This is a genomic window from Bradyrhizobium sp. HKCCYLRH3099, assembly GCF_051167855.1.
Lineage (GTDB): Bacteria > Pseudomonadota > Alphaproteobacteria > Rhizobiales > Xanthobacteraceae > Bradyrhizobium.
Map to the genome: position 1 here is coordinate 57,190 of NZ_JBNPTW010000012.1, position 57,190 is coordinate 114,379.

Genomic DNA, 57,190 nt, shown 5'->3' on the forward strand with positions numbered 1-57,190 from the left:
TCGATTCAAACAAATTCTTCGACTCCATCCGCATCAAGCCCAAGAAGGCGGCTTCGCGGCAGCCGGTGCGCGAGGAGGCTCAGCCCTGCCAATGGCCGGACTGCACGAACCGCGGCTCGCACCGCGCGCCCAAAGGGCGCGAGAACCAGCGCGAGTATTGGCACTTCTGTCTCGACCACGTGCGCGAGTACAACCAGTCCTATAATTTCTTCTCCGGCATGAACGCCGATGCCGTGGCGCGCTATCAGAAGGATGCGCTGACGGGACATCGGCCGACCTGGAAGATGGGCGCCAACACCGCGGGCAAGCGCGGCAAGGGCAATGCCGAGAGCGATCTCGGCGATGCATCGGATCCGTTCAGCGTGTTCGCGGAGATCAACGGCCGCGCCGGATGGCGGCCGGGTGCGCAGTCCGCGCCGCCGAAGACGGAGACGCGCAAGGTGTTCAACGCCGAGCGCAAGGCGCTGCAGGTGATGGGCCTCGGTCCCGACGCCACGCTCGAGGACGTCAAGGTCAAGTACAAGGCGCTGGTGAAGCAGCACCATCCCGACGCCAATGGCGGCGACCGCTCCACCGAGGATCGCCTGATCGAGATCATCAAGGCCTACAACTACCTGAAGACGGTGGTGAAGGGCTGACACGCGGCAGCGAGGCTGCCGCGCGTCGTATTTGAGATATCAGGGCTTGGGCCCGATATAGGCCGAGCTCGGCCGGATCAACCGCCCCGTCCGCTGCTGCTCCCTCGCATGCGCGGTCCAGCCCGCGGCGCGCGCCACCGCGAAGATCGGCGTGAACGCCTGGCGCGGAATCTTCAGCGCATCGAGCAGGATGGCGGTGAAGAACTCGACATTGGTATCGAGCGCCCGCTCCGGATTCTTGCGCCGCAGCGCCTGCCGGATATAGGCCTCGACCTCGCTCGCGAACGGCAGGTCCGCCCCGCTCCCTGCCAGCCGCTCGATCGCGGCCTTCAAGACATCAGCCCGCGGATCCCGCACCCGGTAGATCCGATGCCCAAACCCCATCAGCCGCTCCCCGCGCGATAACGCCGCATCGACCCACGGCTTGATGTTCTCCCGCGTCCCGATCGCGTTCAGCATCTCCAGCACCGGCTCCGGCGCCCCGCCGTGTAATGGTCCGGTGAGGGCGCAGTAGCCGGCGGTGATCGCGGCGAACAGGTCGGCCTGGGTGGAGGCGACGACACGGGCGGCGAAGGTCGAGGCGTTCATGCCGTGATCGCTGACCGTCACGAGATAGGTGTCGAGCGCGGCCACCTCGCCATTGGAAGGCGTATCGCCGCGGACCATGCGCAGGGTGTCGGCAGCGTGGCTGAGGTCGGGATTCGGTGCGATCGGCCGCGCCCCTCGCGCGCGCTGAACCAGGGCGCCGGCGATCACCGGGCCGGCACCGACGATCGTCGCCTCGTCGTCGAGGCCGGCCTCGGGGCGCAGCGCTGCGATAGCGGCGCGGTAGCCGTCGATGATCGACAGGCCGGAGGTCGCGGCGAGCAGCTCCGGCAGCCGCGCGAAGGCGCGCTGGCGAGCCTGACCGAGGCTGGTACGGACGTCGGCCTCACCAAGGCTGCGCTTGGTCGCCGCGCTCCAGAGCCGGGCGGTCACCCCCTCGAAGCCGTTGGCGGCGGCGAGGTCGGCCACCCGGCTACCGGCGATGATCAGCTCGCCCTGCTGGCCGTCGACATGGCTGAGCACGGTCTCCGCGGCGGGGACGCCGTCGAGGCCGATGGGGGACTTCGAGAGCTGGATGGTCATGGCGGGATCTCCTGCGTGAATGGTCACGCGGGGAAGATTCGCCCGGTCGACAGATTGATCAATCTTGATTAAGCTGATCAATATGAAAAAAGACAGTGGCCTTTACCTATCGGCCCGCGAGGCCTCCGCCGAGCTCGCGATCACGCCGGCCACGCTCTATGCCTATGTCAGCCGAGGGCTGGTCCGCTCCGAACCGTCGCCGGATTCGCGCAGCAACCGCTATCGTGCCGAGGACATCCGGGCGCTGAAGGAGCGCCGCGCCCCGGTGCCCGAGCCGCGCGCGTTCCGCAGCTTCGACGCCGACCTGCCGGTGTTCGACTCCGCCGTGTCGACGATCACCGAGGCCGGTCCGATCTACCGCGGGGTGAACTGCGTCGAACTGGCGGAGCGGGATTCGCTGGAGCATGCGGCGACCCTGCTGTGGGACGTCACGGCACTCGATCCGTTTGCGTCCGACAACATGCCGCACATCTCGGACGAGATGCGCCTGATTGCCGAGGCGGCGCGGCGCGCAGCGCCGATCGACCGCGCCATTGCCGTGCTGGCGCTGGCCACACATGCGGATCCAGCCGCGTTTAATCGCGCGCCAGACGGCCGCGCCCTGGTCGGCGCGCGCATCGTTCGGCTGGTGGTCGCGACCATGCTGAATGCGCCGCCTTCTGCCGAGCCTCTGCATGTTCAGGTCGCGAAGGCCTGGGCGCCCGAGCACAAGCATGCGCCCGACCTGATCCGGCGAACCCTTGTGCTACTGGCCGATCACGAGCTGAACGCATCGACCTTCACTGTCCGCTGCGCGGCCTCGACCGGCCTGAGCCTCTACGATGCCGTGATCGCCGGCCTCGCCGCGCTCAAGGGACCGCAGCATGGCGGCGCGGGCGTGCTGGCCTCGCAATTGGTGAAGACCCTCATCGATCGCGACGTCGCGCCATTGATCCGCGAGCGGGTGGCGCTGGGCGAGCGCTTCGCCGGCTTCGGCCATGGCGTCTACAAGCGCGGCGATCCGCGCGCGATCTCACTGCTGGAAGCTCTGACCCGCGCCGGCGCGCCGCGCAAATTCACGCGCGAGGTGCCCGAGCGGATTGCGGAAGCCACCGGAGAGTTCGTCAATATCGACTATGCGCTCGCCGTACTGGTGCACAGCCTGCGGCTGCCGGCCGGCAGCGAGCTGGCGCTATTTGCCATGGCGCGCTGCGTCGGCTGGATTGCGCATGCCTGCGAGCAGCTGCAGTTCGGCCGGCTGATCCGGCCGCGGGCGCGCTATACCGGACCCATCCCAGGACGCGCCGCGACCTTGGAGACGCTTTAGCGAAGCAGACTCATTCCGCCGTCCCCGCCGCCAGCTGAGTCTCGCGACGCTTGCGTACCATCCGCAGCACCAGCCAGACCACGATCGTGCCGGCGACGGCCGCGAGGATCCAGGTCGACTTGGCGATATGGCTGTGATGCGGAATGCCGCCATAGCGGTGGAGCAGTTGCACGGCGAACACGCCGGGCAGCACATGGGCGCAGGCCCACAGCACGATGGCCGGGATGTTCACGGCATAGAACCGCGCCGGCGGAATGTCGAGCGCGCCCGCCGTGATTGGCACGACGGCGCGGATCGGTGCCACGAACCTCGCAAAGAAGATCGCGAGCGTGCCGAAGCGGTGGAAGAACGCCTCACTCTGCGCCACCAGGCGTGGATAGTTCGAGAACGGCCAGGCCGTCAGGATCTCCCGCTGCTGGCGATGGCCGACCCAGAACGCGCTGCCGTCGCCGATCACGGCGCCAAGGATCGCGGCCGCCAGCACCCATTGCAGCGTCAGCTCGCCGCCCGGGATCAGTGCGCTCAGCGCCAGGATGATCGTCGTGCCCGGCACCACCGAGCCCACGATCGGAACCGCCTCCAGCAGCGCCGCCAGGAACAGAGTGAGATAGGCCAATCCCGCATGGGCGGAGACGAAGGCGATCAAGGGGTCGAGGAGATGGGCCACACGGATCCTGCGCGGTATGACGGAGACATGACGAACCCTTCGATAAGTAGGAACCCTACCCCCGAGTGCCACGTCAGAATGCTTCAGCGTGCCGTTCGCGGCCAAAAGGTGGCGTGATACGCAGGGCAGCCTTCCAAAAACGTCGGCCCATGCCTATCTCGATGATATAACGACGGAACTTTGATCAAGGCTTAGGCTTCTGCCCGCGCGTGCTCTCTGCTAGGCTGGCGTTCGAAGCCCTTCAACCGCAGCCAAACCATGAAATCTGGTTTCGGGATTGCCCGGGACCTCGGAGGATGAATGACGACCGCCGCTACGACCAATGCGCAGGAGATGACCGGTGTGCCCGACATGAAGGTGTCGGTGCGGCAGGTGTTCGGGATCGACAGCGACCTTGAGGTGCCGGCCTTTTCCGCGACCGACCCGCACGTCCCGGAGGTCGATGCCGACTACCGTTTCGACCGCGCGACCACGCTCGCGATCCTGGCCGGCTTCGCCAAGAACCGCCGCGTCATGGTGACCGGCTACCACGGCACCGGCAAATCGACCCATATCGAGCAGGTCGCCGCCCGCCTGAACTGGCCGTGCGTGCGCGTCAACCTCGACAGCCACATCAGCCGTATCGACCTCGTCGGCAAGGATGCGATCGTCGTCAAGGACGGCAAGCAGGTCACCGAGTTCCGCGACGGCATCCTGCCCTGGGCGCTGCAGCACAACGTCGCGCTGGTGTTCGACGAATACGACGCCGGCCGTCCGGACGTGATGTTCGTGATCCAGCGCGTGCTCGAAGTCTCGGGCCGGCTGACGCTGCTCGACCAGAACAAGGTCATCAAGCCGCATCCGGCGTTCCGTCTGTTCGCGACCGCCAACACCATCGGCCTCGGCGACACCTCGGGCCTCTATCACGGCACGCAGCAGATCAACCAAGGCCAGATGGACCGCTGGTCGATCGTCACGACGCTGAACTATCTGGCGCATGACGAGGAGGTCGAGATCGTGCTGGCGAAGGCCAAGCACTATCAGAACGCGCAGGGCCGCGACACCGTCAACAAGATGGTGCGGCTTGCGGACCTCACCCGCAACGCGTTCGCCAATGGCGATCTATCGACGGTGATGAGCCCGCGCACGGTGATCACCTGGGCGGAAAACTCCGAGATCTTCGGCGACATCGGCTTCGCGTTCCGCGTGACCTTCCTCAACAAGTGCGACGAGCTCGAGCGTCCGCTGGTCGCGGAATTCTATCAGCGCTGCTTCAATGCCGAGCTGCCGGAATCCGCCGTCAACGTTGCGCTGAGCTGATTGAAGGCGTCGTCCCGGCCTCGCGCCGGGACCCATACGCCGTGACGTTTCGGCGATGCGCCGGAGTTGGCGTCGACACGATGAGATGACCGCCGGTGGCTATGGGTCCCGGCGTTCGCCGGGACGACAGGCCGCAGGGACAAGATGACCACATCCAACAGCAAACTCCGTCCCGGTACCAAGGAAGCGCCGACCGAGCCGTTCAAGCGCTCGGTGACGGGGTGCTTGCGGGCGATCGCGCGATCGCCCGAGCTTGAAGTCTCGTTCGCGGCCGAGCGGCCAGGGCTGGCGCCGGGCAAGGCGCGGCTGCCGGAGCCGGCGCGCAAGATGACCAAGCGCGACGCAGCGGTCGTCCGCGGGCACGCGGATTCGATCGCGCTGAAGATCGCCTGTCACGATCCGAAGATTCACCGCAAGCTGATCCCCGGCAATCCGCAGGCCCGCGGCGTGTTCGAGGCGGTCGAGCAGGCGCGCGTCGAGGCAATCGGCGCCAAGCGCATGGCCGGCGTCGCCAAGAATCTCACGGCGATGCTCGACGATCATTTCCATCGCGGCAAGTATGACGAGATCACCGACCGCGCCGATGCGCCGTTGTCGGATGCACTCGCCATGATGGTGCGTGAGCGGCTGACCGGCATGGCGCCGCCGAACGCGGCGCGCAAGGTGGTCGATCTCTGGCGGCCGTTCCTGGAGGACCGGATCGGCTCGCAGCTCGATGAGCTCGGCCGCTTCACCGAGGACCAGGCCAAGTTCGGCGATCTCGTCCACGACCTGCTGTCGGCGCTCGATCTCGGAGACGAGCGCAATGCCGATTCGGAAGAGGACGAGGACAACGACGACAACCGCGACGGCGACAACGACCAGTCCGGCGCCGAAGGCTCGCCGGAGTCTGATGCGGCCCAGGAGATGAGTGCCGACCAGGCGCAGACGACCTCCGACGAGATGTCGGAGAGCGCGATGGAGGCCGCGCAGGCGTCCGCCTCCGACACGCTCGACGACGGCGAACTCGGCGACGACGAGACGCCGGGCGAGGCGACGCGCCCGAACCGCAACGGCGCCAACGAGCCGCGTGGACCGGAATATCATGCCTTCGCGCCGAAATTCGACGAGATCATCGCCGCCGAGGACCTGTGCGACCATGACGAGCTGGAGCGGTTGCGCTCTTATCTCGACAAGCAGCTCGCGCATCTCCAAGGCATCGTGGCGCGTCTCGCCAACCGGCTGCAGCGCCGGCTGATGGCGCAGCAGAACCGCGCCTGGGAGTTCGATCTCGAAGAGGGCATCCTCGATCCGGCGCGGCTGTCGCGCGTCGTGATCGATCCCTATCAGCCGCTGTCGTTCATGCGTGAGAAGGAAGCGACCTTCCGCGACACCGTCGTGACGCTGCTGCTCGACAATTCCGGCTCGATGCGCGGCCGGCCGATTACGGTCGCCGCGACCTGCGCCGACATTCTCGCCCGCACGCTCGAGCGTTGCGGCGTCAAGGTCGAGATTCTCGGCTTCACGACGCGGGCCTGGAAGGGCGGGCAGTCGCGCGAGGCGTGGCTTGCCGCCGGCAAGCCGGCCAATCCTGGCCGCCTCAATGATCTCCGCCACATCATCTACAAGGCCGCCGACGCGCCCTGGCGCCGCGCGCGGAAGAATCTTGGCCTGATGATGCGCGAGGGCCTCCTGAAGGAGAACATCGACGGCGAGGCGCTCGACTGGGCGCACAAGCGCCTGCTCGGCCGGCCCGAGCAGCGCAAGATCCTGATGATGATCTCGGACGGTGCGCCGGTGGACGACTCCACGCTGTCGGTTAACCCCGGCAACTATCTCGAACGGCACCTGCGCCACATCATCGAGGAGATCGAGACCCGCTCGCCGGTCGAGCTGATCGCGATCGGCATCGGCCACGACGTGACGCGCTATTACCGCCGCGCGGTGACGATTGTCGACGCCGAGGAGCTCGGCGGCGCCATCACCGAGAAGCTCGCCGAACTGTTCACCGAGACACACGCGGCGCCACAGCAGCCCGCGCGCGCACCGAAGCGCAAGCTGCATTGATCCGCCGGCCGAGCGCCGGACGCGTCCCTCCTCCCGTCGGGAGGAGGTGGGGGAGGGGGCCCCGCTGACAATGCCGCTGCAGGCGATCTCCGACCGCAGGCGCTTCCTGGCGCTGACTCTCGGCGGAGTGTCGGCACTCGCATGGTCCGGCGGTGCGCTTGCACAGTCGGCGCCACCGCCGGTGCGCCGCCGCGCCGCTATCGACGAGCATTCCGTCACAACGGCCACCAAGATCGAGGTCAAGGCGCGGCCGCTGCCGTCATTCGATCTGCGCGACCGCACCCATCTGCGCTTCGGCATGCTGCACTATCGCAGCGGCGTCGCGCTGACCTCATCCTATCCGGGCTTCGGCGGGCTCTCCGGCCTCCGGCTCGATGCCAAGGGCGAGCGTTTCCTCGCGATCAGCGACAAGGGCGGCTGGTTCACCGGCCGCATCGTCTACTCCGGGCGTGAGATCGCGGGGCTCGCCGATGTCGAGGCGGCGCCACTGCTTGGACCTGACGGACGCCCGATCACGGATCGCGGGTGGTACGATTCCGAGTCGCTCGCCCGTGATGGCGACGTCGTCTATGTCGGCCTCGAACGCGTCAACCAGCTGTTGCGCTATGATTTCGCCAAGGGCGGTGTCGGCGCGCGGGGCGAGATCATTCCGCTGCCGCCGGCGGCCAAGCGCCTGCCCAACAACAAGGGGCTCGAAGCGCTGGTCGTCGTGCCAAAGGGATTGCCGCTTGCCGGCACCATCATCGCGATCTCCGAGCGCGGCCTCGATGCCAACGGCAACCTGCTGGCGTTCCTGATCGGCGGCTCGTCTCCGGGACCGTTCAGCATCGTCCGCAGCAATGATTTCGATGTCAGCGACGCCGTGCTGCTGCCGTCCGGCGATCTGCTGGTGCTGGAGCGAAAATTCTCGTTGTTCAATGGGGTCGGCATCCGCATCCGCCGCCTGTCGCTGGCGCAGATCGCGCCGGGCGCGCTGGTTGATGGCCCCGCGATCTTCTCAGCCGATCTCGGCCAGGAGATCGACAATCTCGAAGGCATCGATGCGCATGTCACGCCGGACGGCGAAACCGTGCTGACCCTGGTGTCGGACGACAATTTCTCGATGATCCAGCGTACCCTGCTGCTGCAGTTCACATTGCTGGAATGAACCGTACCGCATTGCGGCGGACGCGTTGACCGCGCTCGCGCCATCGCGGACACTCGTTGATGAGATCACCCGATCAACTCACAGTCTGGAACCCCGCATGAGCGCCCTGTTCACTCCGATCAAGCTGCGCGGCCTCGAGCTCGCCAACCGCATCGTCGTGTCGCCGATGTGCCAGTACTCGGCCGAGAACGGCGCCGCCAATGATTGGCACTTCACCCACATCAACACGCTGGCGCTGTCGGGCGCGGCGATGTTCTGCATCGAGGCGACGCATGTCGAGCCGATCGGCCGCATCACGCCCGGCTGTCTCGGGCTGTGGGACGATACGACGGAAGCCGCGCTTGCGCCGATCCTGGCCTCGGTGCGCAAGCACTCCAAGACAGCGATCGCAATGCAGCTCGCCCATGCCGGCCGCAAGGCCTCAAGCCACAAGCCGTGGGATGGCGGCCAGCAGATTCCTATTGCGGATGGCGGCTGGCAGACGGTCGCGCCGTCGGCGCTGCCGCACAAGGACGGCGAACTGGCGCCAGAGGCGCTCGACGCGGCAGGCCTCGCACGCATTCGCGATGCGTTCGTTTCTGCGGCGCAACGCGCCGCCCGCCTCGGCATCGACGCGATCGAGCTGCACGGCGCGCACGGCTATCTGCTGCATCAATTCCTGTCGCCGATCGCCAACCAGCGCAGCGACGCCTACGGCGGCTCGCTGGAAAATCGCATGCGCTTCCCGCTGGAGGTCTTCGATGCCGTGCGCGCGGTCTTCCCCGCGGACAGGCCAGTCGGTGTGCGCGTGTCGGCGACGGACTGGGTCGCGGGCGGCTGGGATCTCGACCAGACCATCGCCTTTGCCAACGAGCTGAAGCGCCGCAGCGTCGATTGGATCGACGTGTCCTCGGGCGGCGTCTCGCCGCTGCAAAAGATCACGCTCGGGCCCGGCTATCAGGTGCCATTTGCCGAGGCCGTGAAGAAAGCGACGGGACTACCAACCATGGCGGTCGGCCTCATCACGCAGGCGCAGCAAGCCGAGGAGATCGTGGCCTCCGGCAAGGCCGACATGGTCGCACTCGCCCGCGGCATGCTCTACGACCCGCGCTGGGGCTGGCATGCCGCCGCCGAGCTGGGCGGACAGGTCGCCGCCCCTCCGCAATATTGGCGCTCGCAGCCGTCGACGCACAAGGAGCTGTTCGGCCGGACGACCTTCGGTGCGCGCTAGGTGGAGACGCGATGATCCCACGTGATCGCATCTTCGTCTCCCGCGCGATCATTTCAGATCGGGTGGGGCCGACCTGCGACATCTTGTGACGATCCTCAAGTTCGGGTAACATATTCCCGCCCACACAACCGCTCTGTCCGACGCAACTCATAGCAGCCCTTCGGCGTCACGTGTCGAACCAAAGTCTTCACGACGAATTCGAGCGCGCTGGCGTGTGGCGTCGGGCAGGGGCGTTTTTCATTGATGCGCTGCTGGTCGTGATCCTCCTGCAGGCCGCTGGGATCGTGCTGTTCCCGCTGACACATGGCCGGGTGCAGTTTGCCGACGGCATCTACGCGACCAACTGCAGCAAGCGCGAGGCCGTACCGGATGGTGTGGCAGTCCCGCCGCAGTTCAATCCCACCGCGATCCTCGACTGCGAGCACCATCTGTTCGGATTGCCTTCGGCCCGGATGTTGCGCGTGTCGCGGATCACCCAGGATGGGCCGATCACCAAGGAGATTCATATCGACAGCATGCTCGATGCGGACGGCGTGCCGGTCAAGGGATTGTCGCTCGGGATCGTGCTGCTGCCCCTGCTGCTCGGCTTGCGCCTCATGCTCGACGTCCGGCGCGGGACGCCGGGCCGCCGGATCTGCCGCCTCCGGCTGGCTCAGAGCCACGGGGACGGTCCACCGTCCTTGCGCGCCGCCCGGCGACGCTATGGGATGCTGCTGCTGATCTTCGGTCCGACGATCGCGTGGGCGCTGGCGCAGTCCTTCACGGCGGTCACGGCGCTTCCTGAAGATCTCCTTTTCGGGATTGCGGTCGCCGTCCTTTGTCCGCCTCTGATCGGAGGTCTGGTCGCTTGGCGGCAGATCTATGTGCGGGCGGACACCTGGTACGATCGCTTCGCCGGCACGCAGGTGGTTCGCGTTGAGCGGGGCCGGCGGCCGATGACGGAGGTGGCTGGCGTCATGGCGCCATCGCCGCCGGAGCCCTCGCGGCAGAATTACATCATGCGGCATTGGCGTGGCCAGTTGTCGCTACCGCTGTCGTACTGGGTCAATGGGACGCTGCTCGGGTTTCTAGCTGGTGTCGCAGTCGCTGCCGCGAGCGTCCTCCTGTTCGATGGCGTAATCGACGATCATCCGACCGCCGGGTTGACGGCGCTCCTGATGATTTGGCTCATCCTGGCGCTCCTGATGCTCTGGCAGAACGTCGGCATCTGGCGATCGGCGACGGTCTATAGCGCGTCCGGGCGAACTGGCTGGGGCGGCGTCGCCAAAGTGATGGTGTTGCTCGGCATTGTCGGAGGGCTCTGGAATTTCGTCAGCAACGGCCTGCCTCAGATCGCCGAAATCGGCGACATCGCAACGGGCGACCAGCGCCTGGGTCCGCATCGATTCCAGGTGCTGGCCTATGGGGAGATGCTCGAATTCTCCGGAGGCATCAAATTTGGCGTCGCGCGGGAATTGGCCGAGCTGCTCGATGCCATGCCTGACGTGAAGACCGTCCGCCTCAATTCGCAGGGCGGCCGGATCCGCGAGGCGCAGCGCATGTCGGACCTCATCAAGGCGCGGGGACTTTCTACGTTGGTCGAGCAGACCTGCCTCTCGGCCTGCACGATCGTGTTCCTTGGCGGCACCGATCGGGCCGTGATGTGGAATGCCCGACTTGGCTTCCATCAACCCTCCTATCGCGGCCTGAGCGCCGCCGATCGCCGCGCCGCGATCGAGCTGGAGCAGACCCGTCTTCAGAAATTCGGCCTCAGCCGCGACTTCGCCGTCCGTGCCAACCAGGCCGAGCCGAGCTCGATGTGGTATCCTGAGTCGCGCGAACTGCTGCGTGAGAACGTTGCCACGCGCATCGTCGGCGGGCCGCCGAAGCCGGCCGCGATGGCGCCAGCCTCGCCTTTCACGTCGACCGAAAGGGGCACAACGCCCCGAGCCGCCGTGATTCCCGCGGACGTGCTGGATCGTTTTCGCACGCCGCCAAAGCCTGCATCCTCCTCCGCAGCCGACAAGTAGCTCCGCGTTCGCGCAGCCCCCTGGCCATCACGTGATGGGTCATGCGCGGTTGGGCGCTGATCCTGCTCGCAGGACGTGCTATGCTGGGTCGTGCGCAGCGATGCGTGCAGCGCAGCAGAGCAAAAAAACAAACGCGAGAGGAAAGCGCCATGGAAATTGGATACTTCACGATGCCCTCGCATCCGCCGGAGTGCGGGTTGAAGGAAGGGCAGGAGTGGGACTTGCAGGTCCTGCGCTGGCTCGATGAGCTCGGCTATCAGGAAGCCTGGATCGGCGAGCATCACACCGCGCCCTGGGAGCCGCATCCGGCGCCCGATCTGATCCTGGCGCAGGCATTCCGCGAGACCAAGAACATCCGCCTCGGGCCCGGCGGCTTCCTGCTGCCCTATCATCATCCGGCCGAGCTCGCCAACCGCGTCGCGATGCTGGATCATCTCTCCGATGGCCGGCTCAATTTCGGCATCGCCGCATCTGGCCTGCCGAGCGACTGGGCGATGTTCAACGTCGACGGCATGAGCGGCCAGAACCGCGAGATGACCCGCGAGGCGCTGGAGATCATCCTGCGTCTGTGGACCGAACCGGCGCCGTTCACGCACAAGGGCAAGTACTGGACAGTGACCAAGCCCGACGTGATGTTCGACTTCCTGAAGCCGCACATCAAGCCGGTGCAGGCGCCGCATCCGCCGATCGGCGTCGCCGGCCTGTCGAAGAACTCGGACACGCTGAAGCTCGCCGGCGAGCGCGGCTTCATTCCGATGAGCCTCAACCTCAACCCGGCCTATGTGTCGTCGCACTGGGATTCGGTCGAGGCGGGCGCGGCCAAGTCCGGGCGCAAGCCGAGCCGTAATGACTGGCGGCTGGTGCGCGAGGTGTTCGTGGCCGAAACCGACGAGGAGGCGTGGCGGCTGTCGACCGGCGACATGATGGGACGGATGATGAGCGAGTACTTCCTGCCTCTGCTCAGCCATTTCGGCTTCAAGGACTATCTGAAGCATTCGCCCGAGGTGGCCGACACCGACGTGACGGTGGACTATTGCGCCAAGCGCAACTGGATCATCGGCTCGCCGGCAACGGTGACCGAGAAGATCGAGAAGATCTGGCACGAGGTCGGCGGCTTCGGGACGCTGTGCGTGTTCGGCTTCGACTACAAGCACAAGCCGGAGGCCTGGCACAACTCCCTGCGGTTGCTGAAGCATGAGGTGATGCCGAGGTTGCGCCATCTCAATGCCGACATGACCAGGGCGGCGTAAGCTGTTTGATCAATCATGGCCGGACCGGCGGTCTCGCCGGTCCGGAGCAAGGGGGGTCTCCATGCGCATCCGCGTCCGACGTTTTGCTCACGTCCTGGAGCGCTCGGGATTGGCCTTGGCCGGTGCGGCCTGCGGGGTCTTCGTCGGCGCTCACGTCGGTTCCAGCGTGCCCGCGCTGACCACCCAGGGCTTCCTGCTTCTGATGATGCTGTCCGGCGCATTCGGCTTCTATCTCGGCATCGACACGCCGCAGCTTCCCTTCCATCCGCATGAGGAAGGCACGCCTGCGGAACGGCGGATCGACGCGGCCGAGTTTCTTAGCGCGGTCGGCACCTTCCTCGCCACGCTGACTGCGTTCTTCGCCGTCGCCATCATCATCCTGCGCGAGGATCCGCACATCGTCTGGACCTCATTGATCATGGATCATGGCGGGTTGGGTCATCGGTGTCATCATGCAGATCGTGGCGGGGGCCATTGCGCGGATCCGGCGCTGAATTCGTGATCAATTTTTGGGCTGATCCTGTCGCGACTTTCATCTGGTACCGGCAGCGCGTGATCGTGCATGGCTTTGCGAGTTCTGCCGAGCGGAACTAATTGGTCCTCGCTGCCTGCGGGGGACCTCGACGTTCATCTTGTCCCGCGGAGCGCGGTCGTGCATCGGGGCTGCATTTCCGCTCTGTGAGCGCCAACCTGGCTCGCGTCCATGCATCCGGAGCAGGCGCAGCATCAAAACGCCGCATGGCCGCGTCGCGCGCGTTGGCGCGCTTGATGCATTGCTGCTCTCCGAAATCATTTGGGACGTGAATCATGATCAAACGGGTGTTGTTGGGCGTTGTCATCGGCTGCGGATTGGCCGTAGCGCATGCGGAGGAGCCGAAGGTCGGCGGGGTCGTCAACGCGGTGATCCAGCCGGAGCCGCCCGGCCTGATGCTGGCGATGGTCCAGAACGGCCCGACCCAGATGGTATCCGGCAACATTTTCGAGGGCCTGCTGCGCTACAGCCCGAAGCTCGAACCGCTGCCCGGCCTCGCGGAGAGCTGGACCATCAGTCCGGATGCGAAGGTCTACACCTTCAAGCTCAAGAAGGGCGTGACCTGGCACGACGGCAAGCCGTTCACCTCGGCCGACGTGCTGTTCTCGATCGAGATGCTGAAGCAGACGCATGCGCGTGCCCGCAACAATCTCGTGATGGTCGAGAAGGTGGAGGCGCCCGATGATCTCACCGTGGTGTTCACCCTGAAGGAGCCGTTCGGCCCCTTCATCGGCATCTTCGAGGTCGGCTCGCTGCCGATGGTGCCGAAGCATCTCTATGAGGGCACCGACTACAAGACCAATCCGAACAACAACGCGCCGATCGGCACCGGCCCCTTCATGTTCAAGGAGTGGCAGAAGGGCTCGTTCATCCGCATGGTGAAAAATCCGAACTACCACGAGAAGGGCAAGCCCTACCTCGACGAGGTCTATTGGCAGATCATTCCGGACGCCGCGGCGCGCGCGGTCGCGTTCGAGACCGGCAAGGTCGACGTGCTGCCGGGCGGCTCGATCGAGAATTTCGACGTGCCGCGCGTCTCCAAGCTGCCGGGCGCCTGCGTCACCGGCGCCGGCTGGGAGTTCTTCTCGCCGCTGTCCTGGATGTGGCTGAACCTGCGCAACCCGGTCCTCGCCAACAAGAAGGTCCGGCAGGCGATCATGTACGCGATCGATCGCGACTTCGCCAAGGATGTGATCTGGAACGGACTCGGCAAGGTCGCGACCGGCCCGTCGGCCTCGACCATCAAGTTCTACACCGACGACGTGCCGAAATATCCGTACGATCCCGCCAAGGCCAAGGCGCTGCTGAAGGAGGCCGGCTACAAGGGCGAGAAGATCCGCATGCTGCCGCTGGCCTATGGCGAGACCTGGCAGCGCTGGGGCGAGGCGGTGAAGCAGAACCTGCAGGATGTCGGCATGACGATCGAGACGATCGCGACCGACGTCCCCGGCGGCAACCAGAAGATCATGGAGTGGGACTACGACATCGCCTTCACCTATCTCTATCAGTACGGCGATCCCGCGCTCGGCGTCTCCCGCAACTACCTGACCTCCGCGATTGCCAAGGGTCAGCTGTTCAACAATGTCGAGGGCTATTCGAACCCCGAGGTCGACAAGCTGTTCGCCGAGGGCGCAACCGCGCCGACCGATGCCAAGCGCAAGGAGGCGTATGAGAAGGTGCAGAAGATCCTCGTCGAGGACGTGCCTGTGGCCTGGCTGCTCGAGCTGCAGTTCCCGACCATCACCAAGTGCAAGGTCAAGAACCTGATCACGACCGGCGTCGGCGTCAACGACGGCTTCCGCGACGCCTGGCTCGATAAATAGCGGTGTTCGAGGGAGCGCGGCACCAGTGTCGCGCTCCAGCGCCTCATTTGATCGTGCCGAGCTGACCATCACGGGCCCTCTATGCTCTCCTTCATCGCCCAGCGCGTCGCGAAGGGCGTCATCGTCCTTCTCGCCATCATCGTGCTGAACTTCTTTCTGATCCGGCTGGCGCCGGGCGATCCCGCCGTTGTCATGGCCGGCGAGGCCGGCGCGTCCGACCAGATGTTCGTCGCGCAGCTGCGTGAGAAGTTCGGCCTCGACCGACCGCTGCCGGAGCAGCTCCTCATCTACGTCAAGGGCATCGCCACGCTCGATCTCGGCTTCTCGTTTCGCCAGCAGGCGCCAGTCGCCAAGCTGATCGCCGAGCGGCTGCCCGCGACGCTGCTGCTCACGCTGTCCGCGTTCGCGATCTCGCTCGCGCTCGGCGTGCTGTTCGGCGCCCTGGCGGCGCGATTCGCCGGAACCTTCCTCGATACGGCCATCACCGTGCTCGCGCTGATCTTCTACGCGACGCCGCTGTTCTGGATCGCGCTGATCGCGATTCTCCTGTTCTCCGTCTGGGTCGATTGGCTGCCGAGCTTCGGCTACGAGACCGTCGGCGCCGGCTACACCGGGCTACGCCATGCGCTCGACGTCGGCGCGCATCTGGTGATGCCGGCCGCGACGCTCGGTCTGTTCTTCATGGCGACCTACACCCGCATGACCCGCGCCTCGATGCTGGAGGTGAAGCGGCTCGACTTCGTGAAGACCGCGCGGGCCAAGGGCCTGCGCGACGGCGTCATCCTGCGCCGCCACGTGCTGCGCAACGCGCTGCTGCCGGTCGTCACCCTCGCGGGCGTCCACGCCGGCACGCTGGTGGGAGGCGCGGTGCTGACCGAGACCGTGTTTGCCTGGCCCGGCATCGGCCGGCTGATGTACGACGCGTTGATCCAGCGCGACTACAATCTGCTGCTCGGCGTGTTCGTGGTGTCCTCCGCCATGGTGCTGATCTTCAACCTCGTCACCGACCTCGTCTACCGCCTGGTCGATCCGCGCATCGAGTACGCCTCATGAGACAGTTCTGGCGCACCATGCTGCGCAGCCCAAGCGGCATCATCGGGCTGATCATCCTCATCCTGGCGATCGTGATCGCGGTGGCCGGTCCGTTCTACTTCCCGAATTCGCCCTGGCGCATGGTACAGCGACCGTTCGTGCCGCCGTTCACCTTGGCGAAGGTGCCGCTCGGCACCGATGCGCTCGGACGTGATGTCCTCGCTGGCCTGATCTTCGGCGCGCGCGTCTCGCTGCTGGTGGGCCTTGTCTCGACACTGGTGGCGCTGGTCGTCGGCGTGCCGCTCGGCGCCATCGCCGGCTATTTCGGCGGCCGCGTCGATGACGCCTTGATGCGCTTCACCGAGTTCTTCCAGACCATTCCAAGCTTCGCGCTCGCCATCGTGCTGGTCGCGATCCTGCAGCCCTCGATCTACTCGATCGTCGCCGCCATAGGCCTCGTCAGCTGGCCGCCGGTGGCGCGGCTGGTGCGCGGCGAAGTGCTCTCATTGCGGACCCGCGAATACGTCCAGGCCGCGATCGTGACCGGGCAAAGCAATTCGTGGATCATCTGGCGCGAGATCCTGCCCAACGCGCTGTCGCCGGTGATCGTGCTGGCTTCGCTGATGGTCGCGACCGCGATCCTACTGGAATCCTCGCTGTCGTTCCTCGGTCTCGGCGATCCCAATCTGATCTCCTGGGGCTACATGGTCGGCGCCGGCCGCACCGTCATCCGCCAGGCGTGGTGGATCACGGTGTTCCCCGGCGTCGCGATCCTGGTCTCGGTGCTCGGCCTCAACCTGATCGGCGAAGGCCTGAATGACGCGTTGAACCCGCGCCTGTCGCGCGAGGGCAGGTGAACGATGTCTGATCCCGTCGTCACCATCAAGAATCTCCGCATAGCCCTGCCGAAGGGGGCCGAGCGCGCGCACGCGGTCGACGGCGTGTCGTTCGATCTCACCGCCGGCAAGATCGTCTGTGTCGTCGGCGAGTCCGGCTCGGGCAAGTCGATGTGCGCGCATGCGCTGCTCGGCCTGCTGCCCGACACCGTCAAGGTGGACAGCGGCGAGATCCGCTTCGAGGGACGCGATTTGCTCGCCGTCGACGAAGACGGCTGGCGCGATCTGCGCGGCCGCCGCATCGCCATGGTGTTCCAGGAGCCGATGACCGCGCTCAATCCCTTGATGCGGATCGGCGACCAGCTGATGGAGGTGTTCGAGGCGCACGACCTGCACACGCCCGCGGAGCGCCGCGCCAAGGCGCTGGCGCTGGTGCGCGAGGTCGGGCTGCCCGATCCCGAGCGCATCATCCGCGCCTATCCGCACCAGCTCTCCGGGGGGCAGCGCCAGCGCGCCATGATCGCGATGGCGCTCGCGCTTGAGCCGGCCGTGCTTGTCGCCGACGAGCCGACCACCGCGCTCGACGTCACCACCCAGGCGCAGATCCTGAAGTTGATCCGCAACCTGCAGGCCAGCCACAACATGGCGGTGATGTTCATCACCCATGATTTCGGCGTCGTCGCCGACATCGCCGACCAGGTCGTGGTGCTGCGCCATGGCAAGGTCGTGGAGGAGGGCACCGCCGAAACCGTGCTCGGCAACCCGCAGCACGACTACACCAAGGCGCTGCTCGCCGCCGTTCCCTCGTTCGACCCGCCGCCGCGCGTCACGCGCGAGGATCAGCCGAAGGCGATCGAGGTGATCGGCCTCGACAAGACCTATGTGACGCCGACCGGCTGGTTCCGGCCGAAGCGTGAGACGCGCGCTGCGCACGCGGTGAATTTCGTCATCCATCAGGGCGAGACGCTCGGGCTGGTCGGCGAGTCCGGCTCCGGCAAATCGTCGGTCGCACGTCTCGTCATGCGGCTGATCGAGGCCGATCGCGGCACGGTGCGCATCGGCGATGTCGATCTCACGACCCTGGAGGGGCGCGCGCTACGCGCGCAGCGGCATCGCATCCAGATGATCTTCCAGGATCCGTTCGCCTCGCTGAACCCGCGCCGCAAGGTCGGCCGCATCATCGCCGACGGCATGGTCGCGCGCGGCACGCCGCTGGACGCGGCGCTGACCCGCGCGCAGGAGCTGCTGGGGCTGGTCGGACTGGATGCCCGTGCCGTCGATCGCTACCCGCACGAGTTCTCCGGCGGTCAGCGCCAGCGTATCGGCATCGCCCGCGCGCTCGCGCTCGAGCCCGAGATCATCGTCGCCGACGAGGCGGTGTCGGCGCTCGACGTGTCCGTGCAGGCGCAGGTGCTGCGGCTGCTGGAGGATCTGAAGGCGCGGCTCGGCCTCTCGATGCTGTTCATCACCCACGATCTGCGTGTCGCCGCGCAGATCTGCGATCGCATCGCAGTGATGCAGCGGGGCGAGATCGTCGAGCTGAAGCCGACGGCTGCGCTGTTTGCAAATCCTGAGCATCCCTATACGCGCGAGCTGCTTGCGGCTGTCCCTGGGCGCAAGCCTCAGCCGGCCGAAATCGACGCATAAATGAGTTGCAACATATTTGGCGTATTTCGGTTATAACAGCATCATTCGGGACCCGAGCCGACGCCTCTCTCCGCCGAGGCGGGTTCCGATCCGCATCCGCTCCCGAGCGCAGTCTTGCGAGACGCTCGTCCGATGCCGTCACTGAACCGTGGCCGTCCTGTGCCAATCTTGCCAGCACGCGCCGGCGCGTTCGCCACTCCAATGAGGAAGTCTCCGATGTCAGAGCGTAGGCCCACGGCCGCGGTGCTCGAAGCCCAGAAAGCGTTCAAGCCGGCTCCGGCCCCAACCAGTGACTACGAGAAGGCGCAAGGCGCCTTCAATCAGAACCGCGAGCGACTGAGAGCCGAGCGCCTGGCGCGCGAGGCGGCTCTTGCCGACAGCAAACATCTCGACAGCAAACAAAAGCCGGCGTGAGCGCCGGCTTCTTTCGCCTCTCTGTGCCAGCCGAGCTGGCAGCCCTCGCGCTTAGCTGCGCGGCGTCGCGGAGGTGAGCGGGCCTTGCGGCCGTTCGCGCTCGGTGCGCGCGGAACTCGTCGATGGAAGCGCGCCCGGCCTTGCCGTGGGCACCTTCTTCACCGGCGCTGGCAGCAGCCCTTCGCGGATCGCGGCCTTGCGCGCGACCTTGCGCTGGCGCCGGATCGCGTCGGATTTCTCGCGTGTCTTGCGCTCCGATGGCTTCTCGTAGGCGCGGCGCCGCTTCATCTCACGGAACACGCCCTCGCGCTGCATCTTGCGTTTGAGAATGCGCAGCGCCTTCTCGACGTCATTGTCACGAACGAGTACCTGCAAAAGCGTCCTCCTTGTCTTCATCTCGCGATGAGTGTCTTGATGTGAAGTCGATCGGCGTAGCGCCTGCGATGGCGCCACGTTCAGCAGTGTCTGTCTCAGGATTCAGAATGATGAGCTGAACGCGATGAGCTGAACGAGATGTGCTGAGAGATATGTCGAGACATGGGTGATCCCCTTCGTAGGAAGGCGGGAGCACGATCTGTCTCTCAGCCATCGATGGCCGGGCCGTTACCGATGGTGCCGGCAAAGATAAGCGCGAACCCTCGATATTGCCAGCGCGTTGGACCGCAGTGTCACCGGCCGCAAACTATATTTGCGTCGCGCCCTTGTAATCCCCAGGAAAGGGTCTACCTTGAGATTGTTCGATTAGCCGCTGTGCCTTTCTGAATGTGCCCGCGGGCTATTTCCAAAGTCATCGCTCAGTTGAATGATGAGATCGTGCGGTGTTCGCGCGATGAATACGCTTGATAAAGCGTTTGGAGATAGACATGCAGGGTACCGTGAAGTGGTTCAACGGTCAGAAGGGTTTTGGTTTCATTCAGCCGCAGGACGGCGGGAACGACGTGTTCGTTCATATCAGCGCCGTTGAGCGCGCTGGTCTCGCTGGCCTGGCCGAAGGCCAGAAGCTGACCTTCGAGGTCAAGACCGACAAGATGCGCGGCAAGACCAGCGCAGAAAATCTGACACTGGTCTGATCGTACTGATCAGGCGTCTTTGTTAGACGTCTCAAAGCCATTTCACGGATGTACTGAAATGGCTGGTTTGCCCGCTCGATCCTGTATTGAGCGGGCTTTCTGCGTCTCGACGATAACCCGCTTCACCGGAAGGATCTGTCGATGGCCACCAGGAAGATCTTGGAACGCTCTCCGGAAAGCCTGGCACGCGCCGAGCGTCAGCGCGTCGCGGCTGAGGATGGAGCGAAGGCGCGCGCCGAATGGGATCAGCGCGCGATCGCGGTGCGCAAGAACATGGAGCGCCTGCGCACGTTGCGGCTCGCCAAGGAGGCTGAGGTGGCGCAATCGGCTCCCGCTGCGCTTCCTGCAAAGCGGCGGAGAAAATCTCCACCGCGTTCAATTAGTCCTTGATCGTGCTTCTGATCGTCGCTGACGCAAGCTCGTCGTGATCAACAGCTACAAGCGCCCGAACCGTGTTCCGCGTCCGGATCCGACCTTCCCGACCCGAGGAGGCTGACGTGGCCAAATCCAGCGCAACAGACGTCCGTATCGCCAAGGACGACCGGCAGAGCGGAGGCCAGACGATCGCATTCGCTCTCGCGATCGGGGCGACGCGGCAGGTCTGCCACCTCGAGACCTGCTTCTGCACCCGCAATCAGGCGCTCGCCTATCTGCAGCGCAATCGCACGGCGTTCGAGCAGATGGCGCGTGAGCGCTTCTCCCGCGGCGAACTCACGGACGGCGTCATCCATTTGCGGATGATCTGACGCCGTTGGCGATCGCGGCGCTGTAATGCGCCGCTATTCCGACCTGGCCTTGACCGGGAGCGGCACGCGTTCGTAGGTCGGCGGCAGGTTGATGGGCCGATAGTCCGCCGATTCTGCGATCCGCATCAGGACGCTCTCGTGGACGAAGGCGCCATCCGGGATGAAGCGCGGCTCGCAGTTCGGGATATAGAAGCCGAGATGCGCCTTGCGCTCGGGCCATTCCCTGTACTTCGCCTTCTTCGGCAGGAATTCGAGCAGCCGCCAGGCCGGCGTCATCGAATCGTGCAGCGGGCCGTGGATGCTCGGAGGCACATAGGAGAACGGGCTGTTCTTGCGCTGTACCCCCCAGGCGAGCTGATTCACGGTGCGCGGATTGACGGCGAGCCCGGCCTCCACCGCCTCGTCGATCATCCAGAGCAGCGGATATTTCGAGGCCGCCGACTGCGCTTCCGGATAGCCGCCGCCGACATCGCAGTGGACGCCGGCGAACCACACCTGCTTGGCGTCCTGCGGGCCCGCCTTGGCCTTGTTGAAGCGGTTGGGCGTGAAGGTCTGCGGCATCTCCCACGGCTTCAGCCGGAACATGCAGCGGCGCTCGTCGATCGCCGCGGCCTGGCGAAAGATCTTGACGCTCGGATTGCTGATGGTGAACGCCAGCTCCTCCAGGCTCGGCAGCGCGAACAGCCGGTCCGTCCGCGGCACGATGACGCTGGCCACCGTGTCCCACACGCCGACGAAGTGAATGGTCGGCCAGCGCGTCGAGGTGATGCGCGCGAATTGCGCGGCCTGGTCGTCGCGGCTCTCGGGGATCGGCCCCTCCTCCTCGGTGCTCTCGAGCTCGGTCGTGATGCCGCGTCCGGCCTTCGGGTTGTCGGAGGAGTATTTCTTGTAGGCGATGACGCCGGAGCCCGCGAGATTGATCTGGTCGGGCGAGATCAGTCCGACCTTGTGGATCAGCCCGGCCAGCACGCGCACGGTGTAGGCGCCGCGCGAGAAGCCGAACAGGAAGATGCGGTCGCCTTCCTCATAGTGCGACGCGAGGAAGCAGTAGGCCTTGATGACGTTGTCATCGAGCCCGTAGCCTGTCGCCAGGCCCAGCACCATGTTGAAGTTCGTCTTGAAGCGATGCCAGCTGTCGGGCTGCGTCAATGTGCCCACGCCCGGATCGTAGAACACGGCCTGATGCGGCGTCGTCTTGTCGGTCTTGCGCAGGCAGCGATAGAGCTTGAGGACGTTGGAAATGTTCTCGCTGATCTCGTTGCCGGTGCCGTCGCAGCAGATGACAATATTCTTCATGACAAAGGAATGTCCGCTATAATGCTACCGCAGCGAGTGTAGAGCATCCGGCTGAGCTTGGGGAGACCGCTTCTCCAGATCCTTCGTCGGAGGCCGCGCGTTGCGCGTATCGCCGCTGGACAGTCTTTCCGATCGCTTGCGACGTGCCGTCTGCGAACTGCGGTTCGGCAAGGGGCGGGCAGACGGCGGTCGTGACCGCCACAAAACACGCTGACAGAAAAAATAAGCTTTCACAAAACGCAAAGGCCGGATCTCGCGACCCGGCCATTCGTCAACTCATTGCGTTCGACGCTCGCCACAGCCGCGCTCGGCTGCGACGAAACGCGACCTCTCAGCTCGCCTTGGCGACCGGAGCGGCCTCGGAGGCCTTCTTCTCGATGGCGCGCTTCAGCTCGAGCGCGCGCGGCGAAAGCGCCGCGGCATTGGCCTTCAGCAGATAGGCATCGAGGCCGCCATTGTGGTCGACGCTCTTGATCGCGTTGGTCGAAACGCGCAGGCGCACGTTGCGGCCGAGCACGTCCGAGATGAAGGTGACGTTGCACAGGTTCGGCAGGAAGCGCCGCTTGGTCTTGATGTTCGAGTGGCTGACCTTGTGGCCAACCTGGGGGCCCTTGGCCGTCAGTTCACAGCGCCGCGACATGGCAATAAATCCTCTCTCATCCCCGCACCCTTCGTCCGCCTGAAGTCGGCGGGCCGCGGGGGTCCAAAACTCGTCCAGCTCGTCTCTGGGAGATGCGGTCCTATAGGGGGGATGCGGCTTTTCGTCAAGGTTTTGAGGCGGCGCGGCAATGGCAGCCTGCGAGGGTGTCGAGTCGGGTGAGCCCCGCCGGTTCCAGGCAACGGTATCGAGAGGCCGAGCGGCAGCCGTGCCGGTGGCCGCGGCGGCCGGTCCTCGATCCGGAAACAGGTCGTACAATCAATAGTATAGGCTGAAAGTCCCGACCACATAAAGGGCGTATTCGAAAGCGATCAATGGGGACTTGCGCGGCGTGTGTCAGGCCGGCCCGGCGGGCCGCAGGCCAGGACGGTGGCAGCGTGACGCGGCTTCGCCGGGATGCGGTCCGGGCGCAAAGCGCTGGACAATCGGCCAGAGAGCGACCGGTTGGCGTTGTTCAGGCGTGTTTTTGGCGTAAGTAACACCCGTGGCGCGGCGCAGAGGCCGACGGCCCGGTCAACGGATCGGCAGGATCATTTCGACGTGACGAACAGCTCGGCCTTCTTCCGTTCTCGGCGCCTCGCGGCGGCCGGATCTCTCGCTGCCCTCCTGATGCTGACGCCGCAGGTGGTTCGCGCGCAAGCCAGGCTCGATGCCCAGTACGAGGCATCTCTGGCCGGTATTCCCGTGGGGAAGGGTACCTGGGCCATCGAGATTGGCGATGATCAATACGGCGCTTCGGTCCAGGGCGGCACGGCCGGCCTGCTCAAGAGCTTTTCGCAGGGCTCGGGCAACGGCTCGGTGCAGGGTCGCGTCGTCAACGGCGCGCTGGTTGCCCAGAGCTATCAGGCCTCGACCACCACGGGAAAGAAATCCGAGCAGATCCGCATCAACCTGCAGAACGGCACGGTGAAGGATTTTGCCATCGAGCCGACACCGCCGGTCGATCCCGACCGCATTCCGGTGACCGATGCGCACAAGCGCGGCGTGTTCGATCCGATGACCGCGTCGCTCGTGCGCGTGCCCGGGAACGGCGAGCTGCTGTCGCCGGAGTCCTGCCGTGGCGCGGCGCCGATCTTCGACGGCCGGATGCGCTATGAGCTCAAGCTCGACTACAAGCGCATGGAGAACGTCAAGGCGGAGAAGGGCTATCGCGGCCCCGCGCTGGTCTGCGCGATCTACTTCACGCCCGTCGCGGGCTACATCCCCGATCGGCCGGTCATCAAATATCTGGCGCAGGCCCGCAACATGGAAGTGTTCTTCGTGCCGCTGGCGGGCACACGCGTGCTGGTGCCGTTCCGGGTGGTGATCCCGACATCGTTCGGGACCGCGATGCTGGAAGCGACGACGTTCATCACGCAGGCGACGCCGCACGTCGCCAAGACGCAGTAGCGCTGCATCTCGCCATTGCATCTTACCTGGCCTTCGCTTGGGAGCGTCCGCCAAGGCCGACGCCGGACGATGGACGCTGTAGGGTGATCTCGGAAGGATGCGCGGCCCGGTGAGTTGCTCGGGTTTCGCGGAACGGCCGGGCGCCAGCCAGGCCCATCGCCGAAGGGATGGCTCAAGAGCGTGCATAACGAGGCCGTTCGAACGCGGGTGAATCCGTTTGACTCTTTCCCCGATCTGATTCGACTCCGGGCTGGCGCAAAGGCGCTTCAGTTCCATCGCAAAAGCGTTGCTTGTGAAGCCCGCGAAAACTTGATCTAGTGCTGGCTAAATCGCAGAGCGCGAGATGTTGCGGTGAACGAAGCCGGAAAGACGATGGAGTCACCGATTCCTTCGTGATTCGTTCTCAAGGCGTTCCGAAGCTTAAGCTGCGGCACTATATGCGTCACAATGTGAGACAGGGGTCAGCATCGCAGCCTCTCCAGATACAGCCAAAATATGCCTTCATCGCGCGTGAACCGCGCGCTTCCAACGCCGGCTTCGAGACCCACATTTAACGAATGGCTTTTTCGTCTTCTTCGGCTGCCTCGCCTTTCGAGCGCATGTCCGACCGTGCATCCGACCGTGCTCCTGGAAGCGGCGTCACCGCCGTGCTCGGTCCCACCAACACCGGCAAGACCCATCTCGCGATCGAGCGCATGCTGGCGCATTCGTCTGGGATCATCGGCCTGCCGCTGCGGCTGCTCGCGCGCGAGGTCTACAACAAGATCGCCGATCGCGTCGGCAGCGAGGCTGTCGCGCTGATTACCGGCGAGGAGAAGATCAAGCCGAAGAATCCGCGCTACTGGGTGTCGACGGTCGAGGCGATGCCCAGGGATCTCGACGTGTCGTTCCTCGCCGTCGACGAGATCCAGATCGCCTCCGATCTCGAACGCGGCCACGTCTTCACCGACCGCATCCTCAACCGGCGCGGCCGCGACGAGACACTGCTGCTCGGCGCCGCGACGATGCGCCCGATCATCGAGCGGCTGCTGCCGGGCGCCTCGATGATCACCCGGCCGCGGCTCTCGCAGCTCGAATTCGCAGGCGATCGCAAGATCACGCGGCAGCCGCGGCGGACTGCGATCGTCGCGTTCTCAGCCGATGAGGTCTATGCGATTGCGGAACTGATCCGCCGCCAGCATGGCGGCGCGGCCGTCGTGCTCGGCTCGCTGTCGCCGCGGACCCGCAACGCCCAGGTGGCGATGTTCCAGAACGGCGACGTCGACTATCTCGTCGCCACCGACGCCGTCGGCATGGGGCTCAATCTGGACGTCGATCACGTCGCCTTCGCCTCCGACCGCAAATATGACGGTTATCAGTTCCGCCGCCTGACGCCGTCGGAATTTGCCCAGATTGCAGGCCGCGCGGGCCGCGCTACGCGCAACGGCACCTTCGGGACCACCGGGCGTTGTGCGCCGTTCGAGCCCGAGCTCGTCAACGCGCTTCAGAACCACACTTTCGATACCGTGAAGGTGCTGCAATGGCGCAACTCGAAGCTGGATTTTGCTTCGCTGAGCGCGCTGCAGGTGTCGTTGGCGCTGGCGCCGTCGCACGAGGCGCTGACGCGTGCGCCGATCGCCGAGGACCTGCGGGTGCTCGACCACGCCGCGCGCGATGCCGAGGTGCGCGACATGGCGCATGGCGCGGCGGCCGTCGAGCGTCTATGGGAGACCTGTCAGATTCCGGACTATCGCAGGCTGTCGCCGGCCGCGCATGCCGAGCTCGTGACCACCGTGTTCGGCTTCCTGATGCAGAAGGGGCGTATTCCGGACGCCTGGTATGCGGCCCAGGTCGATCAGGCCGACCGCGTCGACGGCGACATCGACACGCTGTCGGGCCGGATTGCACAAATTCGCACCTGGACCTTCGTCGCGAACCGGCCGGATTGGCTGCGTGATCCCGATTATTGGCAGGGGATTACCCGCGATCTCGAAAATAAATTGTCAGACGCCCTTCATGAACGGCTCACGGAGCGTTTCGTTGATCGTCGTACCAGTGTATTGATGCGGCGCCTGCGGGAGAACAGTGTTTTGAATACGGAAATCGGCAAGACCGGCGAAGTGATCGTTGAAGGGCATGCGATCGGCCGCCTGGATGGATTCACCTTCGCGCCCGACGCCGCCGAAGCCGGCTCCGAGGCCAAGGCCCTGCAGGCTGCTGCCCAGAAGGCCCTGGCCGGCGAGATCGAGGCGCGTGCCGAGAAACTCTCCAATGCGCCGGACGAGCACATCGTGCTGACCGCCGATGGCACGCTGCGCTGGACCGGCGATGCCGTGGCGAAGCTGGTCGCGGCAGACGACGCCCTGCACCCGCGCCTGCGCATCATCGCCGACGAGCGTCTCACGGGAGCTGCCCGCGACAAGGTCCAGGCCCGCCTCGATCTGTGGCTCAAGACGCATATCGAGAAGCTGCTCGGGCCGCTGTTCGAACTGTCCAAGGCCGAGGACATCACCGGCATCGCCCGCGGCATTGCCTTCCAGCTGGTCGAGGCGCTCGGCGTCATCGAGCGCAACAAGATCGCCGGCGAGATGAAGGATCTCGACCAGCCTTCGCGCGCCACCTTGCGCAAATACGGCGTGCGTTTCGGCGCCTACCACATCTACGTCCCCGCTTTGCTGAAGCCGGCCGCGCGCGCGCTGGCCGCGCTGCTCTGGGCCGAGAAGCAGGGTAATGTCGACATGTCCGCGCTGACCGGCGCGCAGCATCTGGCAAGCTCGGGCCGCACCTCGTTCCCGGTCGACAAGGCGTTGCCGCGCGACGCCTATCGCGTGCTCGGCTACAAGCAGGCAGGCGAGCGCGCCGTGCGCGTCGACATCCTGGAACGGCTTGCCGATCTGATTCGTCCCGCTCTGGCGTGGCGCGAGAATACGCAGGGCGAGAAGCCCGCCGGCGCCTTCGACGGCCGCGGCTTCGTCGTCACCCAGGCCATGACGTCGCTCACCGGCTCGGCCGGCGAGGACTTCGCCTCGATCCTGCGCGCGCTCGGCTATCGCATGGAGAAGCGCCCGCCGCTGCCGCCCAAGAAGGTCGCGACCCAGATCGAGACGCCGGCCGAGACTCCGGTCGACCAGCCGGCGGAGGCTGTTGCCGCGGAGGCGGCGCCGGCCGAGACGGTATCCGCCGATGTTGCGCCGGCGACCGCCGCCGAGCCGTCGGACGCGCAGGTGCCTACGGTCGCGGAAGCCGCGGTTGCGCCGGTGACCGAGCAGGCCGTCGCCGCGCCGGACGCGTTGCCTGACGCGGCGGCCGAACCCGCGCAGCCCGCGGCGATGACCTCCTTGCCGACGGTCGACTTCGTGACGCCGACGCCGGCCGAGCAGCCGCCGGCGGTCGAGAGCGCCTCGGACCCCACGGCTGCGGCGGACGACGTCGCGCCGCAGGCCGAGACGGCTGCGGCCGACGAGACCGCCCAGGCTGATGCGGCACAGCCCGAAGCAGCCCCGGCCGAAGCCGGCGCTCCGGCGGCCGAGCCGGCGAGCGGTGTTGCCGAGGCCGCGCCGGCCGAGCCGGTCCTCGTCGAGGTCTGGCGTCCCGGCGGTCGCTCGGACGAGCGCCGGCCGCGGCACGAGCACCATCAGCGCAATCGCCATCAGCGTCCGCAGCACGATCGCGGCCAGGCCGCGAGTGGCGGCGAGGCTGCGGCCGCCGGTGCCGCACCGGCCGAGGGCGAGGGGCGTGACCGCCATCGCGGCCACGGCCGCCGCGACCGCGTGAAGGAGTTCGGCAAGGACTTCCGCAAGGGACCTCCGCGCGAAGGTGGCGAAGCCGCAGCAGCGGCCGCGCCCGCGCGCGACGATCGCGGTCCGCGCCGCGACCAGGACGGCAAGGGACGCGACCAGAATCGCGATCGCAACAAGGGCGGCAAGTTCGGTGGCGACCGCGAGGGACGCGGTGGCCGCGACTTCGGCAAGGGCGGCCGCGACAAGCGCGACGGCGGGCCGGCGCTGCGGCCCTATGCGTCGAGCGGCGGTGGTGGTGGCCGGGATCGCGACCGGCCGGTCGATCCGAACTCGCCGTTTGCCAAGCTTGCGGCGCTCAAGGAGCAGCTTGCGGCCAATAACCGCAAGGATTGACGCGGCCAGACCGGAAGGACCACGCCCACGTCCGACACCCCGTCAGAGCGCCAGCGCCTCGACAAATGGCTATGGCATGCGCGGTTGGTGAAGGCCCGCACCAGCGCCGCGGCGCTGGTGTCGTCGGGCCACGTCCGTGTCAACGGCGTGCGCGAGACCTCGCCCGGGCACGGCGTGAAGACCGGCGATGTCCTGACCATTGCCCTCGACCGCAAGGTGCGCGTGCTCAAGGTGACAGGCTTTGCGGCGCGCCGCGGTGACGCGGCGTCGGTGGTCGGGTTGTACGATGATCTCGAAGGCGCGGGCCCGGCCTGATCTGGATCGGCTGCGCGAACGCGGCTTCGATTCAGTTCTTCGCCGCGCTTCACTTGCGGCACATCACGTCCTGCGCTAGTGCAGGCCTGCCGAATTGTCGATCCGTTCCGGAGCCCTGGATGACTTACGTCGTCACCGAAAACTGTATCAAGTGCAAGTATACCGACTGCGTCGAGGTCTGCCCAGTAGACTGCTTCTACGAAGGCGACAACATGCTGGTGATCCATCCGGACGAATGCATCGATTGCGGCGTATGCGAGCCGGAATGCCCGGCCGACGCGATCAAGCCGGATACGGAGCCGGGGCTGGAGAAGTGGCTCGGCGTGAATGCCGAGTATGCCAAGTCCTGGCCCAACATCACCCAGAAGAAGGATCCGCCGGCCGACGCCAAGGAGCACGACGGCGAGGACGGAAAGTTCGAGAAATATTTTTCGTCGAAGCCCGGCGCCGGGGACTGACGGTCACCGCGATACCTCTGCCGTAGCGGCGCCGCGCCGTCTGCAGCGGACTTTGACCGGATCGAAATCGCTACGCGGAAACAAAGGCCTAGACCATGCCCCGCAGCCACGCTGAGCGCTGCGGGAGTTGTTCTATTCCGGCACGGCTCACTTAACCCTAACTTCGCGGATCCGTCACAATACCGCCCCTGAGGCCTCTAAATCATTGATTTTTGCGGGAAATGTGCTATATATGGCACATTCTCAGAGCCGAACCCGGCCATGCGTATTCTTTTTTGGCCGCCCTTTTAGGTTCCCGCAACATCAAACAGGGGCGTGGCAGTTCCGCGCGCAGGCTGTGTCACAGAAAACGCGTAAAAAGAGTGCTTCCAAGAGTACCAAAAAAGCCGCCGCGGCCAGCCGCAGCGTTTCCAAGGGCCGTGCCCGGGCTCCTGTAAAGGAGATTCGGGCTGCCGCAAAGGCCTCGGCTGCCAAGTCCACCAAGAACAAAAGAAGCGCAATGCCTGAAAAGACTGCCAAGACTGCCGCGAAAGCATCCGCCGCGAAGACCACTCTTGAAAAGGACTCTGTTGCCAAGGCCGCTCCGGCCAAGGCTGCCGCTGCGCCCAAGGCCACCAAGACGGCCGTTCCTGCTGCTGCCCCTGCTGCCAAGGCCCCCGTTGCCGCCAAGCCGGCGGCTCCCGCCGCGGCCGCCCCGCGCGTCGAGGAGAAGAAGCTGCCGACCCAGCGTCAGGGCTTCAAGACCAATGAATTCGTCGTCTATCCGGCTCACGGCGTCGGCCAGATCCTGGCCATCGAGGAGCAGGAGATCGCGGGCGCCAAGCTTGAGCTGTTCGTCATCAACTTCATCAAGGACAAGATGACGCTGCGCGTGCCGACCGCCAAGGTCGCCAATGTCGGCATGCGTAAGCTGTCCGACCCGGCGCTGGTCAAGAAGGCGCTGGAGACCCTGAAGGGCCGCGCCCGCGTCAAGCGCACGATGTGGTCCCGCCGCGCCCAGGAGTACGAAGCGAAGATCAATTCGGGCGACATCGTCGCCATCGCCGAGGTCGTGCGCGACCTCTACCGCTCGGAGTCGCAGCCGGAGCAGTCCTACAGCGAACGCCAGCTCTATGAAGCCGCGCTCGACCGGCTGTCGCGCGAGATCGCTGTCGTGCAGCACTCGACCGAGACCGAGGCCGTCAAGGAGATCGAGACGCAGCTCGCCAAGAGCCCGCGCCGCGGTGCCAAGACCGAAGCCGACGCGGTCGCCGAGGGTGATGCAGACGCCGAGGGTGACGACATCGACGGCGACGACACCGCCGTGGCCGACGAAGCCGCCTGACGGTCCCGACAGAGCGTTTTTCCAATTAGTTGCTTACGAAAGCCCGGCCGCGAGGTCGGGCTTTTTGTTTCGTGCCAGTCTGTGAGGTGAGCCCCGCTTCACCCTCCCCTGGAGGGGGAGGGTCGGCTCATAGGCGCGAAGCGCCTGTGAGCCGGGGTGGGGTGATCTCTCCACCCGCACCGGAGTCCGCGGCTTCACCCCACCCCGCTCGCCTGCTTCGCGTGCGATCGACCCTCCCCCTCCAGGGGAGGGCAATCGCATGTGGCGATCGCCGTTTTGTGCTCGTCTCTCTCCACGTCGTCATGGCCGGGCTTGTCCCGGCCATCCACGTCGGCCGGCATGCTGAGAACGACGTGGATGCCCGGGACAAGCCCGGGCATGACGGAGTAACTAACTTGCAGGATCGTTCGTCGAGACAGCCTGGAATTTCCACATGCGATGGCCCTGCCCTCCAGGGGAGGGGTGAGAGACCGAGATCGCGGCGCCCGACCATCGTTATCATCGGCATTTGGCCACCGTCGCGGAGAGCAGTCGGTGATGCTGGTCCCAATCGCTCGTAAGAGCGTCGAGGCGCGGTCTGCGCCAAGCATCTGGCTGTCGGATGCGGCGCGTGATCGCGAGCCCCTGAAAGAGACTTACTCCACCACGATCTTCACGCGATCACGCACCTTCACCTGGGCGCGCGCGTCGAGGCCGTTGAGGACGCGGAAGCGCTCGATCGGGCGGTCGACGCCGTTCATGCGATGGGCCAGCGATTCGACGGTGTCGCCGGGCTGCACGGTGATGACCTTGATCCGCAGCGGCCGGGCCGACTGGATCTCCTCCAGGCTGAGGCGGCGGAACGAGTTCACGGTCTCGCGGGCGTTGCGCTCGCTCTCGGTCGTCTTCTGGCGCGAGGCGAAGATGAAGCGGTAGACGTCGCTGCCGACGCGCATCGCATAGACCTTGAACTGCCAGGGATCGCCGCTGGCGGTGGTCGAGGCCGCCGGGAAGCCGTTGATGGTCAGCTCCTCCGTCGCGGACTTGTCGACATTCTCCATCCAGCCGGAATTCAGATAGTCGCCGAGCGTCTGCTGGGCCGGCACGCGCACCACGTCGAAGCGCATCGCCTGGGCGCCGCCCTCACGCACGCCGATCACCGCCTGCGCGGTGTTGTCGAGGGTGAAGTTCTCCGGCGCCTGGAAGGTGAAGCCGAGCTTGGGATGCAGGAAGCGGCGGCCGCGGACGAAGCCCTCGCTCGGGTCCTCGCCGTAGACGATGTTGTCGACGGCCGCGAGATAGGTCTCGCGGTCATGCTCCTTGGCCTCCGGCGAGACATATTGCTTGGCAATGGCCGCGGCGTTCTGGACGCGCTCCGGTGTGGCCGGATGCGACGACAGGAAATCCTGCGCCCGCGGGTCGAGCGCGACCTTGCCGGCCTTCAGCTCCGCATTGCGCTCCATCGAGGTCAGGAAGCGGGCGGCGCCGTAGGGATCGAACTTGGCCTTGGCCGAGATGCCGACGCCGATGCCGTCGGCCTCGAACTCCTGCGTGCGCGAGAAGCTCGCCATCGTCAGCTTGGTCTTGGCCAGCGCCAGCGCCGTCAGGTCGGGATCGTTGCTCATGTCCGACACGACGCGGGTGACGACCGCCGCCTGCCGCGCCTGGTCCTCGCGGATCGCGGCGTGCCGCGCCAGCACATGCGCCATCTCGTGGCTCAGCACCGACGACAGCTCCGAGGTGTCGTTGGCCAGCGCAATCAGGCCGCGGGTGACATAGAGCTGGCCGGTCGGCAGCGCGAAGGCGTTGACCGCACCGGAGTTCAGGATCGTGACCTTGTAGCCCTGGTCGGGGCGGTCCGAGACCGCCACCAGCCGGTCGACGATCCGGCCGATCAGCCCTTCGAGCTGGGGGTCTTCGTAGGCGCCGCCGTAGGTTGCAAGAATGCGCTCGTGCTCGCGATCGCTCGCCGGCGTGGTCTGGACCATCGCCGGCTTCGGGCGCGGCGTCGGCAGCGGCGCCGTCGCCTGCTGCAACTTGCCCATGTCGCTGCAACCGGCCAGCGAGAGGCCAAGGACAACCTGGAGGCACAACAAAGCCGGTGCGATCCGCGAACCGCAGTTCATCACCGTCATGCGCCTTCGAACAGACAGGGTCACGTCGCTACTCACGTACCTTAGCGGTCACTTCCGCTCAAAATCTCGATCTGCGCGGCTTGCGTCAGTTCCAGTCTCGGACCCGCCTGCGCTTCGATCCAACCGCGCACGCGAACCTGCCGATTCGCAAGTGATTTGACGTCGATACCGGCACCTTCCAATACCGCCATCATACGCTTTGGAATAATCACCGCGAAGCCCCGTGTCCAGCTACGAGCGAAGTTCAGATAAGTTGTTGTGCCCGTCTGTCGTACGGACAACACCTTGCCTTCGACAACCGTAAATAGCCCTGCGCGAGACAAAATATCGTCTGGACTTTCCGCGTTTTTTATGACGGTTCTAATGTTCCAGAGACCCCGGCGCGCCGTGCGCGCCTCATCCTCGGCCAGGCCCAGGCTGGCGGCGCAGTCGCGGTCGGCCAAGTCGATCCCGCGCAGCACGGCCCCGGCCTTCAGCAACCCGATCTGCACCGGCTGATCCCCACCTGTGAGGAATGCGAACGCCCGCTGCCGGCCGTAGCGGTCCGGCGCGTCGTCATCGCCGCGCAGCACGATGTCGCGGTCGCGCAAGAGCGCGCCGAGTGCCTCGACCGCAGCGGCGAGGTACTCGTCCGGCGGCGCTTCGAGACCGGCAAGCCGCACCTCCCGTCCATCGGATAATCGGAAGCTGCGGGCGTCGACGATGTCGCTGACACGACCCTCGCCGAGCTCGGCAAACATGCAGGGCGCGGCGCGGCTTGCGGGCGCGGCCGCGCCGATCGCGAACAGCGTGAGGTTGCAGGCGAGAACCCAGTGTCTGGCAGCGATGATGCGGGCGCGCGGCATGACGCATCATCGCACGCTTCGTCCATTCCACTCAGCGGAAAACAGCGGCGCGTATCGTCTTTGTTGAGCGCTTGCCGCGTGCGCGCGCGTGCGTCATGATACGAACTATCAACGAGGCCGTCGCCATGCAGCGGCGTGTCCGCAGGGAGGAATTTGATGAGCAGAACGATCGGCGGCGCCGCGGTGTCATTGTTCACGCTGGCGCTTGCGCTGACCTTGTCGGCCGGTGCGCATGCGCAGAGCAAGCCGCCGCTGAAGATCGGCGGCATTCTCGACATGTCGAGCCTGTATGCCGACATCACCGGCCCCGGCAGCGAGGCTGCGGCGAAGATGGCGGTGGAGGATTTCGGCGGCGAGGTGCTCGGCCGCAAGATCGAGGTGATCGCAGCCGACCATCTCAACAAGGCCGATCTCGCCGCCAACATCGCCCGCGACATGCTCGACAACCAGGGCGTCGAGATGATCTGGGACGTGGCGGCCTCCGCGACCGCGCTCGCCGCCGGTGAGATCGCCAAGGCGCGCAACAAGATCATCATCTTCAACGGCCCCGGCTCGGTGCGTCTCTCCAACGAGGCCTGCGGTCCCTACACCGTGCACTACGTGTTCGACACCTTCGCGCAGGCCAACGTCACCGGCCTCGCCGCGGTGAAGTCGGGTCTCGACAGCTGGTTCTTCCTGACCGCCGACTACGCCTTCGGCCAGGACCTGGAGAAGGACACCACGGCTGTCGTCACGAAGTCGGGCGGCAAGGTGCTCGGCAGCGTCCGCCATCCGCTCAACACCTCGGACTTCTCCTCCTTCCTGCTGCAGGCGCAGGCCTCGAAGGCCAAGGTGATCGGTCTCGCCAATGCCGGCGGCGACACCATCAACGCGATCAAGCAGGCGGCGGAGTTCGGCCTCACCAAGAGCGGGCAGAAGCTGTCGCCGCTGCTCGCCTTCGTCTCCGACATCGACAGCGTCGGGCTGGAGACCGCGCAGGGGCTGCTGGTCGCGGAGGCTTTCTATTGGGATCTCAACGACGACACCCGCGCCTTCACCAAGCGCTTCATGGAGCGGACCAAGCGCGTGCCGACCTCGGCGCAGGCCGGCGTCTACTCCTCGGTGACGCACTATCTGAAGGCGGTGAAGGCCGCCGGCACCACCGACCCCGACGCCGTGATGAAGCTGATGCGCTCGACCGAGATCAACGACATGTTCGCCAAGGGCGGCCGCATCCGCGCCGACGGCCGCATGGTGCACGACATGTATCTGTTCGAGGTCAAGAAGCCGTCGGAGTCGAAGGCGAAGTCCGACGACTACAAGCTGCTCGCGACCGTCACGGGAAACGAGGCGTTCCAGCCGCTGGAATCCTCGCGCTGTCCGCTGGTGAAGAAGTGACCGCCGAACGGCGGTCATTCGGGGGCGCGCGTCAGCGCGAACCCGGAATCTCGATATGAGTCCATCATCTCCGGATTCCGGGTTCGACGCTGGCGCGTCGCCCCGGAATGACGGAGATCAATCGCGAACAGGAGCGCCGGCCATGACCACCAACACCACCGTCCTGCAGCACCTCGACTCCGGCCTGCTCACGATCACGATGAACCGCCCGGAGCGGCGCAACGCACTCAACAGCGATCTGACCAAGGGCCTGGTCGAGGCGGCGCAGCGCGCGGCGAACGATCCCGACGTCCGCGCCGTGCTGCTGAAGGGCGCCGGCGGCACGTTCTGCGTCGGCGGCGACGTCAAGGCGATGGCCGAGGCCAAGACCGCGCCGTCGTTCGAAACCAAGGTGACCAGCTTGCGCGAGCGCATGGAGGTGTCGCGGCTGCTGCATCAGATGCAGAAGCCGGTCATCGCCCAGATCGACGGCGCGGCTGCGGGCGCCGGCCTGTCGATCGCGCTGGCTTGTGATCTCCGCGTCGCCGGCGAATCAGCCAAGATCACGACGGCCTTCGCGAAGGTCGGTTTGTCCGGCGATTTCGGCGGCACCTATTTCCTCACCCAGCTGCTCGGCAGCGCCAAGGCGCGCGAGCTCTATCTCACCTCGCCGATCCTGACCGCGCGCGAGGCGCTGGCGCTGGGCATGGTGACGAAGGTGGTCGCCGATGCCGAGGTCGAGGCCGCCGCGCGCGAACTGGCGCTGTCGCTGGCGCAGGGCCCGAGCGTGACGCTGGGCTATATCAAGCGCAACATCAACAATGCCGAGACGATGACGCTGGAGGCCTGCTTCGACGCCGAGGCCGTGCATCACTCGCGCTGCTCCGACACCGAGGATCACAAGGAAGCGGCGAGGGCCTTCGTCGAAAAGCGTGCACCCGTGTTTCACGGACGTTAAAGCGACCTCCTCCGTCATTGCGAGCGCAGCGAAGCAATCCAGAATCCTTGCTCGGCCCTGGATTGCTTCGCTGCGCTCGCAATGACGGTTGCTGGTGCTGCGGAGCTGTGTCGTAGATCGAACCTCATGAGGCCGGCCATGCCTTACCTCCATTTGCGCCAGATCTGTCTTGTCGCTCGCAGGCTGGAGCCTGTGGTCTCCGACATCGCCGCGATCATGGGGCTGGAGGTCTGCTACCGCGATCCGCATGTCGGCAAATACGGGCTCGAAAACGCGCTGCTTCCGGTCGGGCCGATCCTGCTCGAAGTGATCGCGCCGATCCGCGACGGCACCGCGGCCGGACGCTTTCTCGACAAGTCCGGCGGCCGCGGCGGCTACATGGCGATCCTGTCCTGCGATGATCCGGACGGCCGTGCGGCGCGAGCCAATGCACTGGGCGTGCGCACCGCGAATGTCATCGATCACGAGACCTATCACGGCGTGCAGTTGCACCCGCGCGACTGCCGCGCCGCCTTCATCGAGCTCAATCACACCGATGGCAGCGACGATGTGCTGGGGCCGTATCCGCCGGCGGGGCCGGATTGGACGCGCGCGATCCGTCACGATGTCACGACGGCGCTGACCGAGGTCGTGCTGCAGAGCCCGGAGCCATCAGCGCTCGCCGCGCATTGGGAACGGATCCTAGATCTGACGCCAGCGGCTAACAGTGAGGGTGATTGGACACTGTCGCTGCCGAACGCCGCCATTCGCGTGACAACAGGCGAGCGCGAGTGCATGAGCGGCTTGTGCTTCCGGACGGATGTGGCTGTTGTCCTCGATGCTGCGCGTGCGCGAGGCTATGCGGTCTCGGGGAACGGGTTCGAGATCGCTGGTGTGACGTTCGCGGTAGTCGCTTGAGATCGGTTTTGAGGGAAACTCGTGCTGCGAACTCGCCGTAACCTCGCCCCGCTTGCGGGGAGAGGTCGGATTGCATCGTCAGATGCAATCCGGGTGAGGGGGACTCTCAGCACGGTCGGTGGGTGGGGCGGCCCCTTACCCTAGCCCTCTCCCCGTGAAGGACGGGGAGAGGGAGCGCAGCAGCGATCGTGGCGAGAGTGTAGGTTCACAACAACAATCGCTCACCGTCCCTTGAAGTTCGCGAAGCGGCGCTCCTCGGTGGCTTTCACGCCTTCTTTGAAATCCTCGGTCGCGCGCAGGCGGGTCTGTTCGGCGAGTTCGTGCTCGGTGGCGGCCATGACCCGGTCGGCGAGGTTGGCGCGCATCGTGGCGCGGGTGGAGAGCAGGCCGAGCGGCGAGCATTCGGCGATCTCTGACGCGAGCTTCATCGCGGCCGTGCGCACCTGGTCCTGCGGCACGCATTCATTGGCGAGGCCCATCTTCAAGGCCTCTTCGCCGGTGACGCGGCGGCTGGTGTAGAACATCAGCTCGGCGTTGTTCTTGCCGACCAGCTCCGGCAGCGTGACCGTCAGGCCGAAGCCCGGGTGGAAGCCGAGCTTGGTGAAGTTCGCCGAGAACCGCGCCTCGGGGCAGGTGACGCGGAAGTCGGCCGAGACCGCGAGACCGAGCCCGCCGCCGATGGCCGCGCCATGCACGGCGGCGACCACGGGCTTCTTGCAGCGGAAGATCCGCACCGCCTGCATGTAGAGATGGTTGATCGCCCCGAGGCTGTCGGCGGGATCGCCCTTCGCCTCGGCGGCGTCCTGCGCCTGGCGCGCGGGGTCGGTGAAGTTGGCGCCGGCGCAGAACGCCTTGCCCTGCGCCGCCAGCACCGAGGCCCGGATCTCGATGTCGCGGTCGAATCCTTCGAGCGCGTCCGCGATCTGGTTGATCAGCGAAATGTCGAAGAAGTTGAGCGGCGGCCGGCGGATCTCGATCAGGCCGACATGGCCGTGAATCTCGACGCCGATGTCAGGGAAGGTCGTCATGGGGGTGGTCTCCGATTCTATGTCCTCAGGCGTCATTGCGAGGAGCGAAGCGACGAAGCAATCCAGAATCGTCGTGCGGCCCTGGATCGCTTCGCTGCGCTCGCGATGACGGTGCGAGCTGTTAGATGTGCGTGCTCGCTTTCGACGGCAGAGCGCCGACGGTGCCTACCGCAACCCCAGCCCGCGCGCGATGATGCCGCGCAGCACCTCCGTGGTGCCGCCCTGGATCGTCAGCTTCGGCGCGGTCTGCATCGCAAAGGTGAGCTGGCTCTCCAGGGTCTCGCGATTGCCGGCGTCCTCGTCGACGAAGGCGGCGAGGTCGCGCACGCGGTGCGGCAGCTGCTGCTCCCAGACGGTGCCGACGTCCTTGACGATCGAGGCCTCCACCACCGGCTCCTTGCCCGCCTGCAGCATGCCGGCGACCGACACCGACATCCGGCGCATCGCATGCAATTGCGCCACTAGCCGGCCGATCCCCTCGGCGCTGCGCGTGTCCGGATCGGGGCCGACCGCGCGGACCAGCTCGGTCAGCACGTAGTAGGTCTCGAGGAACCGTTCCGGCCCGGAGCGCTCATAGGCGAGCTCCGAGGTCGCCTGTTTCCACGCGCCGTCGATCTCGCCGAGCTGATGATCGTCCGGCACGAAGGCGTCGGTGAAGACGACCTCGTTGAACTCCTTCTGCCCGGTGATCTGCGGAATCGGATTCACCTTGATGCCCGGCGATTTCATGTTGACCAGGAACTGCGTCAGGCCGTGACGCCGGTTCTCCTTGGTCGACGGCGATGTGCGGAAGATTGCGATCATGTAGTCGGCCATGTGCGCCGAGGTCGTCCAGATCTTCGAGCCGTTGATCAGCCAGCCGCCGTCGGTCTTCGTCGCGCGCGTCTTGGCCGCAAACAGGTCCGAGCCGGAGTTCGGCTCGCTCATGCCGATCGCAAAGCACAGCTCGCCGCGGCAGATGCGCGGCAGGATGTCCGCCTTGATATGCTCCGGCGCATAGCGCAGCAGGATCGGCCCGCTCTGGCGGTCGGCGACGAAGAAGCGCCGCACCGGCGCGTTGGCGACACGCATTTCCTCGGTGACGACGTAGCGCTCCAGGAACGAGCGCTCATGGCCGCCATATTGCTTCGGCCAGGTCATGCCGATCCAGCCGCGCGCGCCGACACGGGCCGAGAATTCGCGCGCGTCGGCGTCCTCGCGCTTGGGCTGGTACGGGTTGAAGGTGCCGGCCGCGATCTCCTCGGCGAGGAAGGCGCGCACCTCCTTGCGCAGCTCCTCGCATTCGGGCGGCAGGCGGATCGGATCGAAACGAAGTGCGGTGGTCATGCGACAATCCTCTTCGTATCAGCGTGACGCGACCAGCGGCCACAACTCGTCGGCGCCGCGTGCGGCGACGCGTTTGCCGAGTTCGACGGCCCAATGGCTCTCGGAGCCGAAATCGTCGCGCCAGGCCAGCGCGCGCAACGAGAAACGGTGCAGGATGTGCTCGGTGGTGAAGGCGATCGCGCCATGGACCTGGTGGGCGATCGCCGCGCCCTTTTCGGCGGCCTCGGCGCAGCGGATCTTGGCGGCCGCCGCTTCCAGGAACACCGCGTCGTCGAATGTGCTGGCGCGCGCGATCGCATCCGCGGCCGACGTCGCGGCCGCGCTGGCCGTGGCGCTTTCGCCGGCGAGGCGGGCGAGGTTGTGCTGCACCGCCTGAAACTTGCCGATCGGCTTCTCGAAGGCAACGCGCTCGCCGGCGTAGTTGACGCTGATCGACAGCAGCCGGTCGAGCGCGCCGGCGATCTGCAGGCCGCGGACCACGCCGCCCATCAGCATCAATGTCGTGGCATCGAAGCCGGCCGGCGCCTTGTTGCTGGCGCGTGGCGCGACCTTGTCGAAAATCACGGTGTCGCTGGGATCATTGGCAACGTTGAGTCCCGGCTCGATGCGCAGTTGCGCGGTCTCGACCAGCGCGATCACCGCGCCGTCCGAACTGTCGGCGATCACCGCGACATGTTTCGCAGCCTTGCCGAATGGCACGCCCCGGGCGCGCCCTGACAGCGTGCCGTCGGCGGCGAGCGTGATCCTGTCCTTCGGACTTGCGGGCGCGACGGTCATGGCGCCGTCGGGCGACGACAGGCCGCCCTGCTGCAGCAGCCAGCCGGCCAGCAGCGTTTCGGCGAGCGGCACCGCGAGCGCGAACCGTCCCGCGGCGCTGATCACGGCAAAGCCGTCGGCGAGATCAACCCCGGCGCCGCCGAGCTCCTCGCTGACCCAGGCGAGCGGCAGGCCGGCCTCGCTCAGCGCCTGCCACAACGGCGCGGTCCAGCGGCCGTCCTTGTCGTGATTGATCGTCTGCGGGTCGGCGAGATCGGCGAAGATCTTCTCCGCGGTCGCAACGACGATGTTCTCAGCTTCCGCCACGGCGCGCCTCGTCCCTCTCTTGTTGTCCGCTTCGGCTGAAAGCGCCAGCGGTGCTTTGCGGCGCATGATGGGCGCAAGCGCGGTTCCTGACAAGCACTGCGCAGTGCAGGGCCCCCGTCCGCTCGCCGCATGGAATCGACGGCGATTTCCGCAACGCGGAGATTGCGCCGATTTGCAGTCGCGGTGATCTTGGCTAGAAGAAGCCAAGCAAACAGGACGGCAAACAGGGAGGAGCGGCATGGCGGAAGGTTCGTGCGCGATCGTGACGGGTTCGGCATCCGGCCTCGGGGCCGCGAGCGCGCTGCTGCTGGCGAAGGCCGGCATGCGCATCGTCGTCAACTATTCCAACAGCAAGACCGAGGCGGAGCAGACCGCCGATCTGTGCCGCAAGGAGGGCGTCGAGGTCGTCGTCGTCCAGGGCGATGTGTCGCGTGACGAGGATTGCCGCAAGATCGTCGCGGCGGCGGCGCCCTGGGGCCGATTGGACGCGCTGGTCAACAATGCCGGCACCACCAAGCATGTGCCGCATGATCAGCTCGACGGCCTGTCGGCGGAGGATTTCCAGCGCATCTACGCGGTCAACACCATCGGCCCGTTCCAGATGGTGCGTGCCGCGCGGCCGCTGCTCGAAGCCGCGGCGAAGGCGACGGTGCGCGCCTCGGCCGTCGTCAACGTCTCCTCGGTCGCGGGCATCAGCGGCATCGGCTCATCAGTTGCTTACGCGGCGAGCAAGGGCGCGCTGAACACGATGACCCTGTCGCTGTCGCGGGCGCTGGCGCCGTCGATCCGCGTCAACACCGTTTGCCCGGGCTATATCGATACGCCCTGGTTCACCAAGGGCCGCGGCGAAGCCGGCGCCAAGCAGGTGCGCGATGCCGTGGTGGCGCGCGTGCCGCTGCGCGCGGCGTCATCGGCCGAGGACATCGCGCAGCTGGTGGCGTTCCTGGCGAGCCCGGCGTCCGGCCACATGACCGGCGAGGTCGTGCGCATGGACGCGGGGATGCATCTGCTGGGCTGAGATGTTCGTCGGTCCGGAGGCGTGATGCAATCCGGACCTTTCACTCGGCCCTGGATTGCTTCGCTGCGCTCGCAATGACGTGGGTGAGAGCGGTGAAAGCCGATGGCCAGCCGATGTGATCGTCGACGCGCGGTCGCGCAGCTATAGGTCCTGGCTGCGCCATTGGTATCTCCATCCGCGTCATTGCGAGCGCAGCGAAGCAATCCAGAGGCCCAGTAAGGAATCTGAATTGCTTCACCGTGCTCGCGATGTCGCGGAGGTCAGCGGTTGTAGTCGCGGATCGTGCCGCTGGCGACCAGCCGGTTCCAGATGAACAGCACGGCGACGGCGCCGATCGTCGCGGTGATGAAGCCGGCCCCCTGGTTCGGACCGTAGTGGCCAATGGCCTGGCCGACGGCGGTGGCGAGGAACGCACCGACGATGCCGAGCACGGTGGTGAGAATGAAGCCGGAGGGATTGTTCGGTCCCGGCGACAGCAGCCGCGCCAGCAGTCCGGCGACGAAGCCGACGATCAGTATGTAGATCATGGAATCATCCTTGCCTGATGGCCGCGCTCAGATCCGGCCCGCGAGCTCATGCTCGGTCGGCAGCCGTCCGTCTGGCGTCAGCTGGTCGATCACCTTCGGCAGGTATTGGCTCAATCCGCTCAACAGTTCGTCGCGCGACAGGCCGCTCTGCGCGGTGAGCTGATCGAGCTGGTCGGCGCCGAGCGCATTGGCGAGATCGCCGGGGGAGATCGGCTTGTTCTCACCGGGCGAGACCCAGGAGTTCGCGGTGTCGCCGTGACCCTTCTCCTGGAATTGGCGCAGGAGATCGCCGAGTCCGCCGGACAGCACGCTGCCCGCGGCGCCGCCGGCCAGCAGGCCGCCGAGCCCGCCGGCAATGATGTTGCCGAGACCACCACCAAGACCGCCACCCAGCGCGCCGCCCAGCGGGCCACCTTGGTGACCGGTCGGCTGCGGCGGCGGAACCGGCGCGGGCGCCGCATTCGGCTGCTGCCCATTCTGCGAGAAGTGCTTGACGGCCTTCCACGCCAGCAAGGCAAGGATGGCCATCGTCATCGGCGACATGCCGCCGCTCTTCTGCGTCGTCGGGTGACTGGGCCCGTTCGGGCCGTTCTGCATGCCGTTGAGGATATCGAGTAGACCCATTGACCGCCTCCGCGCGTGCCCCGCACGTCAAACTATGGCTTGGCCCGGAGCGTTACAAGGCGGGCGGAATCGCCGCATCTTCAACATGCTCCGCGCGCGCGGGTCGGCTCAGTTCCTGGCGTCCGCTCGCTTGGGCGCCTTGGCGGCCGGCGGCGCTGCGGCGGTCTCGCGCGGACCGGTGAACATGCGCTTCAGCTCGTCGAGCTTCTCGGACAGGACCGGGAAATTGCACGAAAACGAATCGCGCCGGCCGCCGTCCTTGGCACATTGCGCGGCCTTGATGCGGGCGCGGGCCTCCGCGGTCGAAGCGGGCGGCGGCACACCGCCCTGGGCCGCGGCGGCTGGCGGCTTGGCCGGTCGCGGCTGCGGCGGTGGCGCCGGCATCGCGGGCTTCGGCGGCTCGATCGCGGCGCGCGCCGTCATCTCGCGCAATGTCGGCTGCAGCTCCTGGGGCTGCGGCCGCGACATCATCGCGGAGCTCATGTTGGAGTGGCGCTGCCGCTCCAGATATTGCGTATACTGCTGGTCGATGAACTTCTGCTCGTCCGGCGTCGGATTGGGGCCGGCGATGTCGAAGCTGCGGTCCTGCATGAAGTCGTAATAGACATAGCCGCCGCCGGGCTTCCGTCTCCCGGCAAATTTCGCGTTGCATTGCGCGAGCGCGGCCGTCTTCTCCTCCTTGGAGGCGGACTTTTCGGCTGCGTCGGCGCATTCCTCGAAATCCGTCGGCGAGCGACTCCACCATTCGGCGTGCGCGCGTTGAGGTTGCGCGGCGGGAAGGCAGGTCAACGCTGCGAAAACCAATATTGGCAAGCGGGGTCGATACACGAACGGCAATCCTCAACGTCTCGCTGCCTCAGATGACCGGAGATTGTCGCCAATTTGCGGCGGGGTGTGACTCCAATGCTGCGTAAATTTGGACTTTCTTCTTTGTTTGCCGTGGTTCCGTGATCGACTTGCCACACTTGGTCCAGCCTTCACGGCCATGAGGTGAGTGAATCACGCCTGGCTGTGGCGCGCAAACGATACGCGGCATGGTTTTACCGTTTTTCTCCCGCCGTGGTTGACAAGGCAAATCTTGACGGTGGAAAGATTTCGATTGACGGCAAGGTTCCCTTGATCCTAAAGCTTAATCTTGACACTGGAAAGATGATGCGCGCCGGAGCGGCGCGGGGGAGGCTGGTATGAAGGTATTCCTCACGGTGAAATTGGCGTTGCTGCCGTTCGTGGTATTCTGGGCTCTGCTCGCCTGGAACCAGCCCGCATGGGCGGTCTGGTCGGCGCTGGCGCTGGCGGTCGCCGGCAATGTCTGGCGCGCCTTCCGCGGCGAGCTGGCGCTGCTCGAACTCGGCGGCCTTGCCTTGTTCGTCATGCTGGCGATCGCGAACGACGTGGCGCCGAACTGGACGATGGCCAATGCGCTGTGGCTGTCCTTCGCCGCGCTCGGGCTGATCAGCTTCGCTTCGCTCGCGGTCGGCCGGCCCTGGACCGCGGACTATTCCCGTTCGGCCTATGCCGACAGCGCCGCGACACCGCAGTTTCATCTGATCAACATGCTGATGACCGGGCTCTGGGGTGTCCTGTTTCTCGTGCTCGGCCTGTGCCGCTGGGCCGGCGTCGCCTCCTGGATCACCACCGCGATCGTCGTCGGCGGTGCGCTGGTCTCGATCTTCGGGCCGCGCCTCGCCGTCCGCCAGGCGCTGCAGCACATGCGGGCCGCGCGCGAGGACTATCATTGGCCGGCGCCGCGCTTCACCGGCCGGGCCGAGACCGATCAGGCCAAGACCGATCAGGCCAAGACCGATTGCGACGTCGCGGTGATCGGCGCCGGCATCGGCGGCCTCACCGCGGCGGCGCTGCTCGCCGACTCCGGGCTGAAGGTGAAGGTGTTCGACCACCACGTGGTGCCGGGCGGCTTCTGCCACATCTATCTGCGCAAGGCGCATCACGACAACAAGCCGGTGCTGTACCGCTTCGATGCCGGCCCGCATGATTTCTCCGGCGTCTGGCCCGGCGGCCCGGTCGACAGCGTGCTGCGCCGTCTCGGCGTGGCCGACCGCATCCAGTGGAAGCGAGTCACTCATTCCTATCGTCTCGCCGGTCGCCGTATCGACGTGCCCGAGGACTGGCGCGCCTATGTCCGCCTGCTCTGCGAGATGTTTCCCGCCAGCGCCGACGGGTTGACCCGGCTGTTCGATACCATCCACGCGATTTTCGAGAGCATGTACGCGACCGGGCAGGGCCGCAGCGGCATTCCCGGCATGCCCGCGACCCTGGAGGAACTGCTCGCCTTCCCGCGCAAGCATCCGCAGGCCTATCGCTGGATGAACCGCCCGTTCGACGAGCTGGTCGCCGCGCACGTCTCCGATCCCGAACTGATCAGCACGCTCAACGCGCTCTCCGGCTATCTCGGCGACGGCAGCGAGACGCTTTCGTGCGCGCAGATGGTCCCGATCTTCGGCTATTACTTCAAGGGCGGATTCTATCCCGTCGGCGGCTCCGGTCATCTCGCCGACGTGCTGACGGATGCGATCACCGCGCGTGGCGGCGAGGTGCAGTTGAAGTCGCAGGTGACGCGAATCCTGGTCGAGCAGGGGCGCGCCGCCGGCGTCGTGCTCGCCAACGGCCGCACCATCCGGGCGCAAGCGGTCGTCTCGAATGCCGACCTCAAGCGCACCTTCACCGAGCTTTTGAAGCCCGAGGATCTGCCCGCCGCGTTCCGGGAGCGCGCCGCCGCGATCGCGCCGGCCACCTCCTGCTTCTCGGTGCATCTCGGCCTCGACATCGTGCCCGACATCGCCCCGGCCACCCATCTCGACACGCCGATGGGCGTCGGGCTTGCGGTGATGTCGAAGCTCGATCCGTCGGCCGCGCCCGAAGGCCATTCGACGATGACCATCATCACCCTCGTTCCGCATGAGCAGGCCAAGGCCTGGTTTCCGTCAGAGGGCGGCGACGACTGGAAGGCGTGGCGCCGTTCGCCGGAGTACGAGGCGCGCAAGCAGGAGCTGGGCGACGCCATGGTCGCGGCCGCCGAAACCGTCATTCCCGATCTGTCCAAGCACATCGTCTATCGCACCGATGCGAGCCCGGTGACCTATGCGCGCTACGATCTCGCCAGCGCCGGCTCGATCTACGGCGTCGGGCGCGCCGGCCGGCTGAAGGGCGCCAAGGCACCGGTGTCCAACCTGGTCATCGCCGGCGGCGGCAATGCCGGAGCAGGTGTCGAGGCGGTGGTGATTTCAGGGGCCGAGGCGGCCGAAGCGCTGGTCCCGGGCCTGCTGGCCGGCGCCGCGCGGGCCGGCTCGCGGCAGCAGACCGAGCAGCCCGCGCGGGCGGCGGAGACGCGGCCCGTAACCGCGGCCAATCAGGGCGTGTAGAGATAGCGCAGCAGGGTGCGACCGACAGCCTCGAGGCTCTGCGCCGAGCACTGCTCGATCGTGTCCTGCGTCGTGTTGAAATAGGGCTCGTAGTCGAAGTCGATGACCAGGAAGCTCGGGATGCCCGCCTGCATCAGCGCGGTGTGGTCGTCACTGATCGGATAGGCAGTCGGCTCCGGCGAGAACGCCTGCGGCGCGATCCGGCTGCCGATGCTCCAGAACTTCTTGACCTCCGGCAGCGCCGAGGCGAGCGACGACGGCTCAGGCTGCAGCCTGAGGTCCTTGTCGCAGACCATGTCGAAATCGACCGCCTTCTCCGGCTTTCTGGTCGGGTAATAGGTCTTCAGATTGGCCGCGAAATGGGGCGAGCCCAGGGGGCGCCAGGTCGGATCGCCGGCGCCGAGCGATTTCGGCCCCTCTTCGCCGTCGAAGAAGATGAAGTCGATGCCGATGTCCGGCTTCGGCGACAGCGATAGCACGCGTGCGGTCTCCAGCAGCAGCGCCACGGCGGACGCCGAGTTGTTGGCGCCCGGCATTGGGGCATCAGGCGTTTTCGGATCGCGATAGGCCTTGATGATGCTGTCGTAATGCGTGGCCACGATGATGCGGCGCGGGTTCTGCACCTGGAAGCGGGCGATGATGTTGGTGAGCGGGATCGCCTTGCCGTCGTCGCCCTTGGCCGTGAAGCTCTGCGTCAGCACCGCCTCGGCGGCGCTCTTGGCCATCGCCGCCTTGATGTAGTCGATGGTCTTCTGGTGCCCCGGCTCGCCCATCGATCGCGGCGTGAACTTCAAGAGGTCGGCGATGTGTCCGAGCGCGCGCTGGCCGTCCCACAGCTCGATCTGGGCGTCCGCCGCCTGCGCGGGCAGCGACATCAGCAGCGATAATGCCGCTGCCGCAGCGGCGAGGCGGGGCCAGAACTCGGTCATTCGCAAAGCTCTTCGATGATGAATATCAGGACGTCTTCTTGCCGAACGGAATGAACAGGATGCCGGCGCAACCGGCGAGCGCCACGGCGAAATAATAGGTGATCGCGCGCGAGCCGATCGACGGGATCAGCGTGAACGTCGTGACCAGCGTGCCGACGACGTTGCCGATGGTCGAGACGCCATAGACGAGCCCCGCGACGCGGCCCGCTTCGCCGGCCGAGCGGGTCAAGAGACTGACCGCGATCGGCGAGAACGTGCCGAGTAGGGTCAGCGGCACCAGCAGCAGCGCGGTCGCGGCCATCAGCGTCGCCATCGGGCCGTCGCCGACCGTGTCAAGAATATCGGCCATGACGATGTCCGCCGTCGCCGGCACCAGCGCCATGTAGGCCGCAGCAATCAGGATCATGGTGGCGATGGTGCGCGTGGTGGGCCTGCGGTCAACGATGGCGCTGCCGGCGAAATAGCCGATCGCCAGCGCGCACAGCACGGTCGAGATCAGGCTCGCCCAGGCGCCGATGCCGCTGCCGAAATACGGGTTGAGATAGCGGCTGCCCAGCATCTCGAAGCCCATCAGCACGCAGCCGACCAGGAACGAGCAGATATAGATCGCCAGCATGCCGGCGCGGGACACCGGCTCGCTCATGGCAGCTTCTTGTTATGGCGCTCGATGCTCTTCAGCGCTTCCACCGGAGCGAAGTCGTCGGTCAGGATCTTGGCCTTGGCGTCGATCACCTGGCCGCCGTCGATGTCGATGCGCTTGCGCTGCGCCAGCATGTCGGCGAGCTTGTAGCGGAAGCCGAATTCCTTGTCGCGCTCCTGCGCGATGGCGGCGAGATCCTCGGCCTTCCGCTCATCGCCGGGATAGGCGACCATCACGATGTTGCCGCCGGCCTCGTAGAAGTCGACCTGCGGGAACACGCTGTGGATGGTCTTGACCGCGGCGTCGAACAGCATGGTCGACGGCTCGACGTTCTGCGCCACCACGCCGCCCTCGGCGAGGTGATCCTTGACGAGCTGGTAGAATTCCTTGGTCAGGAGATGGAACGGCACGAAGGGCCCGCGATAGGCATCGATCAGGATGATGTCGTAGCGGTCCTTGGATTCCTGCACGAACAGCCGTCCGTCGCGGTTGGCGACGTGGAAGTTCGGCTCCTCCTTGATGCCGAAATATTTCTTGGCGAAGTCCAGCACCGTCGGGTCGAGCTCGACCGAGGTGACCTGCACCTTGGGCAGGAAGCGGTGCAGGTACCAGGCGGTGCGGCCGCCGCCGAAGCCGATCTCCAGGATCGAGCTGACATTCTTGGCGTACATCACGCTCGCGGTCATGAAGCGCGTGTAGTCGACCGGCAGATCGAGCTCGTCTTTGGTGTTGTAGACGCTCTCGGTATAGATCCGCCGGTTATGGCCGAACGTCATGCTGCGGTAAGGCCCCTGCTCATAAACGTAGATGTTGTTGTAGAGCGACTCCTTGGACTCCAGGAGATGACGGGCGTCCTGCGCGCCTGCGGCGGCGACGGAGAGGAGAGCTGCGAACGCACCTGCAATGACCGACCGGATGAGCATCGAACTGTCTGTTTCCCTCGGCTGAACAATGGGCGGGCGCGCCGCGCGCAAGCTCCGTGACCTCTGACGGCTGTCACGCGCTGCGCTCAGGCACGACCAATACGGCGATCCCGAGGCCGGTTCCGTATCGGCGCCGTTCTCTTAGACCATCGGCTGCCTGCCGGATAGTCAAACCGCCCCCGCCAACGGGGCTGTGATCGCCCGGCCATGGCAGTAAGGCACAGGCGGTCTTCTGTTCCCGCCTCGAGGTGCCTATGGTCGAACCGGGGCACCGCCGTCCGGTGTCGCGTCCGGTTGGTGGGGATTCATGACTGCGTTGAAGTCGGCGCTGATCGCCTGTCTAGCACTGCTCGGCGGCCTGGCCTGGGCCCAGGATGAGACCGCGCCGAACCGCCGTCCCGTGGCTGTTGTGGCCGATGCGCGGCTTGCCGTCGGCGATCGCGGCATTCTGCCGCTTTATGTCTCCCGGCCCTGGACGAAGCCGCAGCCCGACATCACCCGCGCGGTGCTGGTCCTGCACGGCCGGCTGCGCAACGCCGACGTCTATTACGACACCGCGATCAAGGCCCGCGACGCCGCAGGCCCCGCGGGGGCCACCACCCTGCTGGTGGTGCCGCAGTTTCTCGCCGACCTCGATGTCGAGGCGCATGGCCTGCCGCCGGAGACGCTGCGCTGGACCCTGGAAGGCTGGCAGGGCGGCGATGCGGCGACTGCTCCGCACCCCGTCAGCTCGTTCGAGGCTCTGGATGCGATCCTCGCGCATCTTGCCGACCGCTCTTTGTTCCCGGCGCTCACCGAGGTCGTTGTCGCCGGCCATTCCGGCGGTGGCCAGGTGGTGCAGCGCTACGCGATCGCCGGGCAGGGCGAGGCGGCGCTGACGCGGCGCCAGGTTGCGGTGCGCTATGTCGTCGCCAATCCCTCGTCCTACGCCTATTTCTCCGCCGACCGGCCCGAGCCCGAGATCGCCGCGGCCTGTCCGGGCTATGACCGCTGGAAATACGGCATGGGCGACCGGCCGGCCTATCTCGCCACCCCGACGCCTTCCGAGCTGGAACGGACCTATGTGGCGCGACGCGTGATCTACCTGCTCGGCACCCGCGACACCGATCCGAATCATCCGGCGCTCGACAAGAGCTGCATGGCGCGGGCGCAGGGGCCGACGCGCTATGTGCGCGGGCATTCCTACGCCGCGGTCATGGCCGCGCGCGACGGCGGCACGCCGAATCACCGGCTGTGGGACGTCGCCGGCGTTGGCCACAACGGCGACAAGATGTTCACCTCGTCCTGCGGGCTCAAGGCGCTGTTCGACGTCCCCGGCTGCGGCGAGGCTCCGTGATGAGGCTTCCGGTCGCAGACCGGGTCTGCTATGCAGGCGGTCGAAGCAGGTGCACGTCGGTGCAGGCTCCGGTCCCGTAGCTCAGCTGGATAGAGCGGCGGTTTCCTAAACCGTAGGTCGCATGTTCGAGTCATGCCGGGATCGCCATTCTTTCAGCGCCACGCCTCCAGCCGCCGGACATCATCGCAACTTTCCTGAAGTGCGCAGCATCGCCGCGAAATGACGCTTGTCCGGGAATCGGGTGGAGCGCATCGCCGTCATCAGGGAACCATCCAGGAGCCGACAGTGGCCGTCGCCGCTGCATCACCTGGAGAGCGTCATGCATACCACCATCGAACCGGGCATCCTGTATTTCGGGACGCCAGTGGTCCTCATCAGCACCGTCAACGAGGACGGCAGCGCCAATCTCGCGCCGATGTCATCGGCGTTCTGGCTTGGCTGGCGCTGCATGCTCGGCCTCGCGGCGGGATCGAAGACGCCGCAGAACATGCTGCGGACCGGCGAATGCGTGCTGAACCTGCCCTCGGTCGACCTCGTCGCCGCCGTCGACCGGCTGGCGCTGACCACGGGGTCCGATCCGGTCCCGCCGATGAAGCTGCGCAAGGGCTATCGTCACGAGCCCGACAAGTTCGCTGCGGCCGGTCTCACGCCTGCGCCGTCCGAGACCGTCGCCGCGTCACGCGTCGCCGAATGTCCGGTGCAGCTCGAAGCCCGCGTCGAGGCGGTGCACGGCATCGCCGATGACGATGCCGTCCTGAAGGGCCACATCCAATGCTTCGAGGTGCGCGTGCAGCGGGTCCATGTCGCCCCCGCCATCCTGATGGACGGCGCGCGCGACCGCGTCGATCCCGACAAATGGCGGCCGCTGATCATGAGCTTTCAGCAGTTCTATGGGCTCGGTCCGCGCGTTCACGAGTCCCGCCTGGGCACCATTCCCGAAGCAGCCTATCGCACGCCCGACATCATCCGTGCACGGGACGCGTCGCGTCCGCTGGCCGTTCCGGCCTGACGCGCAATGGTGTGGCGGGCGACGACGCTATCGCGTCGCCAACCGTGCCGGTCCTGGGTCGCCTGAGGGCGCGGATCGGAACGACAGCCTGATCAGGCTGTAGAGCATCGGGAATTGAAATACGAAGCTCATCGCGGCCGCGCCGACCAGCACGTCGTAACGCTGCGTTTCGATCAGCCGCTTCGCTGTCGGCACGGCATGGACCAGGCCGTCGGCGAGGTAGATCACGGCAAAGACCCGCCAGATGGTCGCCGTGAGCAGGTGCAGCCTGAAGGCATGGTCGAACAGCGCGATCAATCCGCCGAGCGCGAGCGTCGCGCTCACCGTGTGCGCCGTCGTATCGTAGAAGCCGGGATCCAGGGCAGCCTGCACGAACCAGAGGCCGTAGACCACGGCGATCACCTTCAGCACCATCGGATCGTCCCCCAAGCTCGGCACCGCGCGCGCCGCCTGACGCCAGCAGGCTACGACGCGTGCGGCCAAGGAGGCGTTAACCGGCCAGCGCAGATTGTCCCGAACCGTCAGGTCCGCAATGCAGGACGTCGTTCCGCTGGCTACAGCCGCGCCCTGTCGGACGCGGCTGTTTTGACGGCCGGCGGATCACATCACCATTGATATCTGACCCGACCGGTGCCGGCCCAGGACGATGCGGACGGCGCGAACTGGCCGTCGATCTGACCCGACAGCGTGAGATGCGAAGTCAGCGCGACCTCGGCGACACCCGACAGCAGCGCCGAGTCCGCCGCGATCCGCGCGCCCGTGGTGACGAAGCTCGCACCAGGCAGGGTCTGGAACGTCGCGCTCACATTGGAGTCACGATTGTAGTCGTGAGCCCAGGCGGCGCGGCCGCGCAGCAGGAACGTCTCGGAGATGCGGCGATCGGCCCAGAGGCCGAGCTCGGTGCGCGGCAGGGTGGTGTCGCGCGCAGCGAAGGTGAGGGCCGAGCCGCCCGCGCCGAGCGAGCTGGTCTCGCTGTAGGACGGGCTCCACACCTGCTGCAGCTGCAGCGCGGCGTAGGGCGTGAGGCCGCCGAAGCCGAGATCGAAGCGGTAGCCGGCCTCGGCGCGGCCCGCGAGCGTCGGCGCCGTGTAGCTCGCGCGCAGCGTCTCGATGGCGCCGGCGGTGAGGTTGCGCGTCGTCGACATCCAATGCGCGCCGGCGGCGAGGCTGCCGGAGACATAGGCCGCGCCGAAGCGCTTTGTCGCATAGGCCGCCGCCTGGATGAAGTCCGAATTGCCATAGCCGCCGCCCTGCGCGACGCTGAAGCTGGTTTGGCCGCCCGACAGCGCGAAGCCCAGCGTCACGTCCGGCGCCAGCCGATAATCGGCGCCGGCCGCGAGGCCGTAGATCCGCGACGACAGGTCCTGGCTGCCGGCCGCGGCATCGCCGCCGATGCGGCCGCCGCCGCCGAACGCCGAGCCCCACACCGCCCAGCTCGGCTCCATCGGCATCGCCTTGGCGAAGATCCTGCCGGCCTGGGCGGCCGGGCCGCTCGCCTCGGCAAAGGCCATCATCGGCGAGCCGCCGGGGTTCGAACCGGAGCGGCCGCTGCCGCCGAAGTCGAGCACGGTGGAGAGGAAGCCGGTCATGCTCTGGCCGACGCTCTGCGTCACCGCCGGTGCGCTCTGGCTGGCGAGCTGGTTGAACGTCGCGCCGACGCCGGCCGCGCTCTGGAAGTAGATCGACTGCAGCGACGTCGGCAAGGTGCCGCCCTTGGTCACCGCATTGGCGAGCGCGTTGTAGATCTGCTGGCCGTTGCCGCTGACGCCAGTGGCTGGCAGCGACGGCAGCGCGGCCTGCTTCAGCGTGAGATAGGCGTTCTGGCCGTCATAGCTCAAGGTCGGCGTGATGTTGGTGGTGCCCGTGGTCGTGGTGTTGAACGACGAGAACTGGCCGCTCACGCCGCCGCCGGCGGACACGATCGCCACCTTGCTGCCCGCCGCATAGACGCCGCTCGCGAACGTCGCTGTGACCTGGCCGTTCAGCGTCGCCGTGCCGGACACGCTGGTCGTGCTGAAGCTGCCGGGCGTGAACTGCAGCGCGTAAGCTGCGCCGCTGGTGAAGGCGAGGCTGCCGAGCACGGTGAGCTTGCCGGCCTGGCCGGTGAGGCCCGTCACCGCCTGATAGCCCGGCGCCAGCGTGCCGGCGACGTTCACGTTGCCGACGGTGCCGAGGCCGGAGAGGGTCGCGCCGGCATTGACGCTGATCGGGCTCGTCACCGCAGCGCCCGCCGCGATGACGAGGGCGCCGCCATTCACGGTGGTGCCGCCGCCATAGCTGTTGTTGCCGGCGAGCACGAGCGTGCCGCTGCCGCTCTTGGTCAGCGATCCCGCGCCGGAGATGTCGTTGCTCCAGATGTCGAACGCATTGTAGCCGCCCTGCGCGGCATCCATCGTCACCGCGACCGCGCTGTTGAACGCGCCGTAGCCGTAAGCCGACTGGTAGAGATTGATGCGGCCCCAGCCGTCCCAGGTGTTGCCGTCGAGCAGCGCGTAGCCGGAGGGCAGCGCCGTGGTCTTCAGGATCTCGGTGCGCTGCGCGTCGCTGAGATAGGGAAAGCGGGTCAGCAGCAGCACCTGCGCCTGCACCGGCACGTTCTCCGGCAGGGTGGTGCTGGCGCCGGCGAGCTGCAGGCCATAGGTCATGCGGTAGGTGTAGCTCGACGGATCGGTCGAGCTGAGATTGACGTCCCTGGAGGCCGCCGCGATCGTCGCCGCGCCGCCCTGCGCCTGCTGGATGCAGGCCTGCACGCTCACCGTGCCGCAGGATGACGAGAGATACGACTGCGTCTGGGTGTAGGCCTGGTAGACGGCGTAGGCATTGGTGTTGGCCGGGTTGGTCCAGTCGACCCGGTCGCCGTTGGAATCATAGAGCGCATTGTAGATGTTGGTGGCCGCGATCGCGGTCGCGAACGTGCGGCCGCCGATGACGTCGAGCGGCGAATGCATGCCGGCCAGGATGCGGTTGTTGCCGAGGTCGGCAGCGCGCGCCAGCAGGCTCTGATATTGCTGCGGCACCAGGAAGGCGAGGCCGAGCGCCTGCGTATAGCCCGAATTGGTGTGGCCGGAGATGAAGCCGCCATCGGCATAAGGGTTGGTGCTGTTGATGATCTGCAAGAGCGGTGTCGGCACGCTGACGTCGGTCGACAGCCGGTAGGGCCGCGACGCCGCGCCGATGCCGGGCACGTAGTCGCCGACCACGAACTGCGTCGGCTGCAGCACGCCGTTCACGATGCTGCCGACATTCGGCACGGTGAGATAGCTCAGGCTGGTGCCGTTCGCGGTGTTCTGCGCGTCGATCATCGCCTGGGTCACGGTGAAGCCGCGCACCCAGTTGGTGGCGTTGCCGTAGACCGCGGGGATCGTGAGGTTGCCGTAATAGGTGGGGACGACGATGTTGGCGGTGTCGGCCGTGGTCAGTCCGGTCCTGGTCGTGGCGTTGTAGTTGCCGAAGGCGGCGGCCAGCGGGCTCACCGTGGTCTGGTTCACCGAGGCGCCGAACGCGCCGGGGTTGGTCACCGGCGCGGTCGAGCCCATGTAGCGCTCGAAGGTGCGCTTGGACGGCTCGGTCGAGGAATTGGCGCGCACGGTGTTGTTGACGAAGTTGACGGCGGCGGCGAGCGGTGTCGCGCTGCCATTGCCCAAGGTCGTCGCGCCCCAGCTCGCGCTGTTCAGATAGTTGATGTTGGATTGGAAGTTCTGCAGCGTGTACGGCGCGTAGGTCGTCGGCGTCAGGCTGTTCGGCGTAGTGCCGCTGGCGGAGGCGCCGGTGCCGGTCATGAAGGAGCTGGTGAGCACGCCGAGCCCGTTCAGGACGCTGTATTGCTGACTGGTGCGGTCGTCGTGGATCGCCTCCAGCGTCTGCGCCGCGGTGCGCGCCCGCGTCATGCGGACCACGGTGGCGAGGTTCTGCTCCATGACGCCCGTGCCGTTGGTCAGCGCCGGATCGTTCAGCATCAGGTTGATGTAGGAATCGACCACGTTGACCATGGTCGAGCCAACCGTTGCCGTGCTCGAATTGGTGAAGTTCACCGGCGGCGTGGTCGGGATGTCGCCGGCCTTGGCGGCGATGGGCAGCAGCGCCGAGCCCAGCGCGGCATATTTCCAGAACTTCAGGTAGGCAGACGACGACATTCCGACGGTTCCCAGACAAAGACATTCGATGCCGGAACCGATGCGGACTCCGGCGGGACGCGTCGCCGTCGCACATGCGACGTTTTGTCCCGCCGCCGTCACTATTGGGCGTTTGTTTCAGATTCTTAACGGTTTGTTAGCGATTGCCTTTGGTCGGTGTCTGTCATCGCCGGGACACACAGCCTTGACGTGATCGCGAATCACCCTGCCCAGCACAGCGGGAATTTTGCCGACGATTTGGTGTGGCGCGATCGGCGCGCGTGCTGTCGGTTGTAGTCACGTCGGACACTGCCGGGCGTCAATGTGGGTTGCCCAAGGGCAGCCCAACATCGCAGCCTCAGGACATCGTGAGCGACTGATCCGCCTCGCTTGGACGTTGCTGGCTCTCCGCGAGCAGCTCCCGCACCCGCGGCACCACCACCCGGCCGTACAGCTCGATGCTGCGCATCAGCTTGGCGTGGGGCAGGGGACCCGCGGAGTACTTCAGCTGGAAGCGCGACAGGCCGAGCGCCTTGATCGTGGCGGCGATCTTCTGCGCCACCGTCTCCGGCGAGCCGACATAGAGTGAGCCGTGATCGGCCTCCTGGACGAATTCGTCGCGGCCCATCGGCGGCCAGCCGCGCTCGCGGCCGATGCGGTCGCGCATGGTCTTGTAGTCCGGCCACAGCTCCTCGCGCGCCTGTTCGTCGGTGTCGGCGACATAGCCGGGGGAGTGCACGCCGATCGGGTTCGTCGCGCGGCCGAACTGCTTGATCGCGCGATGATAGAGATCGACATAGGGCGCGAACCGCGTGGGGTCGCCGCCGATGATCGCGAGCATCAGCGGCAGCTCGTAATGCGCCGCGCGCACCACGGACTCGGGACTGCCGCCGACGCCGATCCACGCCTTCAGCCGGCCGTGCTCGACCGGCGGATAGACGAGTTGATCCTTCAGCGGCGGTCGCAGATTGCCCTGCCAGGTCAGCGGCTGCTGCGGCAGCAGGCTGACGAACAGATCGAGCTTCTCCTCGAACAGCGTCTCGTAGTCCTTGAGGTCGAAGCCGAACAGCGGGAAGGATTCCGTGAACGAGCCGCGGCCGAGGATCACCTCGGCGCGGCCGTTCGAGACAGCATCGAGCGTGGCGAAGCGCTGGAACACGCGGATCGGATCGTCCGAGCTCAGCACCGTCACCGCCGACCCCAGCTTGATATGGTTGGTTCGCGCCGCGATCGCCGCGAGCGCGACCTCGGGCGCCGAGATCGCGAAGTCGCCGCGATGGTGCTCGCCGAGCCCGATGAAGTCGATCCCGAGCTGGTCGGCGAGCACGGCCTCCTCGACCACGTCGCGGATCACCTGGGCATGCGGCGCGATCGCGCCATCGGCGCCGCGGGTGACGTCGCCGAAAGTATCCAGGCCGAATTCGATTGCTGCAGTCATGTCTCGTTCCAATCCGTCGCGCCGTCATACGGCGTCCCGCTGTTAGCTGGAAGGGCCGGAACCGGATTGCAAGCGGGCGGTCGCGAAACACAGGGTTTCTCCATGGCAGCAAGGAAGGACTCGCGGCTGGCGTGATTGCTATTTTTTGGCACGTCATGCCCGGGCTTGTCCCGGGCATCCACGCCGTTCCCAGCATGCCGATCGACGTGGATGGCCGGGACAAGCCCGGCCATGACCACGTGGAGAGAGACGCGCGCAACCGCGATCGTCAGATGCGAAAGGCCCGCGTCCGCACGGCAGCCGCAACAGCCTGAAAATTCATCTTTCGTTTTTCCGAAAACTATGCTCTACTGCGCGCATCCCGCCTCATCGATGAGGGGCGTACGCGCGGTCGTCACGAGACGCGAGGCGGGGATGCGGTGGCCGTGGCGGGTCGCAGCGTGACGCAAGTCGCGCCGACGAACGATCCGCTGCGGACGGTCAAGCCGTGTGGTCCTGGCCTCCCGATGCTGAGGCCAAGCCGGTGGTGTGATCCATCGGCGACGGGGGCAAGACAGCCGGTCCCCGGGGAGAGCTCGGAGCAGCCGTAAGCCCATCGCGCAGGGAATGCCGGATTGTCGGCTGAACCTGTGGTACCTGCCGCCTGCATTTTTCTCCGCAGGCGGGCCATGGGTTGCGGCCAGCACCCGGCATTCCCTGCGCCCTCATCTGTCGAGGGTGTTCCATTCGGCAAAACTCGGGCGCAACGCGCCGCGGGACCGCCCGCGCATGGGCGGTGCAACGCCGGCTGTCGCGCCCTCGATGCGCGCATGCCATGCCAAAAAATGGGCGTGTCGGCCCGCCGCGCATCACCTAGGCTCGGTGCATGGATGACATGGGACCACGCGCATGATGGCACAGAGGGACTATCAAATCTTCGAGGCGGGCGACGTCCTGCTGCAAACGGGCGTGACGTTCCCGTCGCTGCGCCTCGCCTACAAGACCTATGGCACGCTGAATGCGGCCAAGGACAACGTCATCCTGTATCCGACCTCGTTCGGCGCCCAGCACACCGACATCGAATGGCTGATCGGACCCGGCGGCATTCTCGACTCCGACAGATACTTCATCATCATCCCGAACCTGTTCGGCAACGGCCTGTCGTCGTCGCCGTCGAACACGCCGGTCGGCGACACGCCGTTCCCGGCGATCAGCTATCACGACGCCATCGCGGTCCAGAAGCGGCTCCTGGCGGAGCAGTTCGGCATCGAGAAGCTCGCGCTGGTCTATGGCTGGTCGATGGGCGGCATGCAGGC

47 protein-coding genes, 1 tRNA gene and 2 pseudogenes (2 of these 50 running past the window's edge) are annotated in these 57,190 nt (G+C 66.3%); 31 read left to right on the forward strand and 19 right to left on the reverse strand.

The window, feature by feature from the left end; genetic code table 11:
- A protein-coding gene (locus ACQR1Y_RS21865) for a J domain-containing protein (protein WP_434861994.1) crosses the window boundary here: on the forward strand, window positions 1-638 show its 3' portion. The gene continues 7 nt to the left of window position 1, outside the view; 638 of the gene's 645 nt are visible here — the last part of the coding sequence; the start codon falls outside the window, past its left edge; it ends in the stop codon at window positions 636-638.
- A 39-nt stretch (window positions 639-677) separates the two neighbouring features.
- Here the strand turns inward: ACQR1Y_RS21865 and ACQR1Y_RS21870 are convergent, their stop codons facing one another.
- On the reverse strand, window positions 678-1,766 hold the full coding sequence (locus ACQR1Y_RS21870; protein ID WP_434878059.1) for a citrate synthase/methylcitrate synthase: 1,089 nt from the start codon (window positions 1,764-1,766) through the stop codon (window positions 678-680).
- An 82-nt stretch (window positions 1,767-1,848) separates the two neighbouring features.
- Here ACQR1Y_RS21870 and ACQR1Y_RS21875 point away from each other — a divergent pair, with 82 nt between their 5' ends.
- On the forward strand, window positions 1,849-3,072 hold the full coding sequence (locus ACQR1Y_RS21875; protein ID WP_434878058.1) for a citrate/2-methylcitrate synthase: 1,224 nt from the start codon (window positions 1,849-1,851) through the stop codon (window positions 3,070-3,072).
- 10 nt (window positions 3,073-3,082) lie between these two features.
- On the opposite strand, the gene ACQR1Y_RS21880 is transcribed toward ACQR1Y_RS21875, so the two are convergent.
- Complete coding sequence (locus ACQR1Y_RS21880) at window positions 3,083-3,739, reverse strand: DedA family protein (RefSeq protein WP_434878057.1); 657 nt, start codon at window positions 3,737-3,739, stop codon at window positions 3,083-3,085.
- Between the two features lie 300 nt (window positions 3,740-4,039).
- Here ACQR1Y_RS21880 and cobS point away from each other — a divergent pair, with 300 nt between their 5' ends.
- The 12 genes and pseudogenes from cobS to ACQR1Y_RS21940 all read left to right on the forward strand — a co-directional run bounded on the left by cobS (window position 4,040) and on the right by ACQR1Y_RS21940 (window position 18,984).
- Window positions 4,040-5,038, forward strand: coding sequence for a cobaltochelatase subunit CobS (cobS, locus tag ACQR1Y_RS21885; protein WP_035647724.1), 999 nt, complete (start codon window positions 4,040-4,042; stop codon window positions 5,036-5,038).
- A 144-nt stretch (window positions 5,039-5,182) separates the two neighbouring features.
- The gene (gene cobT, locus ACQR1Y_RS21890; RefSeq protein WP_434878056.1) at window positions 5,183-7,084 is read left to right on the forward strand and encodes a cobaltochelatase subunit CobT; all 1,902 of its coding nucleotides are present in this window, start codon (window positions 5,183-5,185) and stop codon (window positions 7,082-7,084) included.
- A 70-nt stretch (window positions 7,085-7,154) separates the two neighbouring features.
- Window positions 7,155-8,231 carry an esterase-like activity of phytase family protein gene (locus ACQR1Y_RS21895; protein WP_434878055.1) on the forward strand — a complete coding sequence of 359 codons (1,077 nt, stop codon included), beginning with the start codon at window positions 7,155-7,157 and terminating at the stop codon, window positions 8,229-8,231.
- Between the two features lie 97 nt (window positions 8,232-8,328).
- Window positions 8,329-9,441, forward strand: coding sequence for an NADH:flavin oxidoreductase/NADH oxidase (locus ACQR1Y_RS21900; protein WP_434878054.1), 1,113 nt, complete (start codon window positions 8,329-8,331; stop codon window positions 9,439-9,441).
- Between the two features lie 170 nt (window positions 9,442-9,611).
- On the forward strand, window positions 9,612-11,450 hold the full coding sequence (locus ACQR1Y_RS21905) for an RDD family protein (RefSeq protein ID WP_434878053.1): 1,839 nt from the start codon (window positions 9,612-9,614) through the stop codon (window positions 11,448-11,450).
- Between the two features lie 149 nt (window positions 11,451-11,599).
- Window positions 11,600-12,700 (forward strand): LLM class flavin-dependent oxidoreductase, encoded by a 1,101-nt coding sequence (locus ACQR1Y_RS21910; protein WP_434861986.1) that lies wholly within the window; start codon window positions 11,600-11,602, stop codon window positions 12,698-12,700.
- Window positions 12,701-12,761: 61 nt separating this feature from the next.
- A pseudogene (locus ACQR1Y_RS21915) lies at window positions 12,762-13,194 on the forward strand (hypothetical protein).
- Between the two features lie 313 nt (window positions 13,195-13,507).
- A complete protein-coding gene (locus ACQR1Y_RS21920; RefSeq protein WP_434878052.1) occupies window positions 13,508-15,055 on the forward strand; it encodes an ABC transporter substrate-binding protein in 1,548 nt (515 codons plus the stop codon).
- 81 nt (window positions 15,056-15,136) lie between these two features.
- Window positions 15,137-16,108: an ABC transporter permease gene (locus tag ACQR1Y_RS21925; protein WP_434861983.1), complete on the forward strand. Its 972-nt coding sequence runs from the start codon at window positions 15,137-15,139 to the stop codon at window positions 16,106-16,108.
- Window positions 16,105-16,944 (forward strand): ABC transporter permease, encoded by an 840-nt coding sequence (locus ACQR1Y_RS21930; protein ID WP_434878051.1) that lies wholly within the window; start codon window positions 16,105-16,107, stop codon window positions 16,942-16,944. The genes ACQR1Y_RS21925 and ACQR1Y_RS21930 overlap by 4 nt, the downstream gene beginning before the upstream one ends.
- 3 nt (window positions 16,945-16,947) lie before the next feature.
- On the forward strand, window positions 16,948-18,570 hold the full coding sequence (locus ACQR1Y_RS21935; protein ID WP_434878050.1) for an ABC transporter ATP-binding protein: 1,623 nt from the start codon (window positions 16,948-16,950) through the stop codon (window positions 18,568-18,570).
- A gap of 216 nt (window positions 18,571-18,786) precedes the next feature.
- Complete coding sequence (locus ACQR1Y_RS21940; RefSeq protein ID WP_434861980.1) at window positions 18,787-18,984, forward strand: hypothetical protein; 198 nt, start codon at window positions 18,787-18,789, stop codon at window positions 18,982-18,984.
- 51 nt (window positions 18,985-19,035) lie between these two features.
- On the opposite strand, the gene rpsU is transcribed toward ACQR1Y_RS21940, so the two are convergent.
- Window positions 19,036-19,359, reverse strand: a complete 324-nt coding sequence (gene rpsU, locus ACQR1Y_RS21945; RefSeq protein ID WP_434861979.1) for a 30S ribosomal protein S21 — start codon at window positions 19,357-19,359, stop codon at window positions 19,036-19,038.
- A 488-nt stretch (window positions 19,360-19,847) separates the two neighbouring features.
- Between rpsU and ACQR1Y_RS21950 the strand changes: the two genes are divergently transcribed.
- From ACQR1Y_RS21950 to ACQR1Y_RS21960, 3 genes are all read left to right on the forward strand, one after another.
- Complete coding sequence (locus ACQR1Y_RS21950) at window positions 19,848-20,054, forward strand: cold-shock protein (protein WP_434861978.1); 207 nt, start codon at window positions 19,848-19,850, stop codon at window positions 20,052-20,054.
- Window positions 20,055-20,195: 141 nt separating this feature from the next.
- Entirely contained in the window at window positions 20,196-20,444 is a 249-nt protein-coding gene (locus ACQR1Y_RS21955; protein ID WP_434878049.1) for a transcriptional regulator, read from the forward strand.
- Window positions 20,445-20,551: 107 nt separating this feature from the next.
- Window positions 20,552-20,800 (forward strand): hypothetical protein, encoded by a 249-nt coding sequence (locus ACQR1Y_RS21960; protein ID WP_434861976.1) that lies wholly within the window; start codon window positions 20,552-20,554, stop codon window positions 20,798-20,800.
- A 33-nt stretch (window positions 20,801-20,833) separates the two neighbouring features.
- Here the strand turns inward: ACQR1Y_RS21960 and ACQR1Y_RS21965 are convergent, their stop codons facing one another.
- Window positions 20,834-22,096, reverse strand: coding sequence for a DUF2235 domain-containing protein (locus ACQR1Y_RS21965; RefSeq protein WP_434878048.1), 1,263 nt, complete (start codon window positions 22,094-22,096; stop codon window positions 20,834-20,836).
- A gap of 331 nt (window positions 22,097-22,427) precedes the next feature.
- A complete protein-coding gene (rpmB, locus tag ACQR1Y_RS21970) occupies window positions 22,428-22,736 on the reverse strand; it encodes a 50S ribosomal protein L28 (RefSeq protein WP_434861974.1) in 309 nt (102 codons plus the stop codon).
- Between the two features lie 627 nt (window positions 22,737-23,363).
- On the opposite strand from rpmB, the gene ACQR1Y_RS21975 reads away from it, so the two are divergent.
- The 5 genes and pseudogenes from ACQR1Y_RS21975 to ACQR1Y_RS21995 all read left to right on the forward strand — a co-directional run bounded on the left by ACQR1Y_RS21975 (window position 23,364) and on the right by ACQR1Y_RS21995 (window position 30,352).
- Window positions 23,364-24,143, forward strand: a complete 780-nt coding sequence (locus tag ACQR1Y_RS21975; protein ID WP_434862040.1) for a DUF3108 domain-containing protein — start codon at window positions 23,364-23,366, stop codon at window positions 24,141-24,143.
- Window positions 24,144-24,700: 557 nt separating this feature from the next.
- Window positions 24,701-28,255, forward strand: a complete 3,555-nt coding sequence (locus tag ACQR1Y_RS21980) for a helicase-related protein (RefSeq protein ID WP_434878047.1) — start codon at window positions 24,701-24,703, stop codon at window positions 28,253-28,255.
- A gap of 45 nt (window positions 28,256-28,300) precedes the next feature.
- Window positions 28,301-28,570 (forward strand): annotated as a pseudogene (locus ACQR1Y_RS21985) (RNA-binding S4 domain-containing protein); the annotation flags it as partial.
- A 119-nt stretch (window positions 28,571-28,689) separates the two neighbouring features.
- Window positions 28,690-29,028, forward strand: coding sequence for a ferredoxin FdxA (gene fdxA / locus ACQR1Y_RS21990; RefSeq protein WP_035660174.1), 339 nt, complete (start codon window positions 28,690-28,692; stop codon window positions 29,026-29,028).
- Window positions 29,029-29,527: 499 nt separating this feature from the next.
- Window positions 29,528-30,352 (forward strand): CarD family transcriptional regulator, encoded by an 825-nt coding sequence (locus tag ACQR1Y_RS21995; RefSeq protein WP_434861972.1) that lies wholly within the window; start codon window positions 29,528-29,530, stop codon window positions 30,350-30,352.
- 635 nt (window positions 30,353-30,987) lie between these two features.
- Here the strand turns inward: ACQR1Y_RS21995 and ACQR1Y_RS22000 are convergent.
- A complete protein-coding gene (locus ACQR1Y_RS22000; protein WP_434861892.1) occupies window positions 30,988-32,466 on the reverse strand; it encodes a M48 family metalloprotease in 1,479 nt (492 codons plus the stop codon).
- Between the two features lie 41 nt (window positions 32,467-32,507).
- Window positions 32,508-33,311: a thermonuclease family protein gene (locus ACQR1Y_RS22005; protein ID WP_434878046.1), complete on the reverse strand. Its 804-nt coding sequence runs from the start codon at window positions 33,309-33,311 to the stop codon at window positions 32,508-32,510.
- Window positions 33,312-33,467: 156 nt separating this feature from the next.
- On the opposite strand from ACQR1Y_RS22005, the gene ACQR1Y_RS22010 reads away from it, so the two are divergent.
- The 3 genes from ACQR1Y_RS22010 (at window position 33,468) to ACQR1Y_RS22020 (ending at window position 36,522) form a co-directional block, all read left to right on the forward strand.
- A complete protein-coding gene (locus tag ACQR1Y_RS22010; RefSeq protein ID WP_434861887.1) occupies window positions 33,468-34,688 on the forward strand; it encodes an ABC transporter substrate-binding protein in 1,221 nt (406 codons plus the stop codon).
- A gap of 142 nt (window positions 34,689-34,830) precedes the next feature.
- Window positions 34,831-35,625 (forward strand): enoyl-CoA hydratase, encoded by a 795-nt coding sequence (locus ACQR1Y_RS22015; RefSeq protein ID WP_434878045.1) that lies wholly within the window; start codon window positions 34,831-34,833, stop codon window positions 35,623-35,625.
- A gap of 138 nt (window positions 35,626-35,763) precedes the next feature.
- Window positions 35,764-36,522 carry a VOC family protein gene (locus tag ACQR1Y_RS22020; RefSeq protein WP_434878044.1) on the forward strand — a complete coding sequence of 253 codons (759 nt, stop codon included), beginning with the start codon at window positions 35,764-35,766 and terminating at the stop codon, window positions 36,520-36,522.
- 221 nt (window positions 36,523-36,743) lie between these two features.
- Here the strand turns inward: ACQR1Y_RS22020 and ACQR1Y_RS22025 are convergent, their stop codons facing one another.
- From ACQR1Y_RS22025 to ACQR1Y_RS22035, 3 genes are all read right to left on the reverse strand, one after another.
- On the reverse strand, window positions 36,744-37,550 hold the full coding sequence (locus ACQR1Y_RS22025) for an enoyl-CoA hydratase/isomerase family protein (protein WP_434878043.1): 807 nt from the start codon (window positions 37,548-37,550) through the stop codon (window positions 36,744-36,746).
- 165 nt (window positions 37,551-37,715) lie between these two features.
- Window positions 37,716-38,876, reverse strand: a complete 1,161-nt coding sequence (locus ACQR1Y_RS22030) for an acyl-CoA dehydrogenase family protein (RefSeq protein WP_434878042.1) — start codon at window positions 38,874-38,876, stop codon at window positions 37,716-37,718.
- 18 nt (window positions 38,877-38,894) lie between these two features.
- Entirely contained in the window at window positions 38,895-39,959 is a 1,065-nt protein-coding gene (locus ACQR1Y_RS22035; RefSeq protein WP_434878041.1) for an acyl-CoA dehydrogenase family protein, read from the reverse strand.
- Between the two features lie 238 nt (window positions 39,960-40,197).
- Between ACQR1Y_RS22035 and ACQR1Y_RS22040 the strand changes: the two genes are divergently transcribed.
- Window positions 40,198-40,977 (forward strand): SDR family NAD(P)-dependent oxidoreductase, encoded by a 780-nt coding sequence (locus ACQR1Y_RS22040; protein ID WP_434861881.1) that lies wholly within the window; start codon window positions 40,198-40,200, stop codon window positions 40,975-40,977.
- A 260-nt stretch (window positions 40,978-41,237) separates the two neighbouring features.
- On the opposite strand, the gene ACQR1Y_RS22045 is transcribed toward ACQR1Y_RS22040, so the two are convergent.
- The 3 genes from ACQR1Y_RS22045 to ACQR1Y_RS22055 all read right to left on the reverse strand — a co-directional run bounded on the left by ACQR1Y_RS22045 (window position 41,238) and on the right by ACQR1Y_RS22055 (window position 42,917).
- Window positions 41,238-41,504 (reverse strand): GlsB/YeaQ/YmgE family stress response membrane protein, encoded by a 267-nt coding sequence (locus ACQR1Y_RS22045; RefSeq protein WP_434861880.1) that lies wholly within the window; start codon window positions 41,502-41,504, stop codon window positions 41,238-41,240.
- A 27-nt stretch (window positions 41,505-41,531) separates the two neighbouring features.
- Window positions 41,532-42,128: a YidB family protein gene (locus tag ACQR1Y_RS22050; RefSeq protein WP_434878040.1), complete on the reverse strand. Its 597-nt coding sequence runs from the start codon at window positions 42,126-42,128 to the stop codon at window positions 41,532-41,534.
- A 108-nt stretch (window positions 42,129-42,236) separates the two neighbouring features.
- Complete coding sequence (locus ACQR1Y_RS22055) at window positions 42,237-42,917, reverse strand: hypothetical protein (RefSeq protein WP_434878039.1); 681 nt, start codon at window positions 42,915-42,917, stop codon at window positions 42,237-42,239.
- A 395-nt stretch (window positions 42,918-43,312) separates the two neighbouring features.
- Here ACQR1Y_RS22055 and ACQR1Y_RS22060 point away from each other — a divergent pair, with 395 nt between their 5' ends.
- Window positions 43,313-45,508 carry a phytoene desaturase family protein gene (locus ACQR1Y_RS22060; protein WP_434878038.1) on the forward strand — a complete coding sequence of 732 codons (2,196 nt, stop codon included), beginning with the start codon at window positions 43,313-43,315 and terminating at the stop codon, window positions 45,506-45,508.
- On the opposite strand, the gene ACQR1Y_RS22065 is transcribed toward ACQR1Y_RS22060, so the two are convergent.
- The 3 genes from ACQR1Y_RS22065 to ACQR1Y_RS22075 are packed head-to-tail and all read right to left on the reverse strand — an operon-like array spanning window position 45,496 to window position 48,000.
- A complete protein-coding gene (locus ACQR1Y_RS22065; RefSeq protein WP_434878037.1) occupies window positions 45,496-46,437 on the reverse strand; it encodes a M28 family peptidase in 942 nt (313 codons plus the stop codon). The genes ACQR1Y_RS22060 and ACQR1Y_RS22065 overlap by 13 nt on opposite strands.
- 25 nt (window positions 46,438-46,462) lie before the next feature.
- A complete protein-coding gene (locus ACQR1Y_RS22070) occupies window positions 46,463-47,080 on the reverse strand; it encodes a fused MFS/spermidine synthase (protein ID WP_434861875.1) in 618 nt (205 codons plus the stop codon).
- Window positions 47,077-48,000 carry a spermidine synthase gene (locus ACQR1Y_RS22075; protein ID WP_434878036.1) on the reverse strand — a complete coding sequence of 308 codons (924 nt, stop codon included), beginning with the start codon at window positions 47,998-48,000 and terminating at the stop codon, window positions 47,077-47,079. Before ACQR1Y_RS22075 ends, ACQR1Y_RS22070 begins: the two co-directional genes overlap by 4 nt.
- A 307-nt stretch (window positions 48,001-48,307) precedes the next feature.
- On the opposite strand from ACQR1Y_RS22075, the gene ACQR1Y_RS22080 reads away from it, so the two are divergent.
- The 3 genes from ACQR1Y_RS22080 (at window position 48,308) to ACQR1Y_RS22090 (ending at window position 50,345) form a co-directional block, all read left to right on the forward strand.
- A complete protein-coding gene (locus ACQR1Y_RS22080; protein ID WP_434878035.1) occupies window positions 48,308-49,336 on the forward strand; it encodes an alpha/beta hydrolase in 1,029 nt (342 codons plus the stop codon).
- Between the two features lie 70 nt (window positions 49,337-49,406).
- Window positions 49,407-49,483, forward strand: a tRNA-Arg gene (locus ACQR1Y_RS22085).
- Window positions 49,484-49,655: 172 nt separating this feature from the next.
- Window positions 49,656-50,345, forward strand: a complete 690-nt coding sequence (locus ACQR1Y_RS22090) for a flavin reductase family protein (protein WP_434878034.1) — start codon at window positions 49,656-49,658, stop codon at window positions 50,343-50,345.
- A 27-nt stretch (window positions 50,346-50,372) separates the two neighbouring features.
- Here the strand turns inward: ACQR1Y_RS22090 and ACQR1Y_RS22095 are convergent, their stop codons facing one another.
- From ACQR1Y_RS22095 to ACQR1Y_RS22105, 3 genes are all read right to left on the reverse strand, one after another.
- Window positions 50,373-50,783: a hypothetical protein gene (locus ACQR1Y_RS22095; protein WP_434878033.1), complete on the reverse strand. Its 411-nt coding sequence runs from the start codon at window positions 50,781-50,783 to the stop codon at window positions 50,373-50,375.
- 167 nt (window positions 50,784-50,950) lie between these two features.
- A complete protein-coding gene (locus ACQR1Y_RS22100) occupies window positions 50,951-54,478 on the reverse strand; it encodes an autotransporter domain-containing protein (protein ID WP_434878032.1) in 3,528 nt (1,175 codons plus the stop codon).
- Window positions 54,479-54,815: 337 nt separating this feature from the next.
- Window positions 54,816-55,895 carry an LLM class flavin-dependent oxidoreductase gene (locus ACQR1Y_RS22105; protein WP_434878031.1) on the reverse strand — a complete coding sequence of 360 codons (1,080 nt, stop codon included), beginning with the start codon at window positions 55,893-55,895 and terminating at the stop codon, window positions 54,816-54,818.
- A gap of 888 nt (window positions 55,896-56,783) precedes the next feature.
- On the opposite strand from ACQR1Y_RS22105, the gene ACQR1Y_RS22110 reads away from it, so the two are divergent.
- Window positions 56,784-57,190 carry the 5' end (the start) of an alpha/beta fold hydrolase gene (locus ACQR1Y_RS22110; RefSeq protein WP_434878030.1) on the forward strand. It continues 619 nt past the right edge of the window, so the window shows 407 of its 1,026 coding nt (coding positions 1-407); the start codon lies at window positions 56,784-56,786; the stop codon falls past the right edge of the window.

Coding starts and splice junctions, on each gene's coding strand:
- ACQR1Y_RS21870 (WP_434878059.1), bottom strand. CDS start 1,766: ATGACCATCCAGCTCTCGAAGTCCCCCATCGGCCTCGACGGCGTCCCC.
- ACQR1Y_RS21875 (WP_434878058.1), top strand. CDS start 1,849: ATGAAAAAAGACAGTGGCCTTTACCTATCGGCCCGCGAGGCCTCCGCC.
- cobS (WP_035647724.1), top strand. CDS start 4,040: ATGACGACCGCCGCTACGACCAATGCGCAGGAGATGACCGGTGTGCCC.
- cobT (WP_434878056.1), top strand. CDS start 5,183: ATGACCACATCCAACAGCAAACTCCGTCCCGGTACCAAGGAAGCGCCG.
- ACQR1Y_RS21895 (WP_434878055.1), top strand. CDS start 7,155: ATGCCGCTGCAGGCGATCTCCGACCGCAGGCGCTTCCTGGCGCTGACT.
- ACQR1Y_RS21900 (WP_434878054.1), top strand. CDS start 8,329: ATGAGCGCCCTGTTCACTCCGATCAAGCTGCGCGGCCTCGAGCTCGCC.
- ACQR1Y_RS21910 (WP_434861986.1), top strand. CDS start 11,600: ATGGAAATTGGATACTTCACGATGCCCTCGCATCCGCCGGAGTGCGGG.
- ACQR1Y_RS21920 (WP_434878052.1), top strand. CDS start 13,508: ATGATCAAACGGGTGTTGTTGGGCGTTGTCATCGGCTGCGGATTGGCC.
- ACQR1Y_RS21925 (WP_434861983.1), top strand. CDS start 15,137: ATGCTCTCCTTCATCGCCCAGCGCGTCGCGAAGGGCGTCATCGTCCTT.
- ACQR1Y_RS21930 (WP_434878051.1), top strand. CDS start 16,105: ATGAGACAGTTCTGGCGCACCATGCTGCGCAGCCCAAGCGGCATCATC.
- ACQR1Y_RS21935 (WP_434878050.1), top strand. CDS start 16,948: ATGTCTGATCCCGTCGTCACCATCAAGAATCTCCGCATAGCCCTGCCG.
- ACQR1Y_RS21940 (WP_434861980.1), top strand. CDS start 18,787: ATGTCAGAGCGTAGGCCCACGGCCGCGGTGCTCGAAGCCCAGAAAGCG.
- ACQR1Y_RS21950 (WP_434861978.1), top strand. CDS start 19,848: ATGCAGGGTACCGTGAAGTGGTTCAACGGTCAGAAGGGTTTTGGTTTC.
- ACQR1Y_RS21955 (WP_434878049.1), top strand. CDS start 20,196: ATGGCCACCAGGAAGATCTTGGAACGCTCTCCGGAAAGCCTGGCACGC.
- ACQR1Y_RS21965 (WP_434878048.1), bottom strand. CDS start 22,096: ATGAAGAATATTGTCATCTGCTGCGACGGCACCGGCAACGAGATCAGC.
- rpmB (WP_434861974.1), bottom strand. CDS start 22,736: ATGTCGCGGCGCTGTGAACTGACGGCCAAGGGCCCCCAGGTTGGCCAC.
- ACQR1Y_RS21975 (WP_434862040.1), top strand. CDS start 23,364: ATGCTGACGCCGCAGGTGGTTCGCGCGCAAGCCAGGCTCGATGCCCAG.
- ACQR1Y_RS21980 (WP_434878047.1), top strand. CDS start 24,701: ATGGCTTTTTCGTCTTCTTCGGCTGCCTCGCCTTTCGAGCGCATGTCC.
- fdxA (WP_035660174.1), top strand. CDS start 28,690: ATGACTTACGTCGTCACCGAAAACTGTATCAAGTGCAAGTATACCGAC.
- ACQR1Y_RS21995 (WP_434861972.1), top strand. CDS start 29,528: ATGCCTGAAAAGACTGCCAAGACTGCCGCGAAAGCATCCGCCGCGAAG.
- ACQR1Y_RS22000 (WP_434861892.1), bottom strand. CDS start 32,466: ATGACGGTGATGAACTGCGGTTCGCGGATCGCACCGGCTTTGTTGTGC.
- ACQR1Y_RS22005 (WP_434878046.1), bottom strand. CDS start 33,311: ATGCCGCGCGCCCGCATCATCGCTGCCAGACACTGGGTTCTCGCCTGC.
- ACQR1Y_RS22010 (WP_434861887.1), top strand. CDS start 33,468: ATGAGCAGAACGATCGGCGGCGCCGCGGTGTCATTGTTCACGCTGGCG.
- ACQR1Y_RS22015 (WP_434878045.1), top strand. CDS start 34,831: ATGACCACCAACACCACCGTCCTGCAGCACCTCGACTCCGGCCTGCTC.
- ACQR1Y_RS22020 (WP_434878044.1), top strand. CDS start 35,764: ATGCCTTACCTCCATTTGCGCCAGATCTGTCTTGTCGCTCGCAGGCTG.
- ACQR1Y_RS22025 (WP_434878043.1), bottom strand. CDS start 37,550: ATGACGACCTTCCCTGACATCGGCGTCGAGATTCACGGCCATGTCGGC.
- ACQR1Y_RS22030 (WP_434878042.1), bottom strand. CDS start 38,876: ATGACCACCGCACTTCGTTTCGATCCGATCCGCCTGCCGCCCGAATGC.
- ACQR1Y_RS22040 (WP_434861881.1), top strand. CDS start 40,198: ATGGCGGAAGGTTCGTGCGCGATCGTGACGGGTTCGGCATCCGGCCTC.
- ACQR1Y_RS22045 (WP_434861880.1), bottom strand. CDS start 41,504: ATGATCTACATACTGATCGTCGGCTTCGTCGCCGGACTGCTGGCGCGG.
- ACQR1Y_RS22050 (WP_434878040.1), bottom strand. CDS start 42,128: ATGGGTCTACTCGATATCCTCAACGGCATGCAGAACGGCCCGAACGGG.
- ACQR1Y_RS22060 (WP_434878038.1), top strand. CDS start 43,313: ATGAAGGTATTCCTCACGGTGAAATTGGCGTTGCTGCCGTTCGTGGTA.
- ACQR1Y_RS22065 (WP_434878037.1), bottom strand. CDS start 46,437: ATGACCGAGTTCTGGCCCCGCCTCGCCGCTGCGGCAGCGGCATTATCG.
- ACQR1Y_RS22070 (WP_434861875.1), bottom strand. CDS start 47,080: ATGAGCGAGCCGGTGTCCCGCGCCGGCATGCTGGCGATCTATATCTGC.
- ACQR1Y_RS22075 (WP_434878036.1), bottom strand. CDS start 48,000: ATGCTCATCCGGTCGGTCATTGCAGGTGCGTTCGCAGCTCTCCTCTCC.
- ACQR1Y_RS22080 (WP_434878035.1), top strand. CDS start 48,308: ATGACTGCGTTGAAGTCGGCGCTGATCGCCTGTCTAGCACTGCTCGGC.
- ACQR1Y_RS22090 (WP_434878034.1), top strand. CDS start 49,656: ATGCATACCACCATCGAACCGGGCATCCTGTATTTCGGGACGCCAGTG.
- ACQR1Y_RS22100 (WP_434878032.1), bottom strand. CDS start 54,478: ATGTCGTCGTCTGCCTACCTGAAGTTCTGGAAATATGCCGCGCTGGGC.
- ACQR1Y_RS22105 (WP_434878031.1), bottom strand. CDS start 55,895: ATGACTGCAGCAATCGAATTCGGCCTGGATACTTTCGGCGACGTCACC.